The organism is Streptomyces sp. NBC_01481 (assembly GCF_026339995.1).
Lineage (GTDB): Bacteria > Actinomycetota > Actinomycetes > Streptomycetales > Streptomycetaceae > Streptomyces.
In genome coordinates this window covers 228,596-286,266 of sequence record NZ_JAPEPT010000007.1, presented here as the reverse complement: position 1 = coordinate 286,266, position 57,671 = coordinate 228,596, and the positions used below count along the sequence as shown (strand labels likewise).

Below are 57,671 nucleotides of genomic sequence, written 5' to 3'. Positions count from 1 at the left end.
CGTACGGTGCCGATGCCGTGCTCGCCCTTGAGAAGCGTTTGGGTACGGGCGACGGCCCGCGCCTCCGAAGAGGTGCGGGCCGTCGTCCTGGAACTACGGGACGTCACTGGGCAGCGTCGTCCTTGTTCTCGTCGGCGGACTCTTCGCCCTCGATCACGGGGATCAGGGAGAGCTTGCCGCGGGAGTCGATCTCGGCGATCTCGACCTGCACCTTGGAGCCGACCGCGAGCACGTCCTCGACGTTCTCCACGCGCTTGCCACCGGCGAGCTTGCGGATCTGCGAGATGTGCAGCAGGCCGTCCTTGCCCGGGAGCAGGGACACGAACGCACCGAAGGTGGTCGTCTTGACGACCGTGCCCAGGTAGCGCTCGCCGACCTCCGGCATGGTCGGGTTGGCGATGCCGTTGATCGTGGCGCGGGCGGCCTCGGCCTGCGAGCCCTGAGCGGCACCGATGTAGATGGTGCCGTCGTCCTCGATCGTGATGTCGGCGCCGGTGTCCTCCTGGATCTGGTTGATCATCTTGCCCTTGGGGCCGATGACCTCACCGATCTTGTCCACCGGGATCTTGACGGTGATGATCCGCGGGGCGTTCGGGGACATCTCGTCCGGGACGTCGATGGCCTCGTTCATCACATCGAGGATGTGGAGGCGGGCGTCGCGGGCCTGCTTCAGCGCGGCGGCCAGGACCGAGGCGGGGATGCCGTCGAGCTTGGTGTCGAGCTGGAGCGCGGTGACGAAGGTCTTCGTACCGGCGACCTTGAAGTCCATGTCACCGAAGGCGTCTTCCGCACCGAGGATGTCGGTGAGGGCGACGTAGTGCGTCTGGCCGTCGATCTCCTCGGAGATCAGACCCATGGCGATACCGGCGACGGGGGCCTTGAGCGGCACACCGGCGTTCAGCAGCGACATGGTGGAGGCGCAGACCGAGCCCATGGACGTGGAGCCGTTGGAGCCCAGCGCCTCGGAGACCTGGCGGATGGCGTACGGGAACTCCTCGCGCGTCGGCAGCACCGGCACGATGGCGCGCTCGGCGAGCGCGCCGTGGCCGATCTCGCGGCGCTTCGGCGAACCGACGCGGCCGGTCTCACCGACGGAGTACGGCGGGAAGTTGTAGTTGTGCATGTAGCGCTTGCGGGTCACCGGGGAAAGGGTGTCCAGCTGCTGCTCCATACGGAGCATGTTCAGGGTGGTGACGCCCAGGATCTGGGTCTCGCCACGCTCGAACAGCGCCGAGCCGTGCACGCGCGGGATGGCCTCGACCTCGGCGGCGAGCGTACGGATGTCCGTGACGCCACGACCGTCGATGCGGACCTTGTCCTTGATGACACGCTCGCGGACCAGCTTCTTGGTCAGCGCGCGGTAGGCACCGGAGATCTCCTTCTCGCGGCCCTCGAACTGCGGGAGCAGCTTCTCGGCGGCGACCTCCTTGATGCGGTCAAGCTCGGTCTCGCGCTCCTGCTTGCCGGCGATGGTGAGCGCCTGCGCGAGCTCGCCCTTGACGGCAGCGGTCAGCGCCTCCAGGACGTCGTCCTGGTAGTCGAGGAAGACCGGGAACTCGCCGGTGGGCTTGGCGGCCTTGGCGGCGAGGTCCGACTGGGCCTTGCACAGCGCCTTGATGAAGGGCTTCGCGGCCTCGAGACCGGCCGCGACGAGCTCCTCGGTCGGCGCCTCGGCGCCGCCCTTGACGAGCTCGATGGTCTTCTCGGTGGCCTCGGCCTCGACCATCATGATCGCGACGTCGCCGTCCTCCAGGACGCGACCGGCGACCACCATGTCGAAGACGGCGTCCTCGAGCTCGGTGTGCGTCGGGAAGGCGACCCACTGGCCCTTGATCAGGGCGACACGGGTGCCGCCGATCGGGCCGGAGAAGGGCAGGCCGGCCAGCTGCGTGGAGCAGGAGGCGGCGTTGATCGCGACCACGTCGTACAGGTGGTCGGGGTTGAGCGCCATGATCGTCTCGACGATCTGGATCTCGTTGCGCAGGCCCTTCTTGAAGGAGGGGCGCAGCGGGCGGTCGATCAGGCGGCAGGTGAGGATCGCGTCCTCGGAGGGCCGGCCCTCACGACGGAAGAAGGAGCCGGGGATCTTGCCGGCTGCGTACATCCGCTCCTCGACGTCCACCGTCAGGGGGAAGAAGTCGAGCTGGTCCTTGGGCTTCTTGGAAGCGGTGGTGGCCGACAGCACCATGGTGTCGTCGTCCAGGTACGCCACGGCGGAACCGGCGGCCTGCTTGGCCAGGCGGCCCGTCTCGAAGCGGATGGTGCGGGTGCCGAAGGAACCGTTGTCAATGACGGCCTCGGCGTAGTGGGTCTCGTTCTCCACTAGCGTTTTCTCCTCGTCTTCGTCCCCTCGCCCGTGTGGCGGGGGACGGTGGCCGAGAAGCGCTCGTTCTGCGGGCCGGTCTTCGATCGAAGCACCCGGGGCTTGGTTCTCCGGGGGCCACTACCGAGGACCGGCGGCGGTGAGGCGGCTTCTCGTTCGTTCGGTAATGCGTTGTCGTTCGGTATTGCGTTGTCGTTCGGTACTGCCTTGTGCGACCAGACTAAATGCCGTCCGGCAGGTCGCGCACGTACAGCAAAGGGAGCGGCCCCCTAAGAGTGGGAACCGCTCCCTTCACGGCGTCTTACTTGGCACCGCCGGCCGCACCGCGGCGGATGCCGAGGCGGTCGACCAGCGCGCGGAAGCGCTGGATGTCCTTCTTGGCCAGGTACTGCAGCAGACGGCGGCGCTGGCCCACCAGGATCAGCAGCCCACGGCGGGAGTGGTGGTCGTGCTTGTGCGTCTTGAGGTGCTCGGTCAGGTCCGAGATCCGGCGGGAGAGCATCGCGACCTGGACCTCGGGGGAGCCGGTGTCGCCCTCCTTGGTGCCGAACTCGGACATGATCTGCTTCTTCGTAGCGGCGTCGAGAGACACGCGGTACTCCTCTTTGATGTTCGATGCGCCCACAAGTGCCCCTGGTCTTGATCTCAGGGGAGCTTCCGTGACTCGGAGGCGAAGGTCCGATGAGCGCTGCACCCAGATACTCCGGGAGCGCGTACACAAACGGCCGTCACCCACAGTACCAGTGAGTCAGGAGGTCATTGCACGGATGGAGTGGTAGACGTCGAAGACCGCGAGGCACAGCGGTACGAGCGTCAGCAGCACAGCGGCTTCCGCGATCTCCAGAGAGCGGCCCCAGAAGGGCGTGACGCCCTTGCGCGGCACGATCAGTCCGATGGCGGTGATCACCGCGGCGACCGCGGCGACCGCGGCGGTGAGCCAGACCGTACGGATGTCGAGCGCTGTGCCGTCGCCCTTGAGGGCGTCGAGCATCAGCCCTCTCGGCGGGTTGAGGCACAGTCCGACCCCGAGCAGAGCCAGCGAGCCGAGGCCGGCCGCCAGGGCGCAGCCGACCTGTGCCGTGTAGCGGAACAGGTGGGCGCGCATCAGCATGGCGATGCCGGTGGCGAGAGCGAGCAGCTGGCCCCACACGTTGTCGGAGAATCCGAGCACCGCCGAGGCCCCGAGAGCCACCAGCGCACAGCCGCCGACCAGGCCGACCAGCAGTTCGTGACCGCGCCGGACCTGGGCCGCGATGCGCTCGGCGTCGACCGGGCCCTGAGGGGCGGGATCGTTTCCGTAGTCGCCGACGGTCGTACGAGGCGGCTCGAAGCCGATGGGGAGGCGCGCGAAGCGCGTGGAGAGACCGGGCAGGAAAGCCAGGGCTCCCACGGCGAGCGGGGCGCACACGGCAGCGGTCTCGGCCGGCTCCATCTTGGTCGTGATCGCAGCGAAGGTCACCAGCAGGCCTACGGCGGCGGCGAAGACGAATGCGACGAAGGGACCGTCTCCGCCGGGGGCGACGATCATCAGGATCACCGAGGCGACGAGAACGGCGGCGCAGGCGAGCAGGAACTGCAGCTTGCCGATTCCCTGCCCCTCGGCGAGGGGCAGGAGTCCGGCTCCGGCGACCGCCGCGTTGGCCATGGAACCGATACCCAGAGCGACGGACGAGGCCCGGTCGTCGTACACCCGTGCCCGTACACCGGCGAGCGCGAGCAGCATTACGCCACTGACGGCGGCCAGGATGCCGGGCAGGCCGTGCATGTCGTGCCGGGGGTCGGCGGTCCACAGCACGAAGGCGAGCAGGACCAGCAGGACGGACCCGCCGAAGAGCCCGGCGCCGCGCATCAGGCTGTCGTTCCACAGCGTGCGGTCGCGGGCGACGGCGGAGGCGACGGCATCGGAGACGTCGTCGAAGACCGCCGGGGGCAGCGATTCGGCGAAGGGCCGCAGCGACAGGAGCTCGCCGTCGAGGATGCGCTGGGCCACCAGGGAGCGAGCGCCGTCGAGCACGGTGCCGTCGCGACGCACGAGGTGGTACCCGACCGGGGCGCCCTCCGCGGGGCTCTGCCCGGACAGGCGGAGGATCTCCGGGTAGAGGTCGGCGACGGGGATGTCTTCGGGCAGTGCCACGTCGACGCGACCGTCCGGCGCGACGACCGTGACTCGGCAGAAACCGGTTCCGCCGCCGGACGGAGTTCCGGGACCCGGCTGACCGGTACCGGTGGCCGCCGCTGAGGCCGTCATACTCACCTGCTGCTCCCCCTCGTGATTCTCATGGATCGTGAGCCTCGCTTTGCTCCCCGAATGACCCTTTTTTTGCGGTAGTTCACGGGCGAGCAAACGCGTCGCGCCACCCTACCGCCAACCGTTGACCGGCCACGCAAGTAGGATCCCTCCCCGCGGATGGAACCCGTCGCCACGGGGGCGCCGATAGGAACATTTCCATCCGGCAAGGGAATTGGTGAGCTGTGAGCCAGATCGTCGTCAAGCGCCCACCTCGGGCCCTGCCCTCCGAAGTACCCGGCGAGCAGGTGCAGTTGCAACCCCCGCCCGAGCTGCCACGAGGGCAGCAGGAGGGGGCGCTGATGCAGCTGCTGCCGATGCTGGGTATGGGCGGTTCTGTCGTCTTCTTCTTCATGACCCCGAATCCGATCATGCGGATCATGGGCATGGTGATGATCGCGTCGACGGTCGGCATGGGCATCGCCATGCTGGTCCGCTACCGGCGCGGCACCCAGGGGCAGCTCGCCGACATGCGACGCGACTACCTCAAGTACCTGACTCAGACCCGGCGTTCGGTTCTGCGGACCGCGCACCTGCAGCGTGACGCGCAGTTCTATCTGCACCCGTCCCCGGAGCAGTTGTGGGCGCTGGTCGCCGAAGGAAGCCGTGTCTGGGAACGCCGCGTGGGCGACCACGACTTCGGGCAGGTACGCATCGGTCTGGGCAGCCAGCAGCTCGCAACCCCGATCATCGCCCCCGACACCGCGCCCGTCGACGAGCTGGAACCGCTCACCGCGGGTGCGATGGCGCAGTTCCTGACGGCACACGGCACGCTCGACGGCCTGCCCATGGCCGTCTCGCTGCGCGCCTTCTATCACGTGACGGTGAGCGGCCACGCGGAGTCCGTCCGCTCCACGGCCCGCGCGATGGTCGGCTCGCTCGCCTCCCTGCACTCCCCCGAAGACCTGGTCATCGCCATTGCGGCCGGGCGCGAGGCAGCCCCGCAGTGGGAGTGGGCGAAGTGGCTTCCGCACGTCCAGGCTCCTGGGGCCGGTGACGGAGCGGGCAGTCGCCGCCTCATCACGACCGACGCACGGGATCTGGAAGAGATGCTCGCCGCGCGGCTCGAGGGCCGTCCCCGCTTCCAGGGCGGCGGCCAGCCGCTGCTGGACCAGCCGCACATCGTCGTCGTACTCGACGGCCAATCGGTGCCCCCCGTATCGGCGCTGGCCGCCGCCGAGGGTCTGCAGGGCGTGACCGTCATCGAGGTCGTACCGGGCGAGGTCACCGGGGCGCGCGGCAGCCTGTCCGTGACCGTGCACCCCGACTCGCTTCAACTGGAGTCGGGACACGGCCTGGTGTACGACGGGACGCCCGACCTGCTGAGCCGCGAGGCGGCCGAGGCACTCGCCCGCCAGCTCGCCCCCCTCCGTATGGCCTCCGGCGGAGACGACGACGAACCACTGCTCGCCAACCTCGACTTCACCGACCTGCTGAACCTGGGCGACGCGGCGTCCGTCGACGTCAGCCGCACCTGGCGCCCGCGCTCCCAGGCGGAGCGGCTGCGCGTACCGATCGGCGTCGGCGAAGACGGCACTCCGGTCATGCTGGACCTGAAGGAGGCGGCCCAGGAAGGTATGGGCCCGCACGGGCTGTGCGTGGGTGCGACTGGTTCCGGCAAGTCAGAGCTGCTGCGCACGCTCGTACTCGGCCTGGCTGTCACGCATTCCTCCGAGACGCTCAACTTCGTCCTCGCGGACTTCAAGGGCGGCGCCACCTTTGCCGGCATGTCCCAAATGCCGCATGTCGCAGCGGTGATCACCAACCTTGCGGACGACCTGACGCTGGTGGACCGCATGGGCGACTCCATCCGCGGCGAACTCAACCGCCGGCAGGAGATGCTGCGCGACGCGGGAAACTACGCCAACATCCACGACTACGAGAAGGCGCGAGCCGCGGGCGCCCCGCTGCAGCCCATCCCGTCACTCGTTCTGGTCATTGACGAGTTCAGTGAACTCCTCACGGCAATGCCGGACTTCATCGAGATGTTCGTGCAGATCGGACGTATCGGCCGTTCGCTTGGCGTCCATCTGCTGCTTGCCTCGCAGCGCCTGGAAGAAGGGCGGCTGCGCGGACTTGAGACCTATCTGTCGTACCGGATCGGTCTGCGGACCTTCTCCGCGGCCGAGTCGCGCGCGGCACTGGGTGTGCCCGACGCCTACCAGTTGCCCAACGTCCCCGGCTCCGGCTATCTGAAGTACGGCACGGACGAGATGGTGCGGTTCAAGGCGGCGTACGTCTCCGGGGTGTACCGCACAAACCCCCAGCAGGCGGCTTCCCTCGGAGGACCGCTTCCGGTGGACCGCAGGCCCGTACCGTTCACGGCCGCTCCGGTGCCGGTCAGGTACGTCCAGCCGACCGCGCAGACGCAGGTTCCGGAAGCACGTGCGGCGGAGGACGACGCGCTGGCCGACTCCGTACTCGATGTGATCGTGCGACGGCTGGAGGGGCGGGGCGCGGAGGCCCACCAGGTATGGCTGCCGCCGCTGGACAACCCGCCGCCGCTGGACGAGCTGCTGCCCGGACTCGCGGGTGTGGAGGGCCGCGGGCTGACGCAGCCCGGGTTCGAGGGCGCGGGCCGTCTCGTCGTACCGCTGGGTGTGGTCGACAAGCCGTACGAGCAGCGCCGTGACACCCTCTACCGGGACTTCTCCGGCGCGGCGGGCCATATGCAGATCGTCGGTGGCCCGCAGTCCGGCAAGTCGACCCTGCTGCGGACGCTCATCTCGGCCTTCGCGTTGACGCACACGCCGCAGGAAGTGCAGTTCTACGGCCTCGACTTCGGTGGTGGCGGCCTGTCCTCGATCGCCGGCCTGCCGCATGTCGGCGGGGTCGCGTCCCGCCTCGATCCGGAGCGGGTACGGCGCACGGTCGCCGAGGTGTACGGCATCCTGTCGCGGCGCGAGGAGTACTTCCGCAGCGCGGGCATCGACTCCATCGGCACGTTCCGCAGGCTGCGGGGGCGCGGTGACATCTCGATGTCGGAACAGCCGTGGGGTGATGTGTTCCTGGTCATCGACGGCTGGGGCAATTTCCGTACGGACTACGAAGGCCTGGAGCCGGCGGTCCTGGACATCGCGGCGCGCGGTCTCGGCTACGGCATCCATGTGATCCTGACAGCCTCGCGCTCGATGGAGGTCCGCGCGAACCTCAAGGACCACCTGATGAACCGGCTGGAGCTGCGGCTCGGCGACACCATGGACTCGGAGCTGGACCGCAAGGCCGCCGTCAACGTCCCGGCCGGCGTACCGGGACGCGGACTGACCCCGGAGAAGCTGCACTTCATGGCTGCGGTGCCGCGGATCGACGGCATCAACTCCGACAGCGACCTGTCGGAGGCCACGGCCGCCATGTCCCAGGAAGTCACTCGGCACTGGACGGCGCCGGGAGCCCCGGCAGTGCGACTGCTGCCGCGCGAACTGCCGGTGGACAGCCTTCCGGCGGGCTTTGTTCATCCCGAGCGCGGGGTCGCCTTCGCCATCGACGAGAACAACCTGGAACCGGTCTTCGTCAACTTCGAGCGCGACCCGTTCTTCCTCGTGTTCGGCGAGAGCGAGTCCGGCAAGTCCAATCTGCTGAAGCTGCTCATCAAGCAGCTGACCGAGCGGTACGACGGGAACTCCTGCAAGCTCTTCGTGATCGACAACCGTCGCGCGCTGCTGGACGCGACCCCTGCCACACACCTGGCCGAGTACGTGCCCATGTCCAACAACATGGACCACCACGTCGACGCGCTGGCCGATCTGATGCAGCGCCGTACTCCGTCGGCGGATGTCACGGCACAGCAGCTGAGGGACCGCAGCTGGTGGCAGGGACCGTCGGTGTATGTGGTCGTGGACGACTACGACCTGGTGTCCACATCGAGCGGTAACCCCCTGAGCAAGCTCACGGAACTGCTGCCCTTCGCCCGCGACGTGGGCGTGCGCTTCATCATCGCCCGCAGCGGGGCCGGTGCCAGCCGCGCCGCGTACGAACCCTTCATGCAGCGGATGATGGAACTGGGCGCGCAGGGTGTACTCCTTTCCGGTGACCCGCAAGAGGGAGACGTACTCGGCGGCGCAAGGATGCGCCCGATGCCGGCGGGGCGGGGCATCTTCGTCTCACGGCAGCGGGGGAACCCGCTGGTGCAGACGGGGCTCATGGCTTCGGACGTTCACTCGTGATCGGCGCGGCGGTCTTCACGGAGGCCTGCTCGCGCTGGCGTTCTTCGCCGTTGCACTCGTTGACCACCGCAAGCTGTGGGTGGCACTTCCAAGCCGGACCCTTCGACAACCCGGAGGCACACGAGCCGTCGCCCGCTTCGTTCAAGTGGCGCCGGGCCGCGCTCGTGGGCAGCGCCGCGTTCCTGGCATGGCAGTGCGTGGGCATGCTGCGCCCCGAAGGGGTTTTCGACTCCGGTCCGGACCACGGCGAGATACTCGAACGTGTGGAGTCTGGCGGCGGCTGATCTGGAGATGGCCAGGGACGGTCGGTACAAGTTCTCAGGGCTCGAGCGCGAAGCTCGTGGGGTTCGTTCATCAATCCGAGGCTCCAACGGCCGGGGACGACCCGATCGCGACCCTCGCCCCGAAGTCCGGGGCCGTGGAGCGCTACGCCGCGGACGGGATCTGCCCGACGGTGGCGGCCACGCCGATGCGCGGCCAGTCCAACAGGCGCATGCCATAGACAACTTGATGTACAGCCTCAACACGGACGTCACGGACAGCGCTTGCGAGTAGTCGGAGTACATCCATAGGTTGGGCTGAATGTGACCGTCCATGGGTACGCACGGGGGAAGGACCCGCAGATGGCGTGGGACGAGTGGGAGCAGTTGAAGGCGACGGCGGCGGAGCGCCAGTCGACGCGGATGCAGCTGAACGGGTTGCCGCCGGAGGACAGGCCCAACGCAGGCAGCCCTCAGGGTGATCTCCAGGCCAACCAGCAAGATCTGGCCGCCGTCGGGAACAGCGCCTTCAAGCTGTTCGAGAGCCTTGGACGGTACGGACGTGACGCCTGGTCCAGCAGCCAGACTGCCGCAAAGGATCTGACGACGCAGGAGTTCGCGCTCGGTGGCGGCCTCCACCGCGTACAGGAGCAGTGGGAAAAGCAGCTCCAGTCACTGCTGGATGCCTGCGCCCACATCTCCAACCACATGGACTTCACAAAGAAGGCACACCAGGGCGACGAGTACTTCATCGCTTCTACCGTCAGCGGCATCGCAACCCTGGACAAGGGGTTCAACGAAGGGACCAAGCGCTGATGGACCTCGAAGCACTGCGCCACGGAAACTTCGCGTCGCTCGGCACGGCAATCGATGACTGGTCCTCGGTGATCAAAAGCCTCACAACTATGGAGAAGGACGCACGGGAAGATCTGAAGGGAAAGGCGAACAAGGCCAGTTGGGCCGGTGTCAACGCCACAGTCTCGCGACAGTTCATCGCCAAAACGGCTGACGAGTTCGCCGACGCCGTCAAGCAGGCCACCACCATCCGGGACATCCTGCTCGACACCCGCGACGAACTGGTCAAGTACCGAGACGAACTCAACAAGGCCATTGATCGCGGCTGGGACAAACACCTGTCCGTCGTCGGAACGAAAGGCGGAGGTTTCTCCGTCTACGTCAACGTCCACCCCGAGCCCGCCAACAGCACGCGGGCGGTTGAAGCACTGCGGAACGAGCTCCAAGGCATCCTCAACAGCGCCACTGAGAGCGACAGCAGCGCGTCGAAAGCCTTGATCCTCATCGCAGACCAAGCCAAGTACGGCTTCTCCGGCGTGAGTTACAAGGATCGGGACTCGGCAGCCGCGGCCATCAAGGCCGCAGAGGATATGGCCGCGATCGCGAAGAAGAACCCTCACGATGTGACGAACACCGAGCTCGATCGACTCAACGACACCATGGCGAAGTACCGTAACGATCCGCTCTTCGCCGAGAAGTTCGCCACCGACGTCACCGCGAAGAAGGCCCTGGAGTTCTACGCCGGCATCGCCGACCCCTATCAGGCTGGCTACGACCCGAAGCGCGGGGAACTCGCCAAGCAGCTCCAGAAGAATCTCGGGATCACTCTGGGCACAGCTACCCTCTCCAATAGCCCCAAAATGGAAGAGTGGGAAAAGGCGATGGTTGACCTCGGACCCGATCAGCTCGGAATCGACGATGCCAACGACCCACGCGGTTTCGCCGTCATGAGTAACCTCATGCGCTTCGGTGACTACGACGACCAGTTCCTGAACGACTACGGCGACAAGCTGATCACCTACGACAAGGAACACACCGGCAATGGGCTGAACCCCTGGATTAACAACTGGAACCAGGGCGATCTCAACTATTGGGGACAAGACGATCGCGGCCGCGATCCGATGACCGGTTTCCTCGAGGCGCTCGGTCACAACCCCGATGCCTCAACTCAGTTCTTCGCACAGCCGATCGGAGTGGAAGACAGAGTCGACACGGACTCTGAGGTCAACGAGCACCTCAAGTATCTGACCAAGGAGCGGAACTGGTTGTCCGACGCCCCCATGGGCGGCGACAACAAAGTCGTCGCCGGACGCGATGCGCTCGGTCACGCACTGGAGGCGGCGACCACGGGGTACGCCTACGACGCCACCGAGATGTCTCGCAAGGACCCCCTGATTCCGGGCAGCGCGGACCATCGCACGGCGGCGACAGCGGGCGTCATGGAGCAGGTCGCTTACCTCTACGGAAGCCAGGACGGCCCCAAGATGCTGCACGACCAGCCGGAACTGGCGGACAGTCTGGGGAAGATGGGGTCTGCGTACATCGACGACATCGACTACAGCCTCTCCGGTATTGGGGAGCACGCGAAGGACACAGGAGATTTCCCCGCCAGGTACGAAGGACGTGCGGATTTCGGAAATGAGGGTGCCATCAACTTCCTCAGCGTGCTCGGGCAGAACGAGACCTCGCATGGCCTTGTGACGGCAGGCCAGCACATCTACACACTTAGCCTCCTTGACGCTAACCCAGCTACCAGTCAAGTGAACTTCGACCACGGCAAGGACGCCCTGTTCATGGAGGGCGAGGTGCGAGGGATCTTGGATCACTCGCGTGTAGCGCAAGCCGAGGCCGACTTCAAGGGAGACGCCGACGAAGCGAATAAGTCCCTCGGAAGGTCGGCCGACTGGGGGAAATACGCCGTAGGCGCTGTGATCACCGGTGGAATTGCCGCAATCCCGGTACCAGGGGCAACGGCTGGAGCCATAGCATTCGCCCCTGTGGCCACGGATCTGGCTGGCGAAGCGCTGAACACATTCCTTGGCCAAGAAATCGACAAGAGTGTGAACAAGTCCGAAGAGAAGGCCACGCAGGATGCTCAGCTCACCAGCCAACAGTTCTACAGCAAGGGTGCCGACGATCTGGGGAGCAACTACGAGCATTACATTAACGAGAACCCTAAGTTTGCCGGACAAGCCGACTCCCAGGACCTCGTACAAAGCCTGAAGTCAACGTACTTTTCAACCGGCTCAGCCGAGGACGAACTTCGCGGCCGTCCCCCATACGAGGACTGAAGAAGCGTGCATGATTTCAATCTCAGCTGCCCCCAAAGAGCTTCTGGCAACCTGCTCCGATGGGCGGCTCTCGGGATGGTAGTCGTCACCGGGGTATCAGGCTGTTCACAGGGAGCCGAGGGTGACTCGTCGGTGACTTCGGCAAGCCGAATTTGTGACGGCACTCTGGATAAGTCGGCAGCCGAAGCGTTGCAGCGTATTGGCGGCAAGGGTGAATTCAGCGAGCTCACGGGAACGACCGACACAGGAGAGCCGAACAAGTTCTCAATCGAGAGGGCATCAGCACACCTCCACGATGAAGTCGACCAGCGAAGCAGATGCACCGTCTACAAGGCCGATGACAAGAGCGGCCACCCGCTGATCCAGGTTGACTTCAAGGCTTCGAATGACCACCCGAACCGAAGTGAAGTGGAGAAGGGCGACTCAAGAGGGATCACGTTTTACCCTGTGGGCGTATACGCGAGCACAAAGCAAGGATATTCGACTTCCTTGTCTTTTCGCTGCCAGACGAAGAACGCCAAGGGGAAAAATCAATTCATCAACGCAGGTATGTTCAGCTCTGCCGACCAACTCGAAGGGAAGTCCACCAGCATGGACAGGATGACGATCCTCAATTCCGTCTCGCGGCGCCTCGCAGCGAAGCTGGGATGCCAGGGCGAGGCGCAGCTCCCTGCCAAGGTCCCGGCGCCACAAGCCCCTTGACCGGCGCAACATCCGGCTGTTGTCACGCCTGATCCATCCGCAATCGCCGCGCCCACAGGAGGCTCCATGAAGAAACGACAGTACGTGCGGATCGTGGCAGCTGGTGCTGTGCTGATGGTGCTGGCCGGCTGCGGACAGAGCGATGGAGAGGGCGGCGCGGGCGAGGCGTCAGCGCTCAGCGAGCAGCAGATGAAGACCGTGGTGCCGGACGCGAAGGCCGTGCCGGGTTGGGAGGTCCTCAGTGGGCCTGCCGCGGACACCATGGAGGGCGACCTCAAGGACAGCTTGTGCCCCGAGAAGGAGAAGCAGGCCTGCGAGGGCGCTCGATTCGTAGGGACCTCACGCTTCAGGGAGAAGAAGAAGGCGGAGATCGGGTTCTGGGCCATCACCTATCAGGATGAAAAGGCCGCCGAGGACGCCTTCGACGTCCATTGGGACTGGTACCGGAAAGGCCTGGGCAAGCCCGCGAGCCTGGACCTGGGCAGAGTGGGCGAGCAGCGCCAGGCCGCGTTGGGCACGAGCAATTACCAGGGTGACAAGCGCGCGGTCGCGCAAGTGAGACTCGGCACCGTCATCATGTGGGTCAGCGTCGATGCCTCCCGCCAGACAGGCATCGATGCCGCGCTGGTCAAGGACCTTGCCACTGTCTTCGCCGCCCGGGCCGACGAGGCTGAGAAGGGCAAGCCTCCGGCAGCTGCGCTCGACAGCTGACCAGACACGAGCAGGGCAGGCCTCCAGTACATGGCCACCCTGTCTTGTGATTCCTCCCATTCTTGGGAAGTCACCCAACTGGGCTTGGAGCGGACCGGCAGGGCGGCGATGGAGCCGGCGTGCGTGACGAAGACGCGATTGCCGTCGCCCGACATCGTGGACGCGCCGATGCCACTGGACTGCCGCTCGCCGTGACAGCAGCAGCTGCCAAATGGGAGTGGCGTCGCCGATACTGCCGAGTCATCCGCGGACACGGGACCCGTTCCAACCGGGTGACGCGGCTGCGATCTTCCGGCAACAGCCCTGCGCGCGGCGTAGCTTGGTCAGCAAGACCTTCGCGCGGGGGTAGTCATGCAGCTCCATGAGGAACCCAGCATCGGAGACCGGGTCGCCCGTCTGCGTATGCGACGGAAGCTCACACAGGAGGGGCTCGCCGAACGAGCGGGCCTGTCTGTCGACGTCATCCGCAAGCTCGAACAGGGCGTGCGTCAGACGGCTCGGCTCACGACGTTGAACGCCTTGGCCCGAGCATTGGACGTAGAACCGTCCACACTCGTCGGGCAACCCACCACCTTCGAGGTGCGCACCGACGACGAGCAGCCATCCGTCCTTGCGCTGCGCCAGGCCATCTCGCCTGTCGCTGACTTGCTGGGACATGAATCGGACCCTGAGGATCCGCCAACCATCGCACAACTGCGGGCGTCCCTTAGGTCAACCGAGCACATCCGGCGCGAGGGGCGCATGGGCGAGATCGGTTTGCTGCTTCCTCAGTTGATCAGGGATGCCAAGGCCGGCAGTCGGACCTTCACGGGATCTGAGGGGGCCGCCGCTCAATCCGTCCTCGCTGAGGCGTTCCAGGTCGCGGCCACCACCCTGGCGGCACTCGGCAAAGAGGACGCGGCGTTCACCGCCCTTGAGCGTTCTATGGAGGCGGCTCGCAAGGGGGATGATCCTCACCTTGAGACGGTTGGAGTCTCAAGCCTGGCATGGATCTTCACCAAGCAGGGGCGGCTGGCTGATGCGGAGCAGGTGGCGTTGACAACCGCAGAGCGGATCGAACCGGGATTCCGCTCACCGCCGATGGAACTCGCTCTTTGGGGCGTCCTCTTGCTGCGTGCAGCAACTGCCGCAGTACGTCTGGAACGGCGGGACGTCGTACAGGAACTGCTCAACATGGCCGGTGCGGCAGCCGCGAGAATCGGAACCGATCGTCTGGACTACGCGACTCCGTTCGGTCCGACCAACATGGGCGTGGCGAAGGTCAACTTCCTCGTGGAGATGGAAGAGAGTGCAGGTGCCTTGCGCACCGCCCGAACCGTTCCTGATCTTCACGCCCTGCCCCCCACGTGGCGCGCCCGATTCCACGTCGATTGCGCAATCGCCAGCGCGGACCTCAACCAGGACGAAGCTGCACTGCGATCCTTGCTCGCAGCCGAGCGAACAGCGCCCGAATGGATGCGATATCACTCCACAAGCCGACGGCTCGTCTCCGAACTCCGTGGGAGGGAAAGACGTCGCACGTCGCCACTCACGGATCTCGCCGATCGACTCGGCATCGAAGGGTAGGACAACGTGTCCTAGTCACCGCGCACAGTGGCACAGGGCGTCACTGTGCGCCTATCAAAGATCGCTCTAGCGTTACAGCGCCGTCGAAGACGACGGACCCCCGCGACCGTGCGACCGGTCCGGGGGCATGGCCCACCTGGCGAAAGCAGGTAGACGTGCCGCACTGTATCGCCCAACTCCTCACGCCGTTGCTGAGGCTGCTGTTGCCGCCCCACGGTCGACATCGAACCGTCGCGCATCCGCTGGTCCACGCTGCTACGACACCGCCCTCCGCGCCCGCCCCCGCCTTCGGCCGACGCCCCTGCCCCACTGCCCTGCGGAGTGAGGACGCCGCGCTCCTCCACCCGTCGTGTGGCATCAATGTGGAGCGGGTGCGGGTGCACAGGGCGGGGGCGGCCCGGTGAGCGCCGTCTCTCAATTGCGACTGCTGCCGTGGCCCGGTCCGGAGGGGCAACGGTGCTACCTGTCCTCCGACGATCCAGAAAGTCGACTGAATCGACTGGCGAACGAGTTGGAGGCGACGCAACTGGACACGGGGGCGATGGTGCTGGGGCGGGCCCGGGAACTGCTGGTTGACCCGGACGCGACGGCGCAGGAGCTGCGGTGGTTGTCGCTGCAGCTGTGCCAGTCATTGGGCGACACGCTGCGGGTAGCAGAAAGCCGGGGCGGACGGCTGCGGCTCTCCGAAGACGGCCGGATCGCCTCCGGAACAGCCGAGGGGCCGGAGCGGTGACCGCCCGCGAGGAGCGCCAGCGACATCGAATGACATTGCGCGTGTACCGCGCGGATGAAGACGGCAGGGCCGTCGAAGAGCGCGCCCGAGTCGTCGTCGTCTGCTGGCCGGACACGCCTCTGCCGCAGAGCATGGCCTACCCGCCGTGCCGCTGTCCCCGCTGCCATGGCGATCAGCTGCCCGATGGTCCAGCCGACGTGCTCGGGCAGATGCGCGATCATCCTCAGTAGACGGGGAAGCGGTGGAAAGCCTGTCAGGCAAGACCCGCGGGTCATCCCGCCGTACATCTTGACGTAGGCCTGAGGCGCAATGAGACAGGGTGGGCACCTCCCGCGCGTGCCCACCCTGTTGCCATTCCCCCTACAGCTCTAAGAAGTTGCCGGCAGCCTTCTTGTCGCCCGCCTGAGAGTCGGCACCGTCATCATGTGGGTCAGTGTCGATGCCGCCCGGCAGACAGGCATTGATGCCGCGCTGGTCAAGGACCTTGCGAAGGTCTTCGCCGCACGGACCGAAGAGGCCCGGAACGGCAAGACTCCGGTGGCCGCGCTCGACGCCTGAGCCGGAACCGGAGGCCCCAACGCACTGATGTCGATGGCGGTGTAGATACGGTGCCTTCTGGACGATCGCGCTATGCGAACACCGGTAGTGCCAGCAGTTTCTCGCCGTTCTTGACGAAGACACGGTTGCCGTCTCCCACGATCCAGAAGCGGTCGGCGTCCTCGTCCAGAGGGTAGGCCCATGCCTTCTTGCCGCTGTCCTGGTCGATGGCCCACACCTTGACGTCAGGCACAGCCGATCCGCTGCTGATGGCGAATACGCCGTTGCCCTGGACGGCAACCGGGCTGTAGATGAAGTAACCCTTGAGCGACGTCCACTCCTCGGTTCCCTCGTCGCTGTAGCCCCCGATCTGCGGGCCTTGCGAGACGTAGACGGTGTTGCCGTGGATGAGAGGAGGGCCAGCCGGTTGGGTCTTGCCTTCGACGATTCTGCTCGATGCCCAGAGTTCGTTGCCGTCGCTGAGACTGCGCGCAGTCAGCGTCGCGCCGTTGATGTAGACGATGTCGCCAGAGATCACCGGACTGACAGGAGCGCCGTCAATGGAGGATGGGTTCACGAGCTTCCACAGCTCGTGACCGTCGCCCGCATCGACGGCGACGACATCGCCGGCCTCCGCCCCTGACGCCACGACCAGACGACCTCGTGCGGCAGCGCCCGTCGGCGACTTCGTTTTGAGATCCACCGGAACGCGGACTGTCCAGAGGGTCTCTCCGTTGGAGCGGCTGATGCTGCGCAATTTTCCGTTCTTGGTGGCCACGTACACCGCGGTGTCGTCGGTTGCCACGATGTTCCGGGCTTCCGCCGGGACCTTCCACCTCGGCTCGCCGGTGGAGGCGACGAACGTGACCAGCATTCCCTTTGTGTCGACGGCTGCGATCAGCACGTCCGACAGCGAGCGGTATCCCCCTGCCACGTCGACCTCAGGTGCCGTCCAGCGATGCTTTCCGTCGATGACGCTGTGAGCCGCGATTCCACCGTTCTTGGCGCCGACGACGATGACATCACGGACTGGCAGAGGGCCGGGCGAATCCTTGGTGATGACCGGCAACGGCCCCCACAGAGGGGTGGGCTTACGGCCGGAGACCGTGGTTGCGGACAGCGTGCGCGCCTCAGGTGTCTTGGCGGCGGGGGGAAGGGCGAAGGGGTCGGGCTCCTCACGCCCCCGTATCCACCAGGCCGCTGAGCCACCGCCGGCCGCGAGTACGGTGCCGCCGACAGCCAGAGTGGTGATCAGCCGGCGCCGCGAGATGCGCTGGGAAGTGCCACTCCCCGACACGACCGTGGTCAGCTCGTGAACCGTACGCTCACGCTGCTTGATATCGCTCGCCAGAGGGCCGTGACGCCACACCCGGTCAGCTCCCCGCGGTGGTGCGAAAGCCCCGGTGATCTGGCCGGGAGTAGGCCGGAAAGTGGGATCCTTGGACAGGCACGGGGCGATGAGCAGCCGCAACTGCTCAGGTAGGAGGGCAAGTTGGGGTTCGCCATGGACGACTTCGTACTGCACCGCTGCAACATGCCCGCCGTCGAAGGCCCGGGCCCCGCTCGCCGCATACACCAGCACCGCGCCCAGCGAGAACACATCGGCGGGAGCGCCGACGCGCTGGCCCAGCACCTGCTCCGGGGCGCCGTAGCCAGGTGTGATCGGGACTTCGCCAGTGGTGGTGAGGGTGAGCCCGTGTTCGGGCCGCGCGATGCCGAAGTCGATGACGCGGGGGCCGGACGACGTCAGAACGATGTTGGAGGGTTTGAGGTCGCGGTGGATCAGGCCCGCGGTGTGAATGTCCGTCAGCGTGCGAGCGATCGCGGCGGCCAGGGCTCGTACGGCCGAGTCGTCGAACGGCCCATGGGCGCCCACCGCCTCGTCGAGGGTCGGCCCTGTCAGGAACTCGGTGGCGATCCATGGCCGCCCGCCTTCTGTGTGGGCGCCGAGGACGCGTGCCACGCCCGTGCTGGTGACGGCCTGTGCCATCTGAGCCTCGCGGACGAAGCGTTGGGCGAGGTTCTGGTAGTGGACGAGTTCCGGCCTGAGAACCTTCACCGCGGCCGTGTGTCCGGTGTTGTCCTGTCCGATGTACACCTTTCCCATGCCGCCTTCGCCCAGCACGCCGAGAAGGCGGTACGGGCCCAGTCGGAGCGGGTCACCGGTGCCGAGGGGGTTCATCGGGAGACTGCTTTCTCTGAAGTGCGCTTGATTTGTGAGTTCACTAGATGGGGTAGGCCGCCATGAAGTCCGGGCCCACGGCGACCACCTTCTCGGGGATGCCCATGTACGCGAAGAAGCGCTCACCGGTGGCTTTGTACGCCTTGCGGAACTCGCCCGTCTCGGCGTTGATGATGCGGAGCTGTCCGGGGCTCTTGCTGTAGACGAAGCGGTAGAAAGCGATGGGTGGGGTGATGAGGTCGGCATCTGCCCCATGGCCGCCTTTCTCCTCCCACTGCAGTTCTCCGGAGAAGGGATCGAGAGCTACAACGCCGAGCCCTTCCTCAACGGCGAACACGAAGTCGTTGACCGCCGGTGGCCCGGTCCGGCGGGAGCGCCCGAAGTTCCATGCCTCTTTGCCGTCGCTCAGGTTCAAGGCGCGAAGTGGTCCCGCTGCCGGATACACCTTGTCGTACTCCACTGCGAGCATGCCTTGGACGTCGTCCGGTTCGGATACGGCCAGTGGTTGTTCCCAGCGGAGGTTTCCTGTCCGGGAGTCGCGCACCGAGAGTCTTACTTTGCCGTCCGAGGTCTCCTGCTGGAGCACGAGATGCTTGTCGGTGGCATGGGCGTCGAGGAAATGCAACCGTCGCGACGTTTCGGGCCGGCGCGGCAGTGGCTGACGCCAGATTATCTTGTTCGTTTTGGTGTTGATCGCGAGGAGGAACCAGGACTGGTCGCTCCTGAAGCCCAGCCCTTGCCCTGAGTGCGTGCCCTGCCCGGCGACGAGATACAGGGTGCCTTCTACGGTGCACAGCAGCTGGGTCCCCCGGAGACTTCCGTTGAAGTCCTTGTACTCGACAGGAGCAGGGGTCAAGTTCTTCAAGGTTACAGAGCTGATGATGAGTGGACCGTCATCGGCCGAAGGGGCTTCGCAGGTGTAGAGCCGCGATTCGTCGATGACGCACTGGTGCGCCGGGGCCTTGCTGAGGGTGCCGATCTCGACACCACCGTCCGCGGGATCGAGAATGCGCACGCCCCTGTCATCCGCCAGGGCTATCCCATAAAAGTTGAGAGGAACAGGCGGCACGATCGTGGCTTTCGAGGCGCTGATCGGGACTTGCCAATCCATGTCCGGACTCGCTGTCGTCGCCGATGTCGCGGGCTTCGGCTTGCCGCCCCCCGCCCTCTTGCCGTTGTCACGTCCGCTCTGTGGTCCCAGCCATGCCCACACCCCCGCCCCGGCGGCAGCGACTCCGAGCGCTGATCCTCCGCCTACCGTCAACATCTTGCGGCGGGACAACGCAGGTGACATGGGGGTGGTCGGCGCTTGTCGCGACGTGTCAACCGGAGGCGAAAGGCGATGTTGTTGGGCGCGCCAGACTCTCGCCGCTCGCAAGCCGGTCTCGGTGAGCAGGGATTCGGGGAGATGGTGCGCAAAGGCGGTGGTGTCCGTGGACAGTTGGGCCGCGAGTTCCGCTGTCGTAGGACGGTCCGCCGGGTCCTTGCACAGACAGCGGGCCAGCACCGCGGCCAGGGACTCCGGGAGGCCGGTGAGGTCGGGATCGGCGTAGCGGACGCGGTAGAGGAGATCGGCCGGCTGGCCGGTGCCGAACGGGCCGTGGCCCGTGGCGGCGTACGTGAGGACCCCGGCCAGGGCGAAGACATCGCCGGCGGAGGTGTGATCCTGGCCCGTCGCCTGCTCCGGGGACATGAAGGCCGGGGTGCCGGCCGCGGCGCCGGTACGCGTGAGGCGGTCGTCGCCCATCGCTCTCGCGATGCCGAAGTCGATGACCTTGGGGCCGTCCACGGTGAGCATGATGTTGGAGGGCTTGAGGTCGCGGTGGACGACGTCCGAGTCGTGTAGCTGGGCCAGAGCTGCGCACAGCAGGGCGCCCAGGGCGCGTACCGCTGACTCCGGGAGTGGGCCGGAGAGGGCGATCGCGTCGTCAAGGGGTGGTCCCAGGACGTACTCCGTCGCCATCCAGGGTGTCTCGGCGAGCGGGTCGGCGTCGAAGACCCGGGCGCCGTGAATGGGACCGATGACGCGGGCTGCATCCACCTCGAGCCGGAAGCGGGTACGGAAGGCGGGGTCGGTGGCGATGCGGGCGTGCATCGTCTTCAGCGCGACGGTGCGGCCGGAGGCCGAGCGGGCCAGGTAGACCGTGCCCATGCCGCCGCTGCCCAGGCGGGCGATGAGACGGTAGGAGCCCAGCTGGTGCGGGTCGTCGTGGGTGAGCGGGGAGAACATCAGCCGTCAGTCCCGGGAGGTAGGGGTGGGGAGTTCGGCGGCGAGGACCTCCGCCGACTGGCGGGCCAGGGCCGCGACCACGAGAGCGGGCAGGGGGAACGCGGCAGCCGTGTCCAGGACGGTGGCCTGAGGTGCCGTGCCGGCCGCAGCTGACGTCAGGTGCTGGAGGATCTGGTGCGCCTGGGGGCGCCGTGCCGGGTCGCGGGTGAGGCAGGCGGTGATCAACTGCCGTAGAGAGGCGGGGAGTTCGTCCCGCTCGGGGACGGTGTGGCCGGTGGCGGCGTACGAGAGGACGGCCCCCAGCGCGTAGACGTCGCCCAGCGGGCGGGGGCGGCCGCCCTGGGCCTGCTCCGGGGCGAGGCTGCCCGAGTCCAACCCCACCAGACCGCCGCGCTGTTCGCCGTCCGGCGCGGCGGAACGTACCGCTCCGAAGCAGCCCACGCGGGGACCCTCGGCGGTTACCAGTACCGCGGACGGGCACAGGCCCGCGTGCGTCACCCCCTGGGCGTGGGCGGTGGTCAGAGTCTGCGCGAGGGCAGCGCCCAGAGAACGTACGACCGCCTCGGGCAGCGGACCGCCATGAGCCGCGAGTGCGGCGGGGAGCGGGAGGGCGGGGACGTACTCCGCCGCATGCCAGGGGAAGCCCGCAGTGCCGCCGACCTCCGTGACCGGCAGCAGCCCGGGTATCGAGAGGCGACGGGCGCCTTCCGCCTCCACCGCCCAGCGAGTCGGGTCGGCGCCGATGTGCGGGAGGCAGGCGATGACCGTGCGATCGCCGTCGGTGCTGCGGGCGATGCAACGGCGTTCGGAAACGGTTGCTTCGGTGCTCTCCGCGTCAAGCCGGGCCACGGTCATGAAGGGCCCGATCTGCGGAGGGTCGTCCAGGCGTAGGCGTTCCATGCGCAAATTTCCCCCGGTGTGTGTTGAGCGGGACGAGCCTACTCAAGCGCCGGTTCGGAGGAAGAGGCAGGTGGGGTTGAGCGCACGGCTTCCTGACGAGCGCCATTGGGAGACGCGACATGAGGGCTCAGGACTTGCACGAGGCGACGGAAGATGACCGCCACCACGTAGCAGCAAAGACAAAGGGTGGGCACCTCCCGCGCGTGCCCACCCTTCCTTGTGACGTCTCTCGCTCAACCCATGTTGTGGAAGTGCGAGGCCGACTTCAGGTCGCCACTCTTGTAGAGGGGACCTGCGTCGTGAACAGCCTTTGCGATGCCCTTCAGGGCCTCGTGAATTTTCCTCGTCTCATCGTCCCACTTCTTGTGAGCGGTGTCCGCCGCAGTCTTGGCTTCACCCTCGAAGGTCGCGGAAACGCCCTTGATCTTCCTCTGGATGGCCTCAAGGGTCTGGTCCAGTCGATCGGCCTGCTTGCCGATGACAATGGCGGCTTCTTCGAGCGATGAATAGGTGACGACCATGTTGCCGTCGTTCTGTTGTGCCACGGGTCCTCCAACTGCCGGTTGAGTCTGATGTGTTGCCTAATCGCGAGATCTTGACGCGCTCGTCAGTAGCCGGCGATGTTCGACGTCGCCGCCCTCGTCGCACCCGCGTCACCCGAGAAGCCAGCGGTCACGTCGACCCCGCGCAGAGCCGCCTCGACCTCGTCCTCTGTGTTGCCGGCCGTGGTGCGGGTGACCTGAATCGCTTCCTGGAAGTTGAGCAGCAACTTCGCGATGCGCACCATGCCCTGGTTGATCTCGGTCTGCTTCCGGTCGAACGAGGCGGCACCGACACCTTGCCAGCGGCCCTGCACGCCGTCGATGACGCCGTGGAGAGCCTTCAGCTGCCCCTTGACGTCCTCGAACTTGATCGTGATCTCGTCCTGGAAATCCTTGAGGCTCTGATCGCCAACCTTCTGGACTGCCATGTGTCGATCTTCCTTCCCTGTGTTTTCTATGGATTGCGTCGTGGCGGTGCGTGTGTCCGGCGCGACGGCTTGGTGGGCTGAGTGGTTGAAGGAAGCCGTAATCAGGCGCTGCGGCGCCTGCGGAGTACGGCGAAGGCTCCAGCCGCGAGGACTACTACGGCCGCGGCCGCGCCGAGGATCAGGCCCAACTGGCCATCGTCTTCAGCCTTCTTGCTGGAGCCTGCCACGACGGCGTCTGCGCCCGGCTTGCCCTTCGGGGCTTGTGACGAAGCTGGTGCAGAGGGGGCGGATGAGGCAGCCGAGACAGGCGTCTTCTCGTTGGTCAGCGGGCTGAGGCCCGGGTCGCCGGGCTTGCCCAGGCCACGGTTGATATGAGCACCTGGGCGGACGATGCCGTGGCCGAGGTAGTTGCTGAGCGTGCCCGCTTTCGAGCCCTCCGGCCGGGCAGCGCTCTCGAACATGACGCGGAGGACCTGGTTTGCGGTCCAGTCAGGGTGAGCGGACCAGACCAAGGCGGCGGAAGCGGAAGCGATGGCGGTGGCGGCGCTGGTTCCGCCGTCGCCGTCGCAGTAGCGCTTGAAGTTCGCGTCGCACCAGCGCGGGATGTCGTTACCGGGCGCGGCGATGTCCACGAAGTCCCCGTGCTGAGAGTAGTCGGCTACCTCGCCGTCACGGTTGGAGGCGCCGACGCCTACAACTTCTCGATAGCTGGCAGGGTACTCCGGTTTGTTGCCCTTCTTGGCGCTATTACCTACGGGAGCGAAGAACAACTTGCCCTTGGTTTCTGCATACTTGACTGCCTCATGCTCGCGAGGAGTCATGAACTCAGTGCCCCACGACATGTTGATGATGCGTGCATCACTGTCGGCCGCTGCCCTAATGGCATTCGCTTCATCCCAGGCATTCACCTTGTACTTGCCCGCGAATGCACCATCCGCAACTCGCACAGGGATGATCTTGGCGCCAGGTGCCAGCCCGCGCAGACCGCCGCCAGCCCCCGTACCGGCGATCAGTTCGGCCATGGTCGTCCCATGCCCGTCATAGTCGTCCGTTGCCTCCCCTGGCGCATCCGTTGCATCAACCCCCTTCAGGACCTGCCCCTTCAGCGAAGTCGTGGAAGAGTTGACGCCCGAGTCAATGACAGCGACCTTGATTCCTTCGCCAGTAGCGCTCTTCCACACTTCCTCAACGTGCATCGCATCCAGGTACCACTGCTTCGCCCGCATGTCGGCCGCCACCGCGACCGAAGCCATGCCGACGACACCGGTAGCCCACGCACAGACCAGAGTCAGCGTGCAAGTCAGACCCCGCCGCAGAGCGAGCGGCGCAGAGCGCCGCCGCTCGTGGCTCGTTCCTGCTGTCATCCCGGCTTCCGAACCTTCCTTGTGCCTAGTCGATCACCGGCGGTACAGCACCGCGTCGGCGGGCCGTCCACGTCTCTTCGTCTTCCGTCAGATAGTCCGGACGTGTGGATCCGGTGCGCTCTTGCTCGTCGTCATCCGACCGCTGGCCAGAGCGGGCTCTCTGCAAGCCGCCACCGCCTGCGGTGAAGCCTCGTGCTCCTGGCCGCGAACCGGTGGCACCACTGCGCGGAGTGCCAACAACTCCGTTCGCGCTGGGTGTGCCCCGCCCAGTGGCGCGGGGTGCACCTTTCGCACCGCTTGCCCCGATGACTCCGGACTGGCTGGGCTTAGCCGCGGAGGCGCGGCCCGTGGCTGCTCCCTCACCGCCGATAACCGTTCCCCGCGGGATACGAGATCCGGCGGAGCCCGTGGCGGAACGCTGCGGCGTACCCCCCACGATGCCGCCTCCACGACCGGCCCGAGGAGCTCCAGATCCGCTCTTGCCCTCACGTCCGGCCACGGGTTGACCAGCCGTCCCTGGCCGACCGGCCATTGGTGTACGGCCGGCAGTGCTAGGGCCGCCAGCGCGCCCCGTGGCGGCGGGCCCACCGCCCGTTCCCGGTCGACCAATCGGTCCAGCTCGCCCCGCCCCGGTCTGGCTGGTTCCGGCAGCTCCAGGCCGACCGACGGTTCCGGCGCGCCCTGCTGGTGCGGGGCTGCCTCCTGAAGTGCCGGACCGTCCAACTGCGCTGGCCCTCGGGCCGCCGGTCCTCGGTGCTCCCGACGTCCCTTTGGACTGCGGTACACCGCCTCGAACGGGGTTCGGGAGGCCGCCCGCGCCCGGCGGCACCGGACCAGCTGCGGGGCCGACCGGACCGGTGGTAGGGGTGGGCGGAGTTACCCCCGTACTTTGGGTGGGAGCCGGCGGCGCCGAGACGCTGTCGATCTCCACCGACGTATTTCGGTCCGGAACGGTCGTACCCGTGCCGATGGCTTCAGCTCGAGACGTGTCCGTTGCGGCGGTGGACTCCGCTCGCCGAGGCGCCGCTTGCTGGCTGGTGGAGTCTGAAGCGTCAACGTGTGATGCAGTGTCACCTGCCTCGACTCGCCTCCTACTGCTGCCAGCCGATGGCGGAGGGACATCCGCCTTCAGCATCGGGGGAAACTTCGGGGCCTCTTGCCCCGCCAGAGACGCCTGGGAAACCGCGTAAAACGAGGCCAGGCGGTTCATCTGGTTGATGGCCTCCTGGCGGTTCTTCTCCACCTTTACGGCCTCGGTGTACTCCGGGTTGGTCTCCTTACCCGGGGTCAGCATGAACGCCTCGGGTTTCTTCGCGATCAGTCGAGTGTCCCGCTCGCGCGGCATGGAGTTGATCACCGACGTCAGGCCCGTGCTGGCGACCTTCATCTGCGAACCGGCAGCGTTGGCGAACCTGCCCAGCGCATAGGCGTGCTCGGCAAGCGCCGTTCCAAACCGCTGGAACTCTTTGGCGGCCTCGCCCTTCCACTCGACCTTGTTGACGTAGTCGGCAAGCTCCTTGGCAGCGTTGTTGAGGGCACTCTTCGCCTTCACGAGAGCGTCGCCTGCATTTTCCAGGTCCGCCGGGTTGGAGTTCTCGACGAGGTCGAGCATCGCGTTGAGCTGGGCCTCTTCGAAGCTCGTCTTACCGAAGAACCCGCCCGGACCACTGCCGACGCCGAAGCCGATGTCGTCCATCATCGTCGCGAAGCGTTCAAGAGCATCAGTTGCGCCGAACTGCGTCTCGATCTGCTTTGTGTCCTGAGCCTGCAGCTGCTCGGGGGTCGGCTTCTTCTTCTCACCCATCAGCGATCACCCCAGGTCCTTCGAACGGATCTTCTTGCGCTCGTCACGCGGCGGCTCGGACACGCCGCTCTTGTCCCCGGGCGCCTTGTCATGCTTCTCCTGCTGCTCCTGGAGGACACGGGTCTGGATCGAATGGAAGCGCCGCCGCAGGTCCTCTTCCAGGTTGTCGAAGCCAACTTCCGCGCCACGCACAGCGATACGCAACATCTCAATCTGATCGCCAAGAGACTTGGAGAGCGAGACAAGCTCGGAGTGGACGCGGTTGTACTCGCGGTAGAACCCGTCCGCCTCGTGGAATGTCACGCTGCTATCGCTGAAAGAACCCCGGGGAACTGTCTGGGCGGCAACCTTCGTCTTGCTGGCTGCCCCCTCCTCAAGGTCCCCCAGCAGCTTGATCACTCGCTGCTGGAACCGCTGCAGCGCCCCCACGCCGCGCTCTAGGTCACTCCCACCGGTCGCGCCGACCCCGCCACCCTCTGCATCGAGCACGATGCCCGTTCCTCCCCGTTTGCTACAGCTGTCACACGTTGCGATCGTGGTCACTCGCACATCACTGATCGCGCAAATACCAGTCTAGCCACTGGGTATGACAGCCCCAAGTGTCTTATCCGTCACGCGACTTCGCCCGGCCACCAGGTGTGACGTCCCCAGAGGCCTATGCGGTTGCAACGTTCCCCGTCAGGTCCGATCTCTTGCTGTCGATCACTCAGCCGCGCGCCTCCCCAGTGATCCGCCTCGTACGCCGTCGCGCGTCACGAAGTGCCACCGCGCCACCCGCGATTGCCGCGACCAGGACGCCTCCGCCCACCACCACATACGTCGCGAGGCGAGCGTTGCGTTCATCCGCCGTCTCACCGAGGTGCAGTTCGGCCGGGGTCGGTGCCTCGCCTCTGGTTACGCCCTCATGGGCGACCGGTTGGTCGATGGGCTTGTCGTCCTCGGTCAGGGCGCGCACCGGGTCGACGACGCCCCATCCGACGAGGCGGTCGTGGCCCGCGGTCGAGCGTTCGGCTGTCTGCTGGAGCTGGGCGACGATCTGCTTCTGTGTCCACTTGTTGTGCTTGCTCTTGACGAGTGCGGCGATCCCCGCGACATACGGCGCCGAGAAGCTGGTGCCGTTGTCGGCGCAGTGGCCGCCCCCGGGGACGGTGGTGACCATGTCCACACCGGGGGCCGCGATGCCGACGAACTCGCCCGACTGGGAGAAGTACGCGCGTTCGTTGTTGCGGTCGGACGCGGCCACGGCCAGAACGCCGGCGTACGAGGCCGGGTAGGTCTTCTTCACATTGCCGCCCAGGCCGTCGTTGCCCGCGGAGGCGACGACCACGATCTCCTTGGCCAGGGCCCTGTCGACCGCCTGCTTCAGCAGAAGGGTGGGCTCCACGGCGTTGGCCGTGTCCTGGGAGATGTTGATGACGTCGGCGCGGGCCCGGACCGCATGGTCGATCGCCTGGGCGAGGGTCTTGGCGGTGCCATGGCCCTCGGCGTCGTTCTGCTTGATGGGAATGATCGTGGCGTCCGGAGCGAGGCCGACGAATCCGGTGCCCTTCGCGGGGCGGGCCGCGATGATGCCGGCGATCTTGGTGCCGTGGCCCACCGTGTCCGTGGTGCCGTCCGCCTTGCCCCGCTCGATCTTGTTGCCCTTCTCGTCCTTCTCGGGGAGCAGGTTCAGGCCACTCTTGACGTCCACCGCACGGCTCAGCTGCGGGTTCTTGTCGTCGACGCCGGTGTCGATGACCGCGACCCGTACTCCCTTGCCGGTGGACTGCTTCCACAGCTCGTCCAGCATGACCCGCTGCAGCGCCCACGGGCGGCCCTCGTACATCTTCCCGGGGAAGGTGCACTGGGTGCCCGAGTCGGCGGCCGCCGGGGTAACCGGCAGGCCGATGAAGGTGATCGCGGTGGCGGCCGCAGCGGTGAGGAGCCGGCGGTACGTGTGAGTCATGTCTGCCACCGCCCTCACGAACCCTGGGGCTGGATGGCGGCTCCGGTCGACAGACGCGGTCCGGTCGGCAGGAACGAGGACCACGCTGCGGGAACCGGCACCGGATCGACGCTCTTGTAGCCGAGCCGGTTCTGGGCCTGCTGGGCCTCTTGCTGCCGCGCCTCCTTCTCCTTCGCCGAGCCGGAGGAGCCGATACCGGAATCGCCGGTCGCCGTGTCTCCGTTGGACTGCATCGCGTACCGCAGTCCCGTGTCGGTGACCAGGAAGAGGAAGCCCGAGCCGGTCGTGGACCCCTTGAACTGCCGGAACAGCAGGCCCGATCCGGGAGTGACGTAGGCGCTGCTCGAACCGGTCGGCAGGATCGCCGGGAAGTCGGTGCCGGCCCAGGTGCTGAGCGTGGTGGCGCCGTTGGCACTGTCCACCTTGCGCAGAACGTTGCACACGGTGTTGCGGCTGCCGTCGGCAATCGTCGGCGAGTTGACGGGCTTCGGGGCTTGCTCCGGCCAGTCGTTGTTCTGCCCGAAGGCCTCGCCCGGCTGGAAGGTGGCGGCGCTGACGGACTTCGCCCGGCCGGCCTGGCCGAGCTGGATCGAGTCCTTGCTGTTGAGCAGCAGCTTCGCGGTGAAGTCCGAGACGGGGGCGACTCGGCCGGGCAGGACCACGTACTGCTGGTTCTTTGTCCCGTCGGTCGCCATGAGGACCATGCCCACCTTGTTGAACTCGGGCTCCAGGTCACCGGGCACGTTGGCGTCAGTGCCGACAGTGCCGGTCACCTTCGGGAACTTGATGGGGTCGCCCTTGTGCAGGGTGTCCAGCCAGGCGGCCGACACCCGCTGAGGTGCACGGCCCTGCCCCACCAACTGGCGCAGCAGCAGTTCGTCCTTCGCCACGGCATACGCCTTGCCCTCGGCGTCGACGACATAGCGGGTCTGGTCGGGCGCGGGCCCCTCCACGTACAGCAGTTCACCGCCAGTCAGACGGTTTGCACCTTCGGTCTTCTTGTACTCGCGTTCGGCGAGGACGAATGCCGCCTTCTGAATGGCCCTGCCGCCCTCGCCCGGGCGCTCACAGACCGCCCAGCGCTTGGTTCCGCCGGCTTCCCCGGCGTCGGGCAGCCGGTCAGGGGCATAGGGAATGCCGAGGGTTGCTCCGTGCGGGATCTTCCCGTTGTCGAGTACCGACTCGGAGACGTTGATGACCTTGCCCTTGTCCGGGTCGAGGAGGAGTTTGGCGGACGCCATGTTCAGAACGGGGTGGAGCTGCCGCTTGCCATTGGTCTCCAACACCACATAGCGCGTGGTGGACTTGCTGGCAATGATCACGTTCTCTTTCGGTTTGTCCCACCCCTTGGGTGCTACCGGTTTGAACATGCCCCACGCCCCGAAGACGGCGAGGATCACCACTCCGACGATCGCTCCGGGCATCACCGCACGCAGCGGGCGCGGCGCACCTTCTTCCGAACCGGTCGAGTTCGGCTGTACGAACTGCGCAATCAGCCTTCGCTTCGCGAAGGTGTAGGCGTTGAGTTCGTCCCGTCGTGATGCCATCTGTCCGCTGTCCCTCTCCCCGCCGGGCGACCAGGTTCCCATACTCACCGAGCAGGGCCGCCGTCGTACCAGCCCCCTACTATGCCTGCTGGCGCTTCCGTCTCACTGCTCAGGTAGGGTGATCGCCCGGTCAACGCCCATGGGAATTTGGTAATTACGGACACGAGGGGGCAACGCGGCGATGGGTACGGCGACGCGCGCGCGAAATGGGCGGACTACCGAACGGGCCCCTGACACTTCCCGACGGCAACGAAGCAACGAGCGGGGAACTTCGAGGCCGCAGCACATACCCCCGACGACGACTCTGCGGCCTCTTTCCCGAACCAATCGTGTCGGTCCTTTCCAGTTGCGACAACTGGTGCTCATCGAGGCGGCACTTGCGCTGACGGCGGTCGGAGTCGCCCTGGGCGGGCTCTGGATGGTCCCCACCGTTGCCGTCTCGTCCGTGCTGGTTCTGGTCGCCGTGATACGCCGCCGCGGCCATGCCGTGCAGGACTGGCTGTCGACAGCGCTGGCCCTCCGCGCGCGCAGGCGTGCCGCCGGACTGGCCGCGGGGGAAGTGGACCCGTCGCTGGCTCCGGTCGTTGAAAGCGTGCCGGGATTCCGGCCGTTCACCTACGTCGACCGGGATCGGCGCACGGTGGGGATGCTCGGTGACGGCACCTTCCTGACCGCGGTGGTGAGGGTCGAGGCGAGCGGTGACGCCCTGCGCCCTGCGTTCGGTGCCCGGGCGCTCCCGCTGTCCCTCCTGGGCGGCGCCCTCGAAGTGGACGACATCGTGGTGGAGTCGGTGCAGTTGGTTCAGCAGGTGCGTTCGGCGCCCGCGCCGCATCTGCCCCAGCAGTCGGTTGCGCGACTCTCCTACGCGCCGCTGCAGGAGCGGACCGGGGCGCCGGCGCTGAGGATGACCTGGGTGGCGGTGAAGCTGGACCCGGAGCTCTGCCGGGAGGCCGTCGAGGCACGTGGCGGCGGGATCGAAGGCGCCCAGCGCTGCCTGGTGCGCGTGGCCGACCATGTGGCAAGCCGGGTCACGGGTGCCGGATTCCGGGCCGTGGTACTGGACCAGGAGGACCTGAACACCACAGTGGCGACTTCGGCCTGCGCCAGCCCCAGGCTGGCCGCGCGGGCGAGCCGGCCGGACGCCGCGCCCCAGCGTCGCACCGCCGAGACCCCGCGCGTCTGGCGCTGCGACGATCGCTGGCACACCACATACGCGGTGGGCCGCTGGCCCGAGTTGGGACGTGGAGCGTCTCCGCTCCCCAAGCTGGTGTCGTTGCTCACCTCGGCACCGGCCTACGCGACCACCTTCAGCCTCACGCTGCGCCGTGGCACACACCAGGGGTCGATGACCGTGGGCGGCCATGTCCGCATCACCGGCGGCTCCGACACCGAACTGGTCGGGGTGCGGCGGGCGTTGGAGCAGGCCGCACGATCGGCGAAGGTCGGTCTCGTACGACTGGATCGCGAGCAGCTGCCCGGCGTGCTGGCGACGCTGCCCCTGGGAGGTGCGCGATGACGACCGGAACCGGAGCGGCGCGTGGGCTGCGGGGGCTCCTCGGCCCCCGGCACGCGGGGCACACGATGGCCGCGGCCGATCTGGGCGCGCTGTCGCTGCCCGTCGGGGACGACGGTGTGGTCATCGGCGACGACGCGGAGGGGCGCCCCCAGATGGTGGGGTTCCACCGTTCGTCACCGTACGACGTACTGCTGATCGGCGGTCTGTGGACGGCTCAGGTGCTGGCGCTGCGCGCGGCGGGCACGGGCGCACGGGTCGCGGTCGAAACGGGGCGCGCCCAGGCGTGGACCCTGCTGGCGCAGGCCGCCGGCGCGGGTCTGGAATGCATCACGCTCCATGATGTGGGGCGGGTTCCGCCGATGGGCGCGACGGTGGGCAGTCCGGTCGTGGTGATCCGGGACTGCGGCATGCGGCCGCCACGGGGGCGCGTGGTGTCGTCGCCATGGCAGTCGGTGCTGACGCTGCTGCCGTATCTGAGCCCGGTTGCACCCCGGTTGATGCGGGACTCCACGCTGGTGGGTATCCAGCGGGTCTCGCCGCAGGAGGCGAAGCAGACGGGCCGGATCCTGGGGCTCACCCGGGGCGAGATCGATGCCCTGCCGACCCTCGCGGACGGCGTGACTCTCTGGTGCGCCGGACGTGAGCGGCACTGGGTGATGACGACTGCCACGGATGCCGAGTCGGGCCTGCTGGGTGTGGCCCGGCGGATGGACTGAGTTTCCCGCCGTCGGCCGGGAAAGAGCTGCCCTAAGATTGCCCGTAGTGACGCTGAGTTGCATCCAACTACGCGACGTTTCTTGGCGCATGGGGCAGGTACATCCATCTCGGCAGTTACGAAGGAGAGCATCACTGATGGGGAGCGCACAGGAGAAGGAAGAGCTGTACGCCCTCGACATCTCTGGCGTCGAGTGGCTCAGCGCCCCCGGCACGAGTGAGGACGAGGAGCGCGTGGAGATCGCGCATCTGCCGGGCGGCGCGGTCGCCATGCGATCGTCTCTGGATCCCGAGACCGTGCTCCGGTACACCGAAGCCGAGTGGAGGGCGTTCGTGCTAGGGGCACGCGACGGGGAATTCGACCTGCGCTGAGACGCAGGGCGGACGGGAAAGCGTTCCCGGTGGCGGACAGCCACACATTTCGCTGCGTCCCACGCCTCTCGCTGCGTAATGCGGGCGGGGGGCCGCGGGTGCCTCGGCCGGCCGATGGTCGTGGTGCGGGACAGAGGCGCTGTCCACCCTCGCTGACGGCGTCACACTCTGGTGCACCCCGCGGGACCGGCAGTTCGTCATGACGCAGGCGACGGACGCCGAGACCGGATTGTTGGGCAGCGCCCGGCGGATGGACTGACGAGGGCACGACGGCCGGAAGTCCGTGGGCAGTTGTACCGATTTGACCTGTCGGCTTCCTTGCCCTCCGCCGCACCCGGCTCACTTGGGGGCGCGGCGTGACGTACGGGACAGTGGACGACGGGCGGCCGGGCCTGCCGGTCGGGCGTTGTTGACGATTAGGGTGGGACATGACGCGGCAGGAGAACCTGCGGGCATGGTGGCCGCGTCCTCAGGGGGAGAGCCGGGCCGATCGGACGAAGAGGTCGCCCCCCACCCACGACGGCACAAGGGTGCTCGACCACACCAGGAGGCAAAGTGAACGGCGATCGGGACGAGATCCACGGGGGCTGGAACATTCCCGTCGATGATCAGTCCGACGCGGAGCCCGCCGAGCTGACGGGTGAGTTCACCATCGACTACACCCCGCCGGCCTGGTACACGCAGAACGCGGGTGACACGTCGGGCGGGGGCGCGGGGCAGACGCCCCCTCCCCCGCCGCCGAACGGTGCGCCGGTGGCCGTGCCCGGACTGCCGGCGGGCAGTGGCTTCGAGCCGAACTGGGCGCCGACGCCTACGCCTCCCCCGGCGCAGGTCCCGGCAGCCGCACCCGCCCCAACGCAGGCGCCCGCGCCCGCGCCCGTACAGCAGGCACCTGCTCCTGCGCCTGCGCCCGTACTTCCCGTGCAGCAGACGCCTCCCGCGGCTCCCGCTCCGGCTCCCGTCGCCGAGGCGGCCCCCGAGCCCGCGCCGCAGCCCTTCGGTGGCGGCGATCTGGAGAACGGGGCGACCATGCGGTTCTCCCCGGCCGCTCTGAAGCGTGAAATGGAGGAGCGGGCCGCGGCCAAGGAGGCCGAGGCCGCTCCCGAACCGGCCCCGGAGAGCGCCGCGGAGGTTTCCGGCGAGCCTGAGGCGGACGCCGCGGGCGGACCCGTCGTGGCCACGGATACGGTCGCAGATGCGGAGGCGGAAGAGGCGCCGGCCGAGGAAGTCGTCGACGGTGGCGACGAGGCCGAGGCCGACGAGCCCCGTGACGAAGACGCCTCTGAGGGTGCGGCCGAGGAGCCGGCCGACTCCGTGCCGCAGGACTCCGTGCCGCGAGACGCCGTACCGCAGGACTCCGTGCCCGACGTGGCCGACGAGCCCCAGGACGCACCACCCGCCCCTGCGCCCGCCCAGCCCTGGGCGCCCGTGCCGCCCGCGCAGATGCAGGGCGGCGAGCCGCCGCTGCCCCTGCCGCCCGCCTTCCAGCCGGCCGCGCCGACCTCGGCGCCGCAGTGGCCCGTGTCTCCGCAGACCGCCGAGCAGTCCGCGGCTCCGCAGGGCGGCTATGGCTTCCCCCAGCCCGGACAGCCGAGCCAGGCGGGACAGCCAGGCCAGGCAGGACAGCCCGCAGCCCCGCAGAGTGGTTACGGCTTCCCCCAGCCCGGCCAGCAGCCCGCGCAGCAGAGCGGTTACGGCTTCCCGCAGCCCGGGCAGCCCGCACAGCCCGCGCCTGCCGCGCCGCTGCCGCCCGCCGTTCCCGGCCCCAACACCCAGGGCCCACAGGGCGGTTACGGGTTCCCGCAGCCCGGCCAGCAGCCCGGCGCGAACGCGCCCGTACCGCTGCCGCCCCAAATGCCGCAGGCGCCCCAGATGCCCCAAGCGCCGCAGACGCCGAATCTGCCCGCGCCCGCGACGCCCCATCTCCCCGCGCAGCAGGCCCACCCGCAGTCCCACCCACAGGCGCAGCCCCAGCCTCACCCCCAGGGCCAGCCCCAGCCCCAGCCGCCGGTCGGGCCCTCCGATCCGCGTGCCGGTGCCGCCTGGCCCACGCCGGTCACGCACGACCAGCGCGAGCGTTCCGTGCCGGGTGCGCCTCTCGGGTACACCGCGGCCGTCGAGCTGTCCTCCGACCGCCTCCTGCGCAACAACAAGCAGAAGGCCAAGAGCAGCCGTAACCCCGGCCCCTCCGCCCGGTTCAAGATCGGCGGCAAGAAGGAGGAGGCCGAGCGCCAGCGCAAGCTCGAACTCATCCGTACGCCGGTGCTGTCCTGCTACCGGATCGCGGTCATCAGCCTCAAGGGCGGTGTCGGCAAGACCACGACGACGACCGCACTGGGCTCGACGCTGGCCACCGAGCGGCAGGACAAGATCCTGGCGATCGACGCCAACCCCGACGCCGGTACGCTCGGCCGTCGCGTGCGCCGTGAGACCGGGGCGACCATCCGGGATCTGGTCCAGGCGATCCCGTATCTCAACTCGTACATGGACATCCGCCGGTTCACCTCGCAGGCGCCCTCCGGTCTGGAGATCATCGCCAACGACGTGGACCCGGCCGTCTCGACGACCTTCAACGACGAGGACTACCGGCGCGCGATCGACGTGCTGGGCAAGCAGTACCCGATCATCCTCACCGACTCAGGCACCGGTCTGCTCTACAGCGCGATGCGCGGAGTGCTGGATCTGGCCGACCAGTTGATCATCATCTCGACGCCGTCCGTGGACGGTGCGAGCAGTGCGTCGACGACGCTCGACTGGCTGTCGGCGCACGGGTATGCGGACCTGGTGCAGCGGTCCCTCACGGTCATCTCCGGAGTCCGCGAGACGGGCAAGACGATCAAGGTCGACGACATCGTGCAGCACTTCCAGACGCGCTGCCGCGGTGTGATCGTCGTGCCCTTCGACGAGCACCTCGCGGCCGGTGCCGAGGTCGACCTCGACATGATGCGGCCCAAGACCCGTGAGGCGTACTTCAACCTCTCGGCCCTGATCGCCGAGGACTTCGTACGCGCCCAGCAGCAGCAAGGGCTGTGGACGGCGGACGGCAACCCGCCGCCGCACCTGGCCCCGCCGATGCCTGGTCAGCAGCAGGTACCGGGCCAGCCGATGCCCGGACAGCCGTACCCCCCTCAGCAGCCCCACCAGCCGCTGCCTCACCAGCCCCAGCCCCACCAGCCGCAACCGCAGCCGCCGTACGGAGGCCAGCAGCCCTACCCGCAGGGTCCCTACCCGCAGGCTCAGCCGCCGCAGCCGTACCCGGGCCAGCAGCCGCCCCAGCAGCCCTACCCGCCGCAGGGCTGGCAGCAGTCGTACCCCTCCCAGGCCCAGTCCCCCGCGAGCCCGTCCGGACCGCCACCCGGACAGCCCGGGCACCCCGGACAGCCCGGTCAGCAGGGCCAGTCGGGTGGTCCTGGACAGCAGGATCTTCAGGGGCCCGTGCCGCCCGCCGGATGGCCTCAGCAGCAGCCTCCGCAGGCACCGCCAGCCCCTCAGCAGTAGCGCAGCAGAGGTCTCGACCAATGAGGGCCCGTACCGTCCCGACGGTGCGGGCCCTCAGCGCATTCCCGCAGCCCAGACGACATCTGACGGACCGTTGACTCGACTCGGCCACCGCTGATAAACCTTCGCTTCACCAGCTGGCGAGCCAGGCATCAAGCCGCCTTTCCGAGCGAGTGACGACGCGAGGTCCCCGTCTCATGGTCCATAAGAATGCACCCCGCATCCGACTGCTGCTGGCCTCCGGCGCCGCCATACTGCTGGCCGGTTCGGCGACCCCTCCAGCCGGGGCCGCCGACGACGGCGGCAAGAACGACGGTGGCAAGAAGGTCCTCACCGTCGCCGTCTCGCAGAGCGTGGACTCGCTCAGCCCGTTCCTCGCGCAGAAGCTGGTCAGCACCAGCGTCCACCGGCTGGCGTACGAGTACCTGACGAACTACGACGTCAAGGACGCGCACCCGATCCCCGGTCTCGCCACGGAGTGGAAGACGTCCCCGGACAAGCTGACGTGGACGTACACCATCCGCAAGGACTCCACGTGGTCCGACGGACAGCAGGCGACCGCCGAGGACGCCGCATGGACCTTCAACAAGATGATGACGGACCCGGACGCCGCCACCGCCAACGGGAGCTTCACCGCCAACTTCAGGAAGGTCACCGCTCCGGACCCCGAGACCCTGGTCATCGAGCTGAAGAAGCCGCAGGCCACCATGCTGGCGCTGGATGTCCCGATCGTGCCCAAGCACATCTGGGAGAAGGTCGGCGACTTCTCGAAGTTCAACAACGACAAGCAGTTCCCGATCGTCGGCAACGGCCCCTTCGTCATCACGGACTTCAAGGTCGACCAGTTCGTCAAGCTCAAGCCCAACAAGGACTTCTGGCGCGGCGCGCCCAAGTTCGACGAGCTGGTGCTCAAGTACTACAAGGACGGTGACGCGGCCGTCGCCGCGCTGCAGAAGGGCGAGGTCTCGTTCGTCCAGGGCCTCACCCCCGCCCAGGCCACCGCCCTGGGCCGCAACAGGAACATCAAGGTCAACGACGCTCCGGGCCGCCGCTTCTTCGCCCTCGCGACCAACCCGGGAGCCAGGTCCAAGGACGGCAAGACCTTCGGCAGCGGCCACAAGGCACTGCTCGAACCGGCCGTGCGCAAGGCCCTGTTCCATGCCACCGACCGCAGGACGCTCGTCGACAAGGTCTTCCAGGGCCATGCCGTGGAGGGCGAGGGCTATATCCCGCCGCGTTTCGGCGCGTACTTCTGGAAGCCTGAAGCGAGCCAGAAGATCACCTACGACCCGGCGAAGGCGGCAGCGCTCCTCGATCGGGCGGGCTACCGGAAGAACGGCGGCGGCAAGCGCGTCGGCAAGGACGGCAAGCCGCTCGACCTGCGCATTCTCTGCCACGCCACCGACCCCAACGACAAGGCGGTCGGCAAGTATCTGCAGGAGTGGTGGGGCGAGCTCGGCGTCGGGCTCAAGGTCGACTGTCTGGACAATGTCTCCGACCCCTGGATCAAGGGCGATTACGATCTGGCCTTCGACGGCTGGTCGGTCAACCCGGACCCGGACTTCGTCCTGTCCATCCACACGTGCTCCGCGCTTCCGGCCACGACCAGGGACACCGGTGCGACGGACAACTTCATCTGCGACCAGCAGTTCGACGGGCTGTACGCGCAGCAGACCGCGGAGTACGACACCGCCAAGCGGACCGCGCTGGTCAAGCAGATGCAGTCGCGGCTGTACGACACGGGCTACATGAATGTCCTCGCGTATCCGAACGCCGTCGAGGCGTACCGGACCGACCAGATCAAATCCATCACGACGATGCCGGAGGCCGGGGGCAATCTCTGGGGCCAGGACGGTTACTGGAGCTGGTGGTCGGCCGAGCCGGCCGCCGGTGACGGCGGCTCCGGCAGCGGCTCCTCCACCGGCATCGTGATCGGCATCGGAGCGGTCGTGGTCCTCGCCGCCGGAGTTGGGTTCCTCGTCGTGATGCGTCGCCGTTCCACCGCGGAAGACCGTGAGTAGCCGATGACCACCACGAGTACGACCGGCACGACCGGCACTGCCGCCGTGGCCCGGGCCCCCGAGGCCCGTGCCGCGAGCGGCAGCACCCGCGCGTACATCCGCTATGTGGCGGGCAAGCTGGGCGGCGCGGCCGTCTCGCTGCTCGCCGTCCTCGTCACCAGCTTCTTCCTCTTCCGGATCATCCCCGGCGACCCGGTGAAGGCCATGACGCACGGCGCGCCGACGTCTGCCGAGCAACTGGCCGCGCTGCGCCGCCAGTTCGGCCTCGACCAGCCGGTGTGGCAGCAGTTCACGGACTACTGCGGCAAGGCGCTGACCGGCGATCTCGGCAGGTCGTACCAGTTCCACGCGCCCGTCGGGGAGCTGATCACACAGAAGCTGCCCGCGACGCTCCTGCTCACCGGTGTCGCCGTGGTGATCTACTCGGCGATCGGGCTCTGGCTCGGCACCCGCTCGGCCTGGCGTCACGGCAGCACCGGCGACCGGCTCAACACGGGGGTGGCGCTGACCCTGTGGTCCGTTCCGTCCTTCTGGCTCGGGCTGCTCCTGATCATCACCTTCTCGGTGGGGGTGGGCCCGATCCCCGGTCTGTTCCCGACCGGCGGCATGGAGTCGGGAGACGCGACCGGTTTCGCGTACGCCGCCGACGTGGCCCACCACATGGTGCTGCCGGTGATCACCCTGGTCGCGGTCGGATACGCGCAGACGCTGCTGGTGATGCGCTCCTCGCTGCTGGACGAGATGGGCAGCGACTATCTGACGACGGCGCGGGCAAAGGGGCTGCGGGACGACGCAGTACGCCGCAGGCATGCGGTGCCCAACGCACTGCTGCCCACCGTCACCATGGTCTTCATCAACCTGGGCCATGTGGTGGCCGGTTCGATCCTGGTGGAGACGGTGTTCTCCTGGCCGGGGCTCGGCGGGCTGTTCTACCAGGCGCTGAGCGTGCCCGATCTGCCGCTCGTCCAGGGCCTGTTCGTGGTCTTCGCGGGGGCGATGATCCTGATGAACCTGCTCGCCGACCTGCTCTATCCGCTGCTCGATCCCCGGGTGGGCCGATGACGACCGCCACAGCTCTCACGTGGACGCGGCGCCGCGATTCGGCGGCCCGCTTCTGGCAGGCGTACCGCACCCACCGGGCGGGGCTCTTCGGCCTCGGCGGGCTCGCCGTCATCGCCCTGATCGCGCTCGCCGCGCCGCTGCTCGTCGGCAGCGACGTGCAGAGCGTGACCAACGCGCCCGGCACCGCGATGGAGCCGCCGAGCAGTCAATTCCCGCTCGGCACCGACCAGTTCGGACGCTCACTGCTCGGGCTCCTGGTGTGGGGCGCGCGGATCTCCCTCACCGTCGGACTGCTCGCGGCCTCCCTGTCGGTGGCCATCGGCACCCTCGTCGGCATCATCGCCGGGCATTACGGCGGCTGGTTCTCGACGGCCCTCATGCGGATCACGGACTGGTTCCTGGTGATGCCGACGCTGGTGCTGGCGATCGTCCTGGCGACCGTGATGTCCCGGAGCGTGTGGACGGTGATCCTGGCGATCGGCGTCACCAGCTGGCCGACCACCGCCCGGCTGGTGCGGGCGCAGACGATCGCGGTCGAATCACGTCCGTACATCGAACGCGCCAGGGCACTCGGCGGCGGCCACAGCCACGTCATGACCCGCCATGTACTGCCGAATGTCATGCCGCTCGTCCTCGCCCAGACGACGCTGGGCATCTCGACCGCGATCCTTACGGAGGCGACGCTGGCCTTCCTCGGGCTCGGCGATCCGGCCGTGGTCTCCTGGGGCGGCATGCTCCAGGACGCACGGGAGGCGGGCGCGGTCTCGTCCGGCCACTGGTGGTATCTGGCGCCGCCCGGGATCGCGATCGCGCTGGTGGCGCTCGCGTTCACGCTGTGCGGGCGGGCGATCGAGGCCGTCCTCAACCCGAAGCTGGGGGTGGCTCGATGACGGCGCAGCGCCTGCTCGAAGTCAAAGACCTTCAGGTGACCTACGGTTCGGGTGCCGGGGCGGTCCCCGCCGTACGCGGTGTCGATCTGAGCGTGGCCGCCGGGCAGAAGCTGGGCATCGCGGGCGAGTCCGGCTGCGGCAAGTCCACCGTGGCACTGGCGCTGCTGCGACTGCTGCCCGCCTACGCGCACCTGAGCGGCGAGATCCTCCTCGACGGGGAGGACGTCCTCACCATGAAGTGGGGGCGACTGCGGGCCGTGCGCTGGGCCGGTGCGTCGATCGTCTTCCAGGGCGCGATGCACTCGCTCAACGCGGTGCACCGGATCGGCGACCAGATCGCCGAGCCGATTGTGCTGCACCACAAGACCACACAGGCCGAGGCGAAGCGACGGGTCCGCGAACTGCTGGCGCAGGTCGGACTGCCGGTCGCCCGCGCGGACGCGTATCCGCACGAACTGTCCGGCGGCCAGCGCCAGCGCGTGATGATCGCGATGGCGCTCGCCTGCGAACCGCGGCTGATCGTGGCGGACGAGCCGACGACCGCCCTCGACGTCATGATCCAGGCGCAGATCCTGCGGCTGATCGAGCAACTGGTCGCCGAGCAGGACATCAGCCTGCTGATGATCAGCCACGATCTGGCCGTGCTCGCGGACACCTGCGACCGGCTGGCAGTGATGTACGCGGGCCGGATCGTCGAGGAGGGTCCGGCGCGGGCGGTGTACGGCGCGGCCTCGCACCCGTACGGGCGGGCCCTGTCCGCTGCCTTCCCGCGCATCGGCGACGTCGCCTCCCGCCGGGCGCCACGCGGTCTGCCGGGCGATCCGCCCGATCCCTCCGCGCTGCCGGGCGGTTGTACGTTCCACCCGCGCTGCCCGGTAGCGGTGGACGCCTGCGCCCACGAGGACCAGACCCTGGTCGCGGCGGGCGAGGGGCACTTGGCGGCATGCGTGCATGTGGGCGCGCCCGTACGGACGGAGAAGGCACTGTGACCTCCCTGCCCACCCCCCTCCTCTCGGCCGCCGGTCTGCATGTCACCTTCCCCGGGCGGCGCGGCGGCCCGTCCGCCCGTGCCGTCGACGGGGTCGACCTCGACATCGGCGCGGGCGAAATCGTGGCCCTGGTCGGCGAGTCCGGCTGCGGCAAGACGACGCTGGCGCGCTCGCTGCTCGGCCTCGTGGCGCCGACGTCGGGGCGGGTCACCTTCGGCGGCGTGCCGCTCGGCTACGGCTCGCGCGCGCTCAAGGCGTACCGCAAGCGCGTGCAGCTCGTCCTCCAGGACCCGAGCGGCTCGCTCAACCCGCGGCACACGGTGTACGACGCGGTGGCCGAGGGCCTGCGGATCCACGGGTACACGGGCGACGAGCACTCGGCGGTCTCCCGGGCCCTTTCGCGCGCGGGCCTGCGTCCCCCCGAACGTTTCTTCCTCCGCTACCCGCACGAGCTCTCCGGCGGCCAGCGCCAGCGCGTCGTCATCGCGGGCGCGCTGGTCCTGCAGCCCGAACTGATCGTCGCGGACGAGCCGGTGGCCTCACTGGACGCGTCCGTACGCGGCGAGATCCTCGCGCTCCTGCTGCGCCTGCGGGACGAACTGGGCCTGTCCGCGCTCGTGGTGACCCACGACCTCGGTCTCGCGTGGAACATCGCGGACCGGGTGGCGGTGATGTACCTGGGCCGGATCGTGGAGTCGGGCACGGTCGAGGAGGTCCTGACGTCGCCCCGCCACCCCTACACCAAGGCGCTGCTCTCGGTCCTCCCGGAATCGGACGTCCCCCCGGTCATCCTCACGGGCGAACCCCCCGACCCGTCCCGCATCCCGCCCGGCTGCCGCTTCCACGCGCGCTGCCAGGTGCTGGCGTCGGGGGAAGCGGAGAGAGCGGGGGTGGCGGAGAGGTGCAGGACGGGGGAGGTGGGGGTGCTGGGGAGTGGGGCGGGGGTGGCGTGCCACTGGGCGTGAGGGGGTTGTGTCCCCCACCCCGCCCCTTCCCGAAACCCTGACGGGACGGCAGGGCTGACGCCCCGATGCCCCGGTGCGACCGCTACGCGGCGCGTGGGCTGCTGGTGCGGGCTTGGGTGGGGTGCAGGCGTTCGCGGTGCGGGCGCGGGTTGTCCCCCACCCCGCCCCTTCCCGAAACTGGGGGCTTCGCCCCCAGGCCCCCCGGGGGACGTTTACCTGGGGCTGACGCCCCACACCCGAAGCGGCAGCTTCGCGCCGCAGCCCGCATGTGCCGGCCCGGGTGGGGTGTGGAGGCTGACGCCCCCACTGCCTCGCCGGCGGCAGCTTCGCGCCGCAGCCCGGCGGCCCCGGAGACCCGCACCCCGCGGTGGGCCCGGGCGGACCGAGAGGAACCTACGCCGCGCCCGTCAGCTCGCGGCACTTCTTTACGTCCGCCGCAATCGCGTCCAGCAGCGCATCGATCGAGTCGAACTTCTCCTGGCCCCTCACATACGCCAGGAAGTCCACCGCCACATGCAGCCCGTACAGATCCAGCCCCACCCGGTCGATCGCGTACGCCTCCACCGTCCGCTCCGTACCGTCGAACTGCGGGTTCGTGCCGACCGAGATCGCCGCCGGCATCCTTTCGCCGTCCGCCGTCAGCCAGCCCGCGTACACCCCGTCCGCCGGGATCGCCGTGTGCGGCAGCGTTTCCACGTTCGCCGTCGGGTAGCCCAGCTCGCGGCCGCGCTGCGCGCCCCGCACCACCACGCCCTCGACGCGGTGCGGGCGGCCCAGGATCTCGGCCGCTCCCTCGACGTCGCCCTCGGCGATGAGGCGGCGGGTCAGGGTCGAGGAGAACGGCTCGCCGCCCCCCGCCGCGCCGCTGACGTAGAGGTCGACGACCTCGACCTCGTAGTCGTACGTCGTGCCCAGCTCGGCGAGGAAGCCGACGTTCCCCGCCGCCTTGTGGCCGAAGCGGAAGTTCGGGCCTTCGATGACCGCCCGCGCGTGCAGCTTGTCGACGAGCACCTTCACGATGAAGTCCGCGGGCGACAGCTTCGAGAATTCGGTCGTGAAGGGAAGGATGAGGGCCGCGTCGACGCCCAGCTCGGCCATCAGCTCGGCCCGCCGGTGGTGCGGTGCGAGCAGCGGCGGGTGGCTGCCGGGGCGGACGACCTCGCTGGGGTGCGGGTCGAAGGTCACGACGACGGAGGGCACGCCGAGCTCGCGGGCACGGGCCACGGCCCGGCCGATGATCAGCTGGTGTCCGCGGTGCACACCGTCGTAGGAGCCGATGGTGACGACGCTGCGTCCCCAGTCCTGGGGGATGTCCTCCAAGCCACGCCAGCGCTGCACTGTGACCGCTCCTCGCCCGAACCTGTGTACGTCATTGCCGATTACGCAGGTCTAAGACTGCCATGCCCGCGACCGTCGGTTCGCATCGGCACCGGGCTGCCCGGGTCTGTGGTCGACGTACTCGCCGAGGGGCGCGTACTGAACGCGCCCCCCAGTACACCCGCCGTTCACTCCGAGCGCCTCCCTGATGGGGTGAATCCCGGGTGCGCGGCGGATAGACCCTTGGGCGAGGGGGATCGTGGAACGGGCAGTGGCCCTGCCCGTTCCACGATGGGACCTCACAGGCCGACCCGGTCAGCCGAAGACGGCGAGGCTCTTGGCCTTGCCCTTCTGCTCCTCGACCAGTGCCAGGAAGCGGCCGTCGGGCCCGAAGACCGCCACGGGCGCGGTGTCGTAGGCGGGCATGTCCAGCCGTACACCGTTGATGAGCAGCTTGGCGCGCTTCTCGTCCACGTCCCAGCGGGCGAACGCCGCGGCGGCAGCATCGGCGATCGGCATCACGGTCAGCTCCTCCTGGAGCTGCTCCAGCGTCTTCGCCGCGTCCAGGCCGTAGGGACCGACCCGGGTACGCCGCAGCGCCGTGAGATGCCCGCCGACACCGAGACCGGCGCCGAGGTCACGGGCGAGGGCGCGGATGTACGTACCGGACGAGCAGACGACCGAGACCACCAGGTCGACGACCGGAGTCCCGTCCTGGGCCTCCGCGTCCCGTACGTCGTAGACGCGGAATGCCGAGACGGTCACCGGACGGGCGGGGATCTCGAAGTCCTCGCCCCCGCGCACGCGCGCGTACGACCGCTTGCCGTCGATCTTGATGGCGCTGACCTTCGACGGCACCTGCATGATGTCGCCGCTCAGCGCCGCCACGCCCGCGTCGATCGCTTCCCGGGTCACCTTGGAGGCGTCCGTGGAGGACGTGATCTCGCCCTCGGCGTCGTCGGTGACGGTGTTCTGCCCCAGCCTGATGGTGCCGAGATACTCCTTCTCAGTCAGCGCGAGGTGACCGAGGAGTTTGGTGGCCTTTTCGACGCCCAGGACCAGCACACCGGTGGCCATGGGGTCCAGCGTCCCCGCATGCCCGACGCGGCGGGTCCTTGCGATCCCGCGCATCTTGGCGACGACGTCGTGCGAAGTGAAGCCGGACGGCTTGTCGACGATGACAAGGCCGTCCGGCGTCTTGTTGTGCTGCGTCATTCGGAGGCTTCGTCCCCACCCGCGGCGGAAATGTCATCCTCCGGCTTGCGGTACGGGTCGGCCTCGCCCGCGTACGCCGCGCCCGAGGACGCCTCGCGCACCTTGGCGTCGGAGGCCCGTGCCTTGTCGAGGAGGTCCTCGATCGTCTTGGCGTTCTCCGGGAGGGCGTCCGCCACGAAGGTCAGGGTCGGCGTGAACTTCGTCCCCGCCGCCGCTCCGACCGCCGACCGCAGGACGCCCTTGGCGCTCTCCAGTCCGGCCGCCGCGCTCGCCCGGTCCTCGTCGTCGCCGTAGACCGTGTAGAAGACCGTGGCCTCCCGCAGGTCGCCGGTGACGCGGGTGTCCGTGATGGTCACGTGCGTGCCCAGACGCGGGTCCTTGATGCCGCGCTGCATCTTCTCGGCGACCACCTCCCGGATGAGGTCCGCCAGCTTTTTCGCCCGCGCGTTGTCGGCCACTGGTCCTTCTCCCTTTTCCTGCTGTGCCCAGCTCATTCAGTCTTCGTCGCTGTGGAGCCTGCGTCGAACCGACAGCAGCTCCACCTCGGGCCGGGCGGCGACGAGGCGCTCGCACCGGTCGAGTACATCTGTGAGGTGCCCGGTCTCCCCGGACACCACGGCCAGGCCGATCTGGGCCCGGCGATGGAGATCCTGACCGCCGGTCTCCGCCGCGCTCACCGCGTATTTGCGCTGGAGCTCGGCCACGATCGGGCGGATCACGGAACGCTTCTCCTTCAGCGACCGTACGTCGCCGAGAAGCAGATCGAAGGACAGTGTCCCCACATACATGTATGCCCGGATGTCCCGCCGGTACGGGTTCGACGGCCCCGCCAACGACTTGGCAGGGACACAAGAACCGTACACGCAACGGCCGGGGCCGATCGACGGAAATACGTCCCGTCGACCGGCCCCGGTCAGAGCTGTCGATCAGCCGCGAGGCTTCTCGCGCATCTCGTACGTCGCGATGACGTCGTCGATCTTGATGTCGTTGAAGTTTCCGAGGTTGATACCGCCCTCGAAGCCTTCGCGGATCTCTGTGACGTCGTCCTTGAAGCGGCGCAGACCCTCGATGTTGAGGCTCTCCGCGATGACCTTGCCGTCGCGGATGAGACGGGCCTTGGTGTTGCGCTTGACCTCGCCGGAACGGATGAGAACACCCGCGATGTTGCCCAGCTTGGACGAGCGGAAGACCTCGCGGATCTCCGCCGTACCGAGCTCGACCTCTTCGTACTCCGGCTTGAGCATGCCCTTGAGGGCCGCCTCGATCTCCTCGATGGCCTGGTAGATCACCGAGTAGTACCGGACGTCGACGCCCTCGCGCTCCGCCATCTGCGCGGCACGGCCGGCCGCACGGACGTTGAAGCCGATGACGATGGCGTCGGAGCCCATCGCCAGGTCGATGTCGGACTCGGTGACCGCACCCACACCACGGTGCAGGACACGGATCTCGACCTCTTCGCCGACGTCGAGCTGGAGCAGCGAGGACTCGAGAGCCTCCACCGAACCGGACGCGTCGCCCTTGATGATGATGTTGAGATCCTGCACCAGACCGGCCTTGAGCACCTTGTCGAGGTCCTCGAGGGACACCCGGCGAGTGCGCTTGGCGAAGGCGGCGTTGCGCTCACGCGCAGCACGCTTCTCGGCGATCTGACGGGCCGTACGGTCCTCGTCCACGACCAGGAAGTTGTCGCCGGCGCCGGGGACGTTGGTGAGACCCAGGACCAGGACGGGGGTCGACGGACCCGCTTCCTCGACGTTGTTGCCGTTGTCGTCGAGCATCGCCCGGACACGGCCGTACGCGTCACCGGCGACCATCGTGTCGCCGACGCGGAGCGTTCCGCGCTGGACGAGCACAGTGGCGACAGCACCGCGGCCGCGGTCGAGGTGGGCCTCGATCGCAATACCCTGCGCGTCCATCTCGGCGTTCGCCCGGAGGTCGAGCGAAGCGTCCGCGGTGAGGACCACGGCCTCCAGCAGGGAGTCGATGTGCAGACCCTGCTTGGCGGAGATGTCGACGAACATGGTGTCGCCGCCGTACTCCTCGGCCACCAGACCGAACTCGGTCAGCTGACCGCGCACCTTGGTCGGGTCCGCGCCCTCGACGTCGATCTTGTTGACCGCGACCACGATCGGCACACCGGCCGCCTTGGCGTGGTTCAGCGCCTCGATCGTCTGGGGCATCACACCGTCGTTCGCCGCGACCACGAGGATCGCGATGTCGGTGGACTTGGCACCACGGGCACGCATGGCGGTGAACGCCTCGTGACCCGGGGTGTCGATGAAGGTGATCTTGCGCTCTTCACCGTTGACCTCGGTGCCGACCTGGTACGCACCGATGTGCTGCGTAATACCGCCGGCCTCGCCCGCAACGACGTTCGTCTTGCGGATCGCGTCCAGCAGTCGGGTCTTACCGTGGTCGACGTGACCCATGACGGTCACGACCGGCGGACGGGAGACGAGCATCTCCTCGCCGCCCTCGTCCTCGCCGAACTCGATGTCGAAGGACTCGAGAAGCTCGCGGTCCTCCTCCTCGGGGCTGACGATCTGAACGGTGTAGTTCATCTCGTCGGCCAGCAGCTGCAGCGTCTCGTCGGAGACCGACTGCGTGGCCGTGACCATTTCGCCGAGGTTCATCATCACGGCGACGAGCGACGCCGGGTTGGCGTTGATCTTCTCCGCGAAGTCGGTGAGGGACGCACCGCGCGACAGGCGAACGGTCTCGCCGTTGCCGCGAGGCAGCATCACACCGCCGACCGACGGGGCCTGCATGGCCTCGTACTCCTGGCGCCTCTGCCGCTTCGACTTACGGCCACGACGCGCCGGGCCGCCGGGACGGCCGAAGGCACCCTGCGTGCCACCACGGCCGCCGGGACCACCCGGACGACCGCCGAAGCCGGGACGGCCACCGCCGCCACCGAAGCCACCGCCACCACCGGGGCCACCGCCACCGGGACGACCGGCGAAACCGCCGCCGCCGCCACCGGGACGACCGCCACCGGGACCGGCGGGACGACCGGCGAAACCGCCGCCGCCACCACCGGGACGACCGCCACCGGCACCGCCGGGACGACCGCCGCCGCCACCGGGACCACGGCCACCGCCACCACCAGGACCGCCACCAGGACGGGGGCTGGCAGCGGGACGCTGCGGCATCATGCCCGGGTTCGGGCGGTTACCCGCGGGGCCGCCACCGGGGCGGGGAGCCTGCGGACGCGGCATGCCGCCGGGGCTCGGACGGGCGCCGCCCTGACCCTGCGGTCGGGGAGCGCCGCCGGGACCACCCTGCGGACGCGGGGCGCCGGGACGGTCCTGACCGCCGCCGGGGCGCGGGGCACCACCCGGACGGGGCGCCTGCGGGCGCGCCATACCGGTGGAGCCACCCGAGGTGAAGGGGTTGTTGCCCGGACGGGGACCGGCCGGGCGGCCGCCGGGACGCGGGGCGCCCTGACCGGCGGGACGTGCGGGACGCTCGCCACCACGGCCACCGTCACGGCCACCATCACGGCCGCCGTCACGCTGACCGCCGGCCGGAGCCGGACGGGCGGGACGCGGGCCGGGAGTGGCACCCGCGGGACGCGGGGCCTGCGGCGCGGCGGGCTGGGCCGGAGCCGGGGCCGAGAACTCGGCCGCGGGCACCGGAGCCGCCGGAGCGGGCTTGGCCGGTGCGGGCTTGGGGCCCGGACGCGGACCCTGGGAAGCCGGGGCCACAGAGGGGGCGCTGCTCGCCGGAGCCTCGGCTGCGGCCGGCTTGGGGGCCGGGACGCCGGGCTTGGGGGCAGCGGGACGGGCCGACGACGCCGGGGACGGCGCAGCAGGCTTGGCGGGCGCGGCCTTGCGGGGCGCGCCGGGCTTGGCAGCGGACTTGCCGGCGTTGCCACCGGGTCCCTGCAAAGCGTCAGTCAATTTACGTACAACCGGCGCCTCGATCGTCGAGGACGCCGAACGGACGAATTCACCGAGTTCTTGGAGCTTGGCCATGACGACCTTGCTCTCCACACCGAACTCCTTGGCGAGTTCGTATACCCGGACCTTAGCCACTTCGCTCCTTTTAGGTCCGGGTTACCGCCGGACCGTCGCTACTTCATGGGCGTACTCATCGCGTACTCATCGAGTGCTCATCGCAATCTCGACCTACTTCCAACTCGCGAGGTACCTGACCGCACGGGGTCCCGTGCCGTTCTCTTCTTACTGTGCTGCCTGCTCGACATACCGCCGTACATCGGCGGTATCGAGCGGTCCCTTGGCCCTGAAGGCCCGGAGAAACGCCCGGCGGCGAACCGCCAGGTCGAGACAGACCAAGGCGGGGTGTACATATGCACCCCGGCCGGGCAGCGTACCGCGATCATCGGGGACGCAGGCGTCTCCGGTCACCACGATGCGCAGCAGATCGCTCTTGGCCGCCCGCTCCCGGCATCCCACACAGGTTCGCTCAGGGCATGCGCGGGCACGCGTCCGGCCAGACACCTTCAGTCTACCTCCCCGCACCGACCTCACCCCTTTGGGGCAAGAATCGAACGGTTGTTGTCTTGATCGCGGCCGGGTCCCGCCGTCAGCGCAACGGCGTCCCGAACGGATTCATTCCTCAGCCCTGGTCGGAGCGGTGCTCGGATCGGTGCTCGGATCGGTGCTCGGAACCCTGCTCGCCGCTCTGCTCCGTGTCCGGGCGGATGTCGATGCGCCAGCCGGTGAGGCGGGCGGCCAGGCGGGCGTTCTGCCCCTCCTTGCCGATCGCCAGCGACAGCTGGTAGTCGGGCACGGTCACCCGCGCGGAACGGGCGCCGAGGTCGACGATCTCCACCTTGCTGACGCGGGCCGGCGAGAGGGCGTTCGCCACCATCTCGGCCGGGTCGTCCGACCAGTCCACGATGTCGATCTTCTCGCCGTGCAGCTCGGCCATGACATTACGCACACGGCTGCCCATCGGGCCGATACAGGCACCCTTCGGGTTCAGCCCGGAGCGGGTCGAGCGAACAGCGATCTTGGTGCGGTGGCCGGCCTCGCGGGCGATCGCCGCGATCTCGACGCTGCCGTCCGCGATCTCCGGGACCTCCAGCGCGAAGAGCTTCTTCACCAGGTTCGGGTGGGTGCGCGACAGGGTCACGGACGGACCGCGCACACCCTTGGCGACGCGCACGACGTACGTACGCAGGCGCAGGCCGTGGGTGTACTCCTCGCCCGGCACCTGCTCCTGCACCGGAAGGATGGCCTCAAGCTTGTCGTCCAGCCTGACCAGGACGTTCTTGGGGTCCTTGCCCTGCTGCACCATGCCCGCGACGACATCGCCCTCACGGCGGGCGTACTCACCGAAGGTGACGTCGTTCTCGGCGTCCCGCAGCCGCTGCTGGATGACCTGGCGGGCGGTCGTGGCCGCGATCCGGCCGAAGTCGGAGGGAGTGTCGTCGAACTCCTTGGGCTCCTGACCCTCTTCGAGGTCGGCAGCGTCCTCCTTGGCCCACACCGTCACATGGCCGGTGTCCCGGCTCAGCACGACACGGGCGTGGCGGCGGCTGCCCTCGGTGCGGTGGTACGCGATGAGGAGGGCCGACTCGATCGCCTCGACCAGCAGGTCGAAGGGGATCTCCTTCTCTTGTGCCAAGCCCTTCAGGAGCTTTACGTCGATGTCCACGGCTACGCCTCCTCTTCCTTCTTGTCCTTGCGGTTGAACTCGAGCTCCACGCGGGCCTTGGCGATCTCCGCGAAGGCGACCCGGCGGGAGGTGGGCTTGCGCCCCTTCACACCTGGCACCTCGAGGTCGAGTCCCTCGTCGTCCACGGTGAGGATGCGCGCCACCAGTTCGCCGCTCTCGTGCAGCTGGAGCTTCGCAAGGCGGCCGGTCGCGCGAACGTAGTGGCGGTGTTCGGTCAGCGGGCGGTCGGCGCCGGGCGAGCTCACTTCGAGTACGTACTCGCCGTCGCCCATCTCGTCCGTCTCATCGAGCTTCTGCGAGATGACGCGGCTCAGCTCGGCACAGGCGTCCAGCGTGGCGCCCTCGTCGGAATCCACGATGATCCTCAGCATGCGGCGCTTGCCCGCCCGGGACACCTCGATCTCTTCCAGATCCAGGTCCGCGGCGCTGACGAGCGGTTCCAGCAGCCCGCGCAGCCTCTCGCTCTGGGTGGTGCTCATCCGGGTGACTCCTCGGCCGCGTGTGCTGTTGTGGGATCGTCGCGTGTCAGCTCAAAGGGTATCCGGTTCCGAGGGGTGTTGCCGTCCACCTGTGCCGGACTCGCAGGTACGCTCGCCTGCGGCGATGATCAATGGTCGTAGGGAGACAGGCGTGGGGCGCACGGCGACGACACGCAGGCGCGCGCTCATCGCGACGGGTGCGGTCGCGGTCACGGCGTTGACGGGCTGTTCGAACGAGGAGCCGGAGCGCCGACGCACCGCCGGCTCGGCTCCCGATCCGGCGCGCGCTCGGGCGACGCTGCGGCGGCGGCTCGCCGCGGAGAGCGGTGCTCTGCGTGACCAGTACGACGCCGTCATCGCGCAACATCCGGCCCTGGCAGGGCAGTTGGCCGCCCTGCGGGCCGCGGTCGCCGAGCATGTCACGGCGCTCGGAGAGACGACGCGGGTGGCGTCGGCGACACCGGTTCCCGCCGATGCCCCGGCCGCGCTCAGATCACTGGCCGCGGCCGAGCGCCGCACCTGCGACGCGTACTCCGCCGCGCTCCTCGACGCGGAGCCGGAGCTGGCGCGGCTGCTCGCCTCGGTGGCGGCGGCCGGCGCCACGCATGAGTACCTGCTGACGAAGGGGGCTCGCGATGAGCACGCTTGACGCCATACAGGCCGCGCTCGCGGCCGAGCACGCGGCGGTGTACGGGTACGGGGTCGTCGGCGGCCGGATCGGCGAGGCCCGCAGGGCCGAGGTGAAGGCCGCCTACGCCGCGCACCGGGCCCGCCGTGACGCGCTGGCCCGCACGGCCCGCGACCTGGGCGGCGAGCCCGCCGCGTCGGCCGCCGCGTACGCGCTGCCCTTTCCGGTCCCGGACGCGGCCGCGGCCCTGCGGCTCGCCGCCGTGCTGGAGGACCGGGTCGCGAACGTCTACTCCGACCTCGTACGGGCCGCGGGCGGACCGCTGCGGAAGGAGGCTGCGGGCGCGCTGCGCGAGGCGGCCGTCCGCGCGGTGCGCTGGCGCGGCAGCGGCGTAGCCTTTCCTGGGCTCGCCGAGCGGTCCGGGAGTCGAACAGGCTGAAGGGGAAAAGGATCAACGAACGCATGGCTTTCGAAGCGCCGCAGCGGCTCGTCCGGGCTCTGGGCGAGAGTGACGACTGGCTCGGGCAGCTGCCCAAGACCGTCCAGGAGGCGGCGGACCGCTGGGAGCTGGACGTCGAGCGGGTGATGGCACCCGGCGGCCGGAGCAGTCTGGTCCTTCTCGTACGCCGGCCCGACGGCACGGCCGCGGCGCTCAAGGTCGCCCCGCCCTCCGCGTCCCCGCCCCTGGAGCGGGCGGCGCTCGCGCACTGGGACGGTTTCGGCACGGTCCGTCTCCTCGGCGCCGGGGACGGCGCGCTGCTGCTCGAACGGCTGCATCCGGAAGTCTCGCTGCGGTCCCTGCCGGAGGCCAAGGCGCTGCTGGAGGCGGCGGGGGCGGTGCGGCGGCTGTGGGTCGAGCCTCCGGCGGACCACGACTTCGAGACGGTCGCGGAACGGACGGCACGTCAGGCGGAGGCGATGCGGGCGTCCGCCGGATCGGCCGGGCTGGTCTCGGCGGCGCTCTCGGCGCGGGACGAGCTCACTGCCCTGTCCCCCGAACTCCTGCTGCTGCACGGCAACTTCCGCCAGGGCAAGGTCCTCGCGGCCGACCGCACCCCCTGGCTGGCGGTCGGCCCCGAGCCGCTGGTCGGAGAGCGCGCCTACGACCTGGCCCGGCTGGTCCGCGACCGCGTCGAGGACCTGATCGCCTCCGCGGCGGGAGCGTCGGCGGCCCGCCGCAGGGTGAACAGGCTGGCGGACTCGCTCGAGGTGGACGCGGACCGTTTGCGGGGGTGGACGCTGTTCAGGGCGGTGGAGTCGGGTACGCGGGCGATTGCTGCGGGGCGGCGGCGGGAGGGGGAACTGGCGCTGGAGTTCGCGGGCTGGTTGTAGTTCCCCACCCCGCCCCTTCCCGTAACTAGGGCTCCGCCCCAGACCCCGCGCCTCAAACGCCGGAAGGGCGTACGGGGGTGTGGGGGCTTGCCCCCAGTTCGGGAAGGGGCGGGTAGGGGACAAGGCCCGCCGCAGGCGCTACCCCCGCAGCCGCGACACCGCCTCCGCCACCGTCAGCTCCTCGCGCTCACCCGTCCGGCGGTCCTTCAGTTCCACCACGCCCTCCGACGCACGACGTCCCGCCACCACAATCTTCGGGACGCCGATCAGCTCCGCGTCGGTGAACTTCACACCCGGCGAGACACCCGGCCGCTCGTCGACGAGCACCCGCAGGCCCGCCGCCGCCAGCTGCTCCGCGACCTCCAGAGCCAGCTCCGTCTGGAGCGCCTTGCCCGCGGCGACCACGTGGACGTCCGCCGGGGCGATCTCGCGCGGCCAGCACAGGCCCTTGTCGTCGGCCGTCTGCTCGGCCAGGGCAGCCACCGCGCGGGAGACGCCGATGCCGTACGAGCCCATGGTCACCCGGACCGGCTTGCCGTTCTGACCGAGGACGTCGAGCTGGAAGGCGTCGGCGTACTTGCGGCCCAGCTGGAAGATGTGGCCGATCTCGATGGCGCGGTCGAGCTTCAGCCCCGCCCCGCACTTGGGGCACGGGTCGCCGTCCTCGACGACGACCACGTCGAGGTAGTCGTCGACCGTGAAGTCCCGGCCCGCGACGACATTGCGCGCGTGTGTGTCGGGCTTGTTCGCGCCGGTGATCCACGCGGTGCCGGGCGCGACCCGCGGGTCGGCGATGTAGCGGACCTTCTCCAGGCCCTGCGGGCCGACGTAGCCGCGTACGAGGTCGGGGCGGCCCGTGAAGTCCTCAGCGGTGACCAGCTCGACCTCCGCGGGGGCCAGGTGGTCCGACAGCTTGCCCAGGTCCACCTCGCGGTTGCCGGGCACACCCACCGCGACGATCTCGCCGTCGACCTTGACCAGGAGGTTCTTGAGCGTGGCCGAGGCAGGGACGCCCAGGTGCTCGGCGAGCGACTCGATCGTGGGGGTGTCGGGGGTGTCCAGCTCCTCGACGGGACCGTGCCCGGCGGCGTCGACGGCCTCGGCCGCGAAGGTCACGGCCTCGGTGTTCGCGGCGTAGTCGCAGGAGGGGCAGTAGACGAAGGTGTCCTCGCCCGCCGCGGCCGGAGCCAGGAACTCCTCCGACGCCGAGCCGCCCATCGCGCCCGAGACCGCCGAGACGATGCGGTGCTCGAGCCCGAGGCGCCGGAAGGTCTTGATGTACGCCTCGCGGTGCAGCGCGTACGACTCGGCCAGGCCCTCGTCGCTCGTGTCGAAGGAGTACGAGTCCTTCATCTGGAACTCGCGGCCGCGCAGGATGCCCGAACGCGGACGCGCCTCGTCGCGGTACTTCGTCTGGATCTGGTAGAGGATCACGGGCAGGTCCTTGTAGGACGTGCACTGATCCTTGACAAGCTGGGTGAAGATCTCCTCGTGCGTCGGGCCGAGGAGGTAGTCCGCGCCCTTGCGGTCGTGGAGGCGGAAAAGCTCCGCGCCGTACTCCTCCCAGCGGCCCGTCGCCTCGTAGGGCTCCTTGGGCAGCAGCGCCGGCAGCAGCACCTCCTGCGCGCCGATCGCGTCCATCTCCTCGCGCACCACGCGAGTGACGTTCTCCAGGACCTTCTTGCCCAGCGGCAGCCAGGACCAGATACCGGCGGCGTTGCGCCTGACGTAACCGGCGCGCACCAGAAGCTTGTGGCTGAGCGTCTCGGCGTCCGCCGGGTCGTCGCGCAGTGTCTTGACCATCAGACGGGACATGCGCTGGACCTGGGCCATGGTGAACTCCTGCTCGGAATGTGTGATGAGCAGGAGGTTAGCCGGGCCGCACCGGCAGGCGGAAATCAGTTGTCGCGCAGCAGCGGCAGCGGGGCGCCCATCACGGCGTACGGACTGGGTGCACTGGGGAACATCACCTGGCGCGCGAGGTCCTGGTAGCCGAGCGCGCGGTACAGGCCGCGGGCCGGGCTCTCGATGTCGATCGCGGAGAGGATCGAGCGCGGCTGCTCGACGCTGTCGGTGATCGTGGTGATCAGCGAGCGGCCGATGCCGCGCCCCTGGAAGCCGGGGTGGACATGGAGCTCGGTGATCACGAAGGAGTCGTCGAGCCAGCTGTCGGTGCCGTTGCGGCGCAGATACGGCTCGACGACGGTGGACCACCAGTGGGTGCGGCTGTTGGGCATGCCGTACACGAAGCCGACGAGCCGTCCCGTCTCCGTCAGCGCGCCCAGCGCACGCGCGCCGGGGTGCAGGAGATGCCGGTAGACGATATGGCGGCGCACCTCGACCTCGTCGTCGCTGAGCCCGAAAGCGAGGGCCTGCACCGCGAGGGCTTCGTCGATCCGCGCGGAGAGATCGACCGGGGCCACGACGACGCTGGGGGTCTGCGGTCCACCGCCTGAGAGTGCTGCCATGCGCGAACCCTACTTTGCGCGGCTCGAGGTCAGAACAGCACGCTCATGAAGGCGCCGACCTCGCTGAAACCGACCCTGCGGTATGCCGCTCGGGCTGCGGTGTTGTAGTCGTTGACGTAGAGGCTGACGACCGGGGCGACGTCCGCGAGGGCGTAGCGCAGCACGGCCGCCATGCCGGTCTCGGACAGCCCGCGGCCGCGGAACTCCGGTGCCACCCAGACGCCTTGGATCTGGCAGGCCTCGTTGGTGGCCGCGCCGATCTCGGCCTTGAAGACGACCTGGCCGTCGTCGATGCGGGCGAACGACCGTCCGGCGCCGACGAGTTCGGCGACGCGGGCCTGGTAGAGCAGTCCGCCGTCGCCGGCCATCGGCGAGATGCCGACCTCCTCGGTGAACATCGCCACGCAGGCCGGCATGATCACGTCCATCTCGTCCTTGCGGATCCGGCGGACGTACGGGTCGGGCTCGATGCCCTGGGGAATCTGCTGGGTGACCATCAGCGGCTGGTTTGCGCGTACGTCCCTGGCCGGGCCCCAGCTCGGCTCCAGCAGCCCCCACAGCTGGGAGGTGGGCTCGGCGGGGCCGACGATGGAGGAGCAGCGGCGGCCGGCTCTGCGCGCCCGGTCGGCGAAGGCGCGCACGGCCTCGGGGGTGGCACAGATGGGGACGAGGTTGGCGCCGGAGTAGCACAGCGAGCGCAGCCGCCCGTCGGCGTACCAGCCCCACATCTCACCGCCCAGGCGCCACGGGTCGAGTCCGGCGACCTGGACGCGCGACGTGATGAAGGCGTTGGCGACAGGCTCGCTCTCCAGGATGGCGAGCGCTGCGCCGAGGTCACTGGGGTCGAGGACCCGGGTGGTGGTCTGCGTCAACACGAGGGGGCCTCACCATACGGTCTGCTGATCTCCGAACTGTACCTGGCAGGTCCAGGGCCTGCCGAGCTCAGCGCAAGGGGGTGCCTTGTGGATCAGGCCGGGTCAGCGAGCGGCCCGCCGCGGAGCGGCTGATGTCACTGTGGTGCGTGCGATCGCAAGGCGGAGGAAGGAGCCCACGCGGAGCGTAGGCGACTGACGACAACGCAGCGAGCGTGCGTGCCAGGGCACGCGAGCCCGGCAAGATCCACAAGGCACCCCCTTGGCCCGCTGAACGCCCTGGGGCGTACAACGGGGCCGGTACGCGCTGATCAGCTGACGGAGACCTCGGGCTCGCCCGACAGAACGCCGTCCTTCTCCATCTGGTCGGCGATCTTCAGCGCCTCTTCGATGAGGGTCTCGACGATCTTCGACTCGGGGACGGTCTTGATGACCTCGCCCTTGACGAAGATCTGGCCCTTGCCATTGCCGGAGGCGACGCCGAGGTCGGCCTCGCGGGCCTCGCCCGGGCCGTTGACGACGCAGCCCATGACGGCGACGCGCAGCGGCACCTCCATGCCCTCCAGGCCGGCGCTGACCTGGTCCGCGAGCTTGTAGACGTCGACCTGGGCGCGGCCGCACGACGGGCAGGAGACGATCTCCAGGCGGCGCTGCTTGAGGTTGAGGGACTCCAGGATCTGGATGCCGACCTTGACCTCTTCGGCGGGCGGGGCGGAGAGCGAGACCCGGATGGTGTCGCCGATGCCCTCGGAGAGCAGTGCGCCGAAGGCGACGGCGGACTTGATGGTGCCCTGGAAGGCGGGTCCGGCCTCGGTGACGCCGAGGTGGAGGGGGTAGTCGCACTGGGCGGCGAGCTGCCGGTAGGCGTTGACCATGACGACCGGGTCGTTGTGCTTGACCGAGATCTTGATGTCGCGGAAGCCGTGCTCCTCGAAGAGGGACGCCTCCCAGAGGGCGGACTCGACGAGCGCCTCGGGGGTGGCCTTGCCGTACTTCTTCAGCAGCCGGGCGTCCAGCGAGCCCGCGTTGACGCCGATACGGATCGGGGTGCCGGCCTCGCCCGCCGCCTTGGCGATCTCCTTGACCTTGTCGTCGAACTGCTTGATGTTGCCCGGGTTGACCCGGACCGCGGCGCAGCCCGCGTCAATCGCCGCGAAGACGTACTTCGGCTGGAAGTGGATGTCCGCGATGACGGGGATCTGGGACTTCCGCGCGATGGTGGCGAGCGCGTCCGCGTCGTCCTGGGTGGGGCAGGCGACCCGTACGATCTGGCAGCCGGAGGCGGTGAGCTCGGCGATCTGCTGCAGCGTCGCGCCGATGTCGGAGGTCCGGGTCGTCGTCATCGACTGCACGGACACGGGCGCGTCCCCGCCGACGGCCACGGAGCCGACCTGGATCTTGCGACTGACCCTCCGGTCGGCGAGCTTCGTCGGAACGGACGGCATTCCGAGAGAAATTGCAGTCATCTGCTGTGCAACCCCAAGGTGTGGATCGAGGTCCCGAGATCGGCGGGCTCCAGGCTCCGAGATTACGGCACGGAGGTTGACCGGAGCACATCGCAAGGGAAACGCCACACAAAGGTGAAGGCCGGACACAAAGGGTGTCCAGCCGTCACCAAAGGGATCATTCAGCTGATTTTGACCGGGTTGACGATGTCGGCGACCAGCACGAGCAGGGTGAAGCAGATGAAGATTCCCGCCACCACATAGGCGACCGGCATCAGCTTGGCGACGTCGAAGGGACCCGGGTCGGGACGCCGGAACACCTTGGCGATGTTGCGGCGTACGGACTCCCACACAGCTCCCGCGATATGTCCGCCGTCCAGCGGCAGCAGGGGCAGCATGTTGAACAGGAACAGGGAGAGGTTGAAGCCCGCGAGCAGCATCATGAACGTCGCGATGATGCTCTGCGTCGGGACGTCCAGGTTGAGCACCTCACCGCTGATGCGGGCCGCGCCGACCACGCCGACCGGGGAGTCGGCCTTGCGCTCGCCGTCCGAGAAAGTCGCGTTCCACAGGTCGGGGATCTTGGACGGAAGCGCGACGATGGACTCGACGCCGTTCTCGAGCATGTCGCCCATGCGGTCCACGGAGTCGGTGAAGGAGAGCGGCAGGATCTCGGTCCGCGCCGCGAAGCCGAGATAGCCGGCCTCGACGAAGTCCTCGGGAACGGGCTCTCCGTCCGCGTCCTTCCTGACCACCAGGTTCTTGGCAAGCGTGGCCTTGAGGACCTGCTGCTTGCCGTCCCGCTCGACGGTGATGGCGGCCGGGCCGATCGTCTCGCGGATGTGGTTGGACAGCGTGGTCCAGTCGGCGACGGGCTCTCCGTTGAAGGCGACGATCTTGTCGCCCACCTTCAGGCCGGCGGCCTGGGCGGG

48 protein-coding genes (2 of these 48 running past the window's edge) are annotated in these 57,671 nt (G+C 68.5%); 21 read left to right on the top strand and 27 right to left on the bottom strand.

The features are described from left to right. From OOK40_RS33195 to eccD, 4 genes are all read right to left on the bottom strand, one after another. On the bottom strand, positions 1–107 hold the beginning of the coding sequence (locus OOK40_RS33195; RefSeq protein WP_266489035.1) for a pitrilysin family protein. It extends 1,273 nt beyond the left edge of the window; only the first 107 of its 1,380 coding nucleotides appear in the window; its start codon is at positions 105–107; the stop codon falls past the left edge of the window. Beyond that, positions 104–2,323, bottom strand: coding sequence for a polyribonucleotide nucleotidyltransferase (locus OOK40_RS33190; RefSeq protein ID WP_266489028.1), 2,220 nt, complete (start codon positions 2,321–2,323; stop codon positions 104–106). Before OOK40_RS33190 ends, OOK40_RS33195 begins: the two co-directional genes overlap by 4 nt. A 301-nt stretch (positions 2,324–2,624) precedes the next feature. Beyond that, complete coding sequence (rpsO, locus tag OOK40_RS33185) at positions 2,625–2,915, bottom strand: 30S ribosomal protein S15 (RefSeq protein ID WP_215096097.1); 291 nt, start codon at positions 2,913–2,915, stop codon at positions 2,625–2,627. Between the two features lie 156 nt (positions 2,916–3,071). Next, positions 3,072–4,571, bottom strand: coding sequence for a type VII secretion integral membrane protein EccD (gene eccD / locus OOK40_RS33180; RefSeq protein ID WP_266489305.1), 1,500 nt, complete (start codon positions 4,569–4,571; stop codon positions 3,072–3,074). Between the two features lie 224 nt (positions 4,572–4,795). Here eccD and eccCa point away from each other — a divergent pair, with 224 nt between their 5' ends. The 9 genes from eccCa (at position 4,796) to OOK40_RS33135 (ending at position 16,389) form a co-directional block, all read left to right on the top strand. Continuing rightward, complete coding sequence (eccCa, locus tag OOK40_RS33175; RefSeq protein ID WP_266489023.1) at positions 4,796–8,773, top strand: type VII secretion protein EccCa; 3,978 nt, start codon at positions 4,796–4,798, stop codon at positions 8,771–8,773. A 59-nt stretch (positions 8,774–8,832) separates the two neighbouring features. Beyond that, on the top strand, positions 8,833–9,057 hold the full coding sequence (locus OOK40_RS33170) for a hypothetical protein (RefSeq protein WP_266489022.1): 225 nt from the start codon (positions 8,833–8,835) through the stop codon (positions 9,055–9,057). A gap of 339 nt (positions 9,058–9,396) precedes the next feature. Continuing rightward, a complete protein-coding gene (locus OOK40_RS33165) occupies positions 9,397–9,849 on the top strand; it encodes a hypothetical protein (protein ID WP_266489019.1) in 453 nt (150 codons plus the stop codon). Next, positions 9,849–12,119 carry a DUF6571 family protein gene (locus OOK40_RS33160; RefSeq protein WP_266489016.1) on the top strand — a complete coding sequence of 757 codons (2,271 nt, stop codon included), beginning with the start codon at positions 9,849–9,851 and terminating at the stop codon, positions 12,117–12,119. Before OOK40_RS33165 ends, OOK40_RS33160 begins: the two co-directional genes overlap by 1 nt. Positions 12,120–12,251: 132 nt before the next feature. Next, positions 12,252–12,821, top strand: coding sequence for a hypothetical protein (locus OOK40_RS33155; RefSeq protein WP_266489014.1), 570 nt, complete (start codon positions 12,252–12,254; stop codon positions 12,819–12,821). A gap of 66 nt (positions 12,822–12,887) precedes the next feature. Next, complete coding sequence (locus tag OOK40_RS33150; RefSeq protein WP_266489013.1) at positions 12,888–13,532, top strand: hypothetical protein; 645 nt, start codon at positions 12,888–12,890, stop codon at positions 13,530–13,532. Between the two features lie 351 nt (positions 13,533–13,883). Next, positions 13,884–15,098, top strand: coding sequence for a helix-turn-helix domain-containing protein (locus OOK40_RS33145; protein ID WP_266489012.1), 1,215 nt, complete (start codon positions 13,884–13,886; stop codon positions 15,096–15,098). Between the two features lie 400 nt (positions 15,099–15,498). Then, complete coding sequence (locus OOK40_RS33140; protein ID WP_266489010.1) at positions 15,499–15,831, top strand: hypothetical protein; 333 nt, start codon at positions 15,499–15,501, stop codon at positions 15,829–15,831. Between the two features lie 423 nt (positions 15,832–16,254). Next, on the top strand, positions 16,255–16,389 hold the full coding sequence (locus OOK40_RS33135) for a hypothetical protein (RefSeq protein WP_266489008.1): 135 nt from the start codon (positions 16,255–16,257) through the stop codon (positions 16,387–16,389). Positions 16,390–16,459: 70 nt separating this feature from the next. On the opposite strand, the gene OOK40_RS33130 is transcribed toward OOK40_RS33135, so the two are convergent. From OOK40_RS33130 to eccB, 10 genes are all read right to left on the bottom strand, one after another. Continuing rightward, positions 16,460–18,550, bottom strand: a complete 2,091-nt coding sequence (locus OOK40_RS33130; protein ID WP_266489006.1) for a protein kinase — start codon at positions 18,548–18,550, stop codon at positions 16,460–16,462. 43 nt (positions 18,551–18,593) lie between these two features. Then, the gene (locus OOK40_RS33125; protein ID WP_266489004.1) at positions 18,594–20,780 is read right to left on the bottom strand and encodes a protein kinase; all 2,187 of its coding nucleotides are present in this window, start codon (positions 20,778–20,780) and stop codon (positions 18,594–18,596) included. Positions 20,781–20,786: 6 nt separating this feature from the next. Beyond that, the gene (locus OOK40_RS33120; RefSeq protein ID WP_266489002.1) at positions 20,787–21,680 is read right to left on the bottom strand and encodes a serine/threonine protein kinase; all 894 of its coding nucleotides are present in this window, start codon (positions 21,678–21,680) and stop codon (positions 20,787–20,789) included. Positions 21,681–21,913: 233 nt separating this feature from the next. Next, positions 21,914–22,225 (bottom strand): WXG100 family type VII secretion target, encoded by a 312-nt coding sequence (locus OOK40_RS33115; RefSeq protein WP_266489001.1) that lies wholly within the window; start codon positions 22,223–22,225, stop codon positions 21,914–21,916. A gap of 62 nt (positions 22,226–22,287) precedes the next feature. After that, positions 22,288–22,650, bottom strand: a complete 363-nt coding sequence (locus tag OOK40_RS33110) for a WXG100 family type VII secretion target (RefSeq protein WP_266488999.1) — start codon at positions 22,648–22,650, stop codon at positions 22,288–22,290. 101 nt (positions 22,651–22,751) lie between these two features. Continuing rightward, complete coding sequence (locus OOK40_RS33105; protein ID WP_266488997.1) at positions 22,752–24,014, bottom strand: S8 family serine peptidase; 1,263 nt, start codon at positions 24,012–24,014, stop codon at positions 22,752–22,754. A 25-nt stretch (positions 24,015–24,039) separates the two neighbouring features. Next, a complete protein-coding gene (locus tag OOK40_RS33100) occupies positions 24,040–25,818 on the bottom strand; it encodes a hypothetical protein (RefSeq protein ID WP_266488995.1) in 1,779 nt (592 codons plus the stop codon). Positions 25,819–25,824: 6 nt separating this feature from the next. After that, complete coding sequence (locus OOK40_RS33095; protein WP_266488994.1) at positions 25,825–26,307, bottom strand: hypothetical protein; 483 nt, start codon at positions 26,305–26,307, stop codon at positions 25,825–25,827. Positions 26,308–26,524: 217 nt separating this feature from the next. After that, complete coding sequence (gene mycP, locus OOK40_RS33090; RefSeq protein WP_266488992.1) at positions 26,525–27,763, bottom strand: type VII secretion-associated serine protease mycosin; 1,239 nt, start codon at positions 27,761–27,763, stop codon at positions 26,525–26,527. 14 nt (positions 27,764–27,777) lie between these two features. Then, the gene (gene eccB / locus OOK40_RS33085; RefSeq protein WP_266488990.1) at positions 27,778–29,310 is read right to left on the bottom strand and encodes a type VII secretion protein EccB; all 1,533 of its coding nucleotides are present in this window, start codon (positions 29,308–29,310) and stop codon (positions 27,778–27,780) included. Between the two features lie 181 nt (positions 29,311–29,491). On the opposite strand from eccB, the gene eccE reads away from it, so the two are divergent. The 9 genes from eccE to OOK40_RS33040 all read left to right on the top strand — a co-directional run bounded on the left by eccE (position 29,492) and on the right by OOK40_RS33040 (position 41,337). Further along, positions 29,492–30,826 carry a type VII secretion protein EccE gene (gene eccE, locus OOK40_RS33080; protein ID WP_266488989.1) on the top strand — a complete coding sequence of 445 codons (1,335 nt, stop codon included), beginning with the start codon at positions 29,492–29,494 and terminating at the stop codon, positions 30,824–30,826. After that, positions 30,823–31,542: a hypothetical protein gene (locus OOK40_RS33075; RefSeq protein WP_266488987.1), complete on the top strand. Its 720-nt coding sequence runs from the start codon at positions 30,823–30,825 to the stop codon at positions 31,540–31,542. Before eccE ends, OOK40_RS33075 begins: the two co-directional genes overlap by 4 nt. A 136-nt stretch (positions 31,543–31,678) precedes the next feature. Further along, positions 31,679–31,912, top strand: a complete 234-nt coding sequence (locus OOK40_RS33070) for a DUF397 domain-containing protein (RefSeq protein WP_108152923.1) — start codon at positions 31,679–31,681, stop codon at positions 31,910–31,912. Positions 31,913–32,467: 555 nt separating this feature from the next. Beyond that, positions 32,468–35,410: an SCO5717 family growth-regulating ATPase gene (locus OOK40_RS33065; protein WP_266488984.1), complete on the top strand. Its 2,943-nt coding sequence runs from the start codon at positions 32,468–32,470 to the stop codon at positions 35,408–35,410. A gap of 197 nt (positions 35,411–35,607) precedes the next feature. Next, complete coding sequence (locus tag OOK40_RS33060; protein WP_266488982.1) at positions 35,608–37,431, top strand: ABC transporter substrate-binding protein; 1,824 nt, start codon at positions 35,608–35,610, stop codon at positions 37,429–37,431. A gap of 3 nt (positions 37,432–37,434) precedes the next feature. Beyond that, positions 37,435–38,493, top strand: a complete 1,059-nt coding sequence (locus tag OOK40_RS33055; RefSeq protein ID WP_266488979.1) for an ABC transporter permease — start codon at positions 37,435–37,437, stop codon at positions 38,491–38,493. Further along, the gene (locus OOK40_RS33050) at positions 38,490–39,383 is read left to right on the top strand and encodes an ABC transporter permease (RefSeq protein ID WP_266488978.1); all 894 of its coding nucleotides are present in this window, start codon (positions 38,490–38,492) and stop codon (positions 39,381–39,383) included. The genes OOK40_RS33055 and OOK40_RS33050 overlap by 4 nt, the downstream gene beginning before the upstream one ends. Further along, entirely contained in the window at positions 39,380–40,372 is a 993-nt protein-coding gene (locus OOK40_RS33045) for an ABC transporter ATP-binding protein (protein WP_266488976.1), read from the top strand. Before OOK40_RS33050 ends, OOK40_RS33045 begins: the two co-directional genes overlap by 4 nt. Next, the gene (locus OOK40_RS33040; RefSeq protein WP_266488975.1) at positions 40,327–41,337 is read left to right on the top strand and encodes an ABC transporter ATP-binding protein; all 1,011 of its coding nucleotides are present in this window, start codon (positions 40,327–40,329) and stop codon (positions 41,335–41,337) included. The genes OOK40_RS33045 and OOK40_RS33040 overlap by 46 nt, the downstream gene beginning before the upstream one ends. Positions 41,338–41,730: 393 nt before the next feature. Here the strand turns inward: OOK40_RS33040 and OOK40_RS33035 are convergent, their stop codons facing one another. From OOK40_RS33035 to rimP, 8 genes are all read right to left on the bottom strand, one after another. Beyond that, a complete protein-coding gene (locus tag OOK40_RS33035) occupies positions 41,731–42,675 on the bottom strand; it encodes a bifunctional riboflavin kinase/FAD synthetase (protein ID WP_266488974.1) in 945 nt (314 codons plus the stop codon). A 294-nt stretch (positions 42,676–42,969) separates the two neighbouring features. Beyond that, positions 42,970–43,869, bottom strand: a complete 900-nt coding sequence (gene truB / locus OOK40_RS33030; RefSeq protein ID WP_266488971.1) for a tRNA pseudouridine(55) synthase TruB — start codon at positions 43,867–43,869, stop codon at positions 42,970–42,972. Then, entirely contained in the window at positions 43,866–44,327 is a 462-nt protein-coding gene (gene rbfA / locus OOK40_RS33025) for a 30S ribosome-binding factor RbfA (protein WP_266488970.1), read from the bottom strand. Before rbfA ends, truB begins: the two co-directional genes overlap by 4 nt. Positions 44,328–44,363: 36 nt before the next feature. Continuing rightward, positions 44,364–44,657: a DUF503 domain-containing protein gene (locus OOK40_RS33020; protein ID WP_266488968.1), complete on the bottom strand. Its 294-nt coding sequence runs from the start codon at positions 44,655–44,657 to the stop codon at positions 44,364–44,366. Positions 44,658–44,795: 138 nt separating this feature from the next. After that, positions 44,796–47,906, bottom strand: a complete 3,111-nt coding sequence (gene infB, locus OOK40_RS33015; RefSeq protein ID WP_266488967.1) for a translation initiation factor IF-2 — start codon at positions 47,904–47,906, stop codon at positions 44,796–44,798. Positions 47,907–48,053: 147 nt separating this feature from the next. Next, a complete protein-coding gene (locus OOK40_RS33010) occupies positions 48,054–48,332 on the bottom strand; it encodes a YlxR family protein (RefSeq protein WP_266488964.1) in 279 nt (92 codons plus the stop codon). Positions 48,333–48,450: 118 nt separating this feature from the next. Continuing rightward, positions 48,451–49,494, bottom strand: a complete 1,044-nt coding sequence (gene nusA / locus OOK40_RS33005; RefSeq protein ID WP_266488962.1) for a transcription termination factor NusA — start codon at positions 49,492–49,494, stop codon at positions 48,451–48,453. 2 nt (positions 49,495–49,496) lie between these two features. Further along, entirely contained in the window at positions 49,497–49,994 is a 498-nt protein-coding gene (gene rimP / locus OOK40_RS33000) for a ribosome maturation factor RimP (protein ID WP_266488960.1), read from the bottom strand. A gap of 151 nt (positions 49,995–50,145) precedes the next feature. Here rimP and OOK40_RS32995 point away from each other — a divergent pair, with 151 nt between their 5' ends. Genes OOK40_RS32995 through OOK40_RS32985 form a run of 3 tightly spaced genes read left to right on the top strand, consistent with a single transcriptional unit; the run spans position 50,146 to position 51,954 of the window. After that, a complete protein-coding gene (locus OOK40_RS32995; RefSeq protein ID WP_266488957.1) occupies positions 50,146–50,643 on the top strand; it encodes a hypothetical protein in 498 nt (165 codons plus the stop codon). Continuing rightward, the gene (locus OOK40_RS32990) at positions 50,630–51,061 is read left to right on the top strand and encodes a ferritin-like domain-containing protein (RefSeq protein WP_266488954.1); all 432 of its coding nucleotides are present in this window, start codon (positions 50,630–50,632) and stop codon (positions 51,059–51,061) included. Before OOK40_RS32995 ends, OOK40_RS32990 begins: the two co-directional genes overlap by 14 nt. Positions 51,062–51,084: 23 nt before the next feature. After that, complete coding sequence (locus tag OOK40_RS32985; protein ID WP_266488952.1) at positions 51,085–51,954, top strand: aminoglycoside phosphotransferase family protein; 870 nt, start codon at positions 51,085–51,087, stop codon at positions 51,952–51,954. Positions 51,955–52,092: 138 nt separating this feature from the next. Here OOK40_RS32985 and OOK40_RS32980 read toward each other — a convergent pair whose 3' ends face one another. From OOK40_RS32980 to OOK40_RS32960, 5 genes are all read right to left on the bottom strand, one after another. Continuing rightward, entirely contained in the window at positions 52,093–53,787 is a 1,695-nt protein-coding gene (locus OOK40_RS32980) for a proline--tRNA ligase (RefSeq protein WP_266488950.1), read from the bottom strand. 65 nt (positions 53,788–53,852) lie between these two features. Next, positions 53,853–54,422, bottom strand: a complete 570-nt coding sequence (locus OOK40_RS32975) for a GNAT family N-acetyltransferase (RefSeq protein ID WP_266488948.1) — start codon at positions 54,420–54,422, stop codon at positions 53,853–53,855. A gap of 29 nt (positions 54,423–54,451) precedes the next feature. After that, on the bottom strand, positions 54,452–55,294 hold the full coding sequence (locus tag OOK40_RS32970) for a GNAT family N-acetyltransferase (RefSeq protein WP_266489302.1): 843 nt from the start codon (positions 55,292–55,294) through the stop codon (positions 54,452–54,454). A gap of 311 nt (positions 55,295–55,605) precedes the next feature. Continuing rightward, on the bottom strand, positions 55,606–56,760 hold the full coding sequence (ispG, locus tag OOK40_RS32965) for a flavodoxin-dependent (E)-4-hydroxy-3-methylbut-2-enyl-diphosphate synthase (protein ID WP_266488946.1): 1,155 nt from the start codon (positions 56,758–56,760) through the stop codon (positions 55,606–55,608). Positions 56,761–56,921: 161 nt separating this feature from the next. After that, positions 56,922–57,671, bottom strand: partial view of an RIP metalloprotease gene (locus OOK40_RS32960; RefSeq protein WP_266488944.1) — the 3' portion only. 552 nt of this gene lie beyond the right edge of the window; 750 of the gene's 1,302 nt are visible here — the last part of the coding sequence; the start codon falls outside the window, past its right edge; it ends in the stop codon at positions 56,922–56,924.

Bases quoted from the DNA above. Each gene is read 5' to 3' on its own strand.
- OOK40_RS33040 (WP_266488975.1), top strand. From the start codon at position 40,327: ATGCGTGCATGTGGGCGCGCCCGTACGGACGGAGAAGGCACTGTGACC.
- OOK40_RS32975 (WP_266488948.1), bottom strand. From the start codon at position 54,422: ATGGCAGCACTCTCAGGCGGTGGACCGCAGACCCCCAGCGTCGTCGTG.
- rimP (WP_266488960.1), bottom strand. From the start codon at position 49,994: ATGAGCACCACCCAGAGCGAGAGGCTGCGCGGGCTGCTGGAACCGCTC.
- OOK40_RS32985 (WP_266488952.1), top strand. From the start codon at position 51,085: ATGGCTTTCGAAGCGCCGCAGCGGCTCGTCCGGGCTCTGGGCGAGAGT.
- OOK40_RS33055 (WP_266488979.1), top strand. From the start codon at position 37,435: ATGACCACCACGAGTACGACCGGCACGACCGGCACTGCCGCCGTGGCC.
- OOK40_RS32990 (WP_266488954.1), top strand. From the start codon at position 50,630: ATGAGCACGCTTGACGCCATACAGGCCGCGCTCGCGGCCGAGCACGCG.
- OOK40_RS33075 (WP_266488987.1), top strand. From the start codon at position 30,823: ATGACGACCGGAACCGGAGCGGCGCGTGGGCTGCGGGGGCTCCTCGGC.
- OOK40_RS33060 (WP_266488982.1), top strand. From the start codon at position 35,608: ATGGTCCATAAGAATGCACCCCGCATCCGACTGCTGCTGGCCTCCGGC.
- OOK40_RS33150 (WP_266489013.1), top strand. From the start codon at position 12,888: ATGAAGAAACGACAGTACGTGCGGATCGTGGCAGCTGGTGCTGTGCTG.
- OOK40_RS33130 (WP_266489006.1), bottom strand. From the start codon at position 18,550: ATGAACCCCCTCGGCACCGGTGACCCGCTCCGACTGGGCCCGTACCGC.
- OOK40_RS33110 (WP_266488999.1), bottom strand. From the start codon at position 22,650: ATGGCAGTCCAGAAGGTTGGCGATCAGAGCCTCAAGGATTTCCAGGAC.
- OOK40_RS32980 (WP_266488950.1), bottom strand. From the start codon at position 53,787: ATGGCCCAGGTCCAGCGCATGTCCCGTCTGATGGTCAAGACACTGCGC.
- OOK40_RS33120 (WP_266489002.1), bottom strand. From the start codon at position 21,680: ATGGAACGCCTACGCCTGGACGACCCTCCGCAGATCGGGCCCTTCATG.
- OOK40_RS33050 (WP_266488978.1), top strand. From the start codon at position 38,490: ATGACGACCGCCACAGCTCTCACGTGGACGCGGCGCCGCGATTCGGCG.
- OOK40_RS33165 (WP_266489019.1), top strand. From the start codon at position 9,397: ATGGCGTGGGACGAGTGGGAGCAGTTGAAGGCGACGGCGGCGGAGCGC.
- ispG (WP_266488946.1), bottom strand. From the start codon at position 56,760: ATGACTGCAATTTCTCTCGGAATGCCGTCCGTTCCGACGAAGCTCGCC.
- OOK40_RS33070 (WP_108152923.1), top strand. From the start codon at position 31,679: ATGGGGAGCGCACAGGAGAAGGAAGAGCTGTACGCCCTCGACATCTCT.
- OOK40_RS33100 (WP_266488995.1), bottom strand. From the start codon at position 25,818: ATGGGTGAGAAGAAGAAGCCGACCCCCGAGCAGCTGCAGGCTCAGGAC.
- OOK40_RS33145 (WP_266489012.1), top strand. From the start codon at position 13,884: ATGCAGCTCCATGAGGAACCCAGCATCGGAGACCGGGTCGCCCGTCTG.
- truB (WP_266488971.1), bottom strand. From the start codon at position 43,869: ATGACGCAGCACAACAAGACGCCGGACGGCCTTGTCATCGTCGACAAG.
- OOK40_RS33020 (WP_266488968.1), bottom strand. From the start codon at position 44,657: ATGTATGTGGGGACACTGTCCTTCGATCTGCTTCTCGGCGACGTACGG.
- OOK40_RS33160 (WP_266489016.1), top strand. From the start codon at position 9,849: ATGGACCTCGAAGCACTGCGCCACGGAAACTTCGCGTCGCTCGGCACG.
- OOK40_RS33105 (WP_266488997.1), bottom strand. From the start codon at position 24,014: ATGACAGCAGGAACGAGCCACGAGCGGCGGCGCTCTGCGCCGCTCGCT.
- eccD (WP_266489305.1), bottom strand. From the start codon at position 4,571: ATGACGGCCTCAGCGGCGGCCACCGGTACCGGTCAGCCGGGTCCCGGA.
- mycP (WP_266488992.1), bottom strand. From the start codon at position 27,763: ATGACTCACACGTACCGCCGGCTCCTCACCGCTGCGGCCGCCACCGCG.
- eccE (WP_266488989.1), top strand. From the start codon at position 29,492: ATGGGTACGGCGACGCGCGCGCGAAATGGGCGGACTACCGAACGGGCC.
- OOK40_RS33135 (WP_266489008.1), top strand. From the start codon at position 16,255: ATGTGGGTCAGTGTCGATGCCGCCCGGCAGACAGGCATTGATGCCGCG.
- eccB (WP_266488990.1), bottom strand. From the start codon at position 29,310: ATGGCATCACGACGGGACGAACTCAACGCCTACACCTTCGCGAAGCGA.
- OOK40_RS33045 (WP_266488976.1), top strand. From the start codon at position 39,380: ATGACGGCGCAGCGCCTGCTCGAAGTCAAAGACCTTCAGGTGACCTAC.
- OOK40_RS33125 (WP_266489004.1), bottom strand. From the start codon at position 20,780: ATGTTCTCCCCGCTCACCCACGACGACCCGCACCAGCTGGGCTCCTAC.